At 69.4% G+C, this 54,818-nt stretch carries 58 protein-coding genes and 1 riboswitch (2 of these 59 cut by a window edge); of the genes, 30 read left to right on the top strand and 28 right to left on the bottom strand.

Annotation, left to right across the window (positions count from 1 at the left end):
* Together ACI2JZ_RS05240 and ilvA are read left to right on the top strand one after the other, a co-directional pair.
* Positions 1-199 carry the 3' portion of an AI-2E family transporter gene (locus ACI2JZ_RS05240; RefSeq protein WP_247623019.1) on the top strand. The gene continues 998 nt to the left of window position 1, outside the view, so 199 of the gene's 1,197 nt are visible here — the last part of the coding sequence; its start codon lies off the left edge, out of view; it ends in the stop codon at positions 197-199.
* Positions 196-1,425 carry a threonine ammonia-lyase gene (gene ilvA, locus ACI2JZ_RS05235; RefSeq protein WP_404596741.1) on the top strand — a complete coding sequence of 410 codons (1,230 nt, stop codon included), beginning with the start codon at positions 196-198 and terminating at the stop codon, positions 1,423-1,425. The genes ACI2JZ_RS05240 and ilvA overlap by 4 nt, the downstream gene beginning before the upstream one ends.
* Before the next feature lie 60 nt (positions 1,426-1,485).
* Here ilvA and greA read toward each other — a convergent pair whose 3' ends face one another.
* Positions 1,486-1,974, bottom strand: coding sequence for a transcription elongation factor GreA (gene greA / locus ACI2JZ_RS05230; protein WP_404596740.1), 489 nt, complete (start codon positions 1,972-1,974; stop codon positions 1,486-1,488).
* 96 nt (positions 1,975-2,070) lie between these two features.
* The gene (locus tag ACI2JZ_RS05225) at positions 2,071-2,457 is read right to left on the bottom strand and encodes a DUF4307 domain-containing protein (protein ID WP_247623016.1); all 387 of its coding nucleotides are present in this window, start codon (positions 2,455-2,457) and stop codon (positions 2,071-2,073) included.
* A gap of 68 nt (positions 2,458-2,525) precedes the next feature.
* Between ACI2JZ_RS05225 and ACI2JZ_RS05220 the strand changes: the two genes are divergently transcribed.
* Positions 2,526-2,825 (top strand): hypothetical protein, encoded by a 300-nt coding sequence (locus ACI2JZ_RS05220; RefSeq protein WP_247623015.1) that lies wholly within the window; start codon positions 2,526-2,528, stop codon positions 2,823-2,825.
* Positions 2,826-2,829: 4 nt separating this feature from the next.
* On the opposite strand, the gene ACI2JZ_RS05215 is transcribed toward ACI2JZ_RS05220, so the two are convergent.
* Entirely contained in the window at positions 2,830-3,516 is a 687-nt protein-coding gene (locus tag ACI2JZ_RS05215; RefSeq protein WP_247624710.1) for a hemolysin III family protein, read from the bottom strand.
* Between the two features lie 144 nt (positions 3,517-3,660).
* Here ACI2JZ_RS05215 and ACI2JZ_RS05210 point away from each other — a divergent pair, with 144 nt between their 5' ends.
* From ACI2JZ_RS05210 to ACI2JZ_RS05200, 3 genes are all read left to right on the top strand, one after another.
* On the top strand, positions 3,661-4,440 hold the full coding sequence (locus tag ACI2JZ_RS05210; RefSeq protein ID WP_247623014.1) for an isoprenyl transferase: 780 nt from the start codon (positions 3,661-3,663) through the stop codon (positions 4,438-4,440).
* Between the two features lie 54 nt (positions 4,441-4,494).
* Positions 4,495-5,625, top strand: a complete 1,131-nt coding sequence (locus ACI2JZ_RS05205) for an aminotransferase class V-fold PLP-dependent enzyme (protein ID WP_404596739.1) — start codon at positions 4,495-4,497, stop codon at positions 5,623-5,625.
* A gap of 158 nt (positions 5,626-5,783) precedes the next feature.
* Entirely contained in the window at positions 5,784-7,166 is a 1,383-nt protein-coding gene (locus ACI2JZ_RS05200; protein ID WP_282185340.1) for a PhoH family protein, read from the top strand.
* 73 nt (positions 7,167-7,239) lie between these two features.
* Here the strand turns inward: ACI2JZ_RS05200 and ACI2JZ_RS05195 are convergent, their stop codons facing one another.
* Genes ACI2JZ_RS05195 through xseA form a run of 5 tightly spaced genes read right to left on the bottom strand, consistent with a single transcriptional unit; the run spans position 7,240 to position 11,486 of the window.
* A complete protein-coding gene (locus ACI2JZ_RS05195) occupies positions 7,240-8,634 on the bottom strand; it encodes an aspartate ammonia-lyase (protein WP_247955825.1) in 1,395 nt (464 codons plus the stop codon).
* A complete protein-coding gene (locus tag ACI2JZ_RS05190; protein WP_247632617.1) occupies positions 8,631-9,290 on the bottom strand; it encodes a carbonic anhydrase in 660 nt (219 codons plus the stop codon). Before ACI2JZ_RS05190 ends, ACI2JZ_RS05195 begins: the two co-directional genes overlap by 4 nt.
* On the bottom strand, positions 9,287-9,925 hold the full coding sequence (locus ACI2JZ_RS05185; protein ID WP_404596738.1) for a DUF4245 family protein: 639 nt from the start codon (positions 9,923-9,925) through the stop codon (positions 9,287-9,289). Before ACI2JZ_RS05185 ends, ACI2JZ_RS05190 begins: the two co-directional genes overlap by 4 nt.
* Positions 9,922-10,152 (bottom strand): exodeoxyribonuclease VII small subunit, encoded by a 231-nt coding sequence (locus tag ACI2JZ_RS05180; RefSeq protein ID WP_247623009.1) that lies wholly within the window; start codon positions 10,150-10,152, stop codon positions 9,922-9,924. Before ACI2JZ_RS05180 ends, ACI2JZ_RS05185 begins: the two co-directional genes overlap by 4 nt.
* Positions 10,153-10,208: 56 nt before the next feature.
* Positions 10,209-11,486: an exodeoxyribonuclease VII large subunit gene (gene xseA, locus ACI2JZ_RS05175; protein ID WP_404596737.1), complete on the bottom strand. Its 1,278-nt coding sequence runs from the start codon at positions 11,484-11,486 to the stop codon at positions 10,209-10,211.
* A 122-nt stretch (positions 11,487-11,608) separates the two neighbouring features.
* Here xseA and ACI2JZ_RS05170 point away from each other — a divergent pair, with 122 nt between their 5' ends.
* The 3 genes from ACI2JZ_RS05170 (at position 11,609) to ACI2JZ_RS05160 (ending at position 14,203) form a co-directional block, all read left to right on the top strand.
* Positions 11,609-12,643, top strand: coding sequence for a 4-hydroxy-3-methylbut-2-enyl diphosphate reductase (locus ACI2JZ_RS05170; protein WP_404596781.1), 1,035 nt, complete (start codon positions 11,609-11,611; stop codon positions 12,641-12,643).
* Between the two features lie 2 nt (positions 12,644-12,645).
* Entirely contained in the window at positions 12,646-13,437 is a 792-nt protein-coding gene (locus tag ACI2JZ_RS05165) for an IclR family transcriptional regulator (protein WP_404596736.1), read from the top strand.
* A gap of 241 nt (positions 13,438-13,678) precedes the next feature.
* A complete protein-coding gene (locus tag ACI2JZ_RS05160; protein WP_404596735.1) occupies positions 13,679-14,203 on the top strand; it encodes a DUF6264 family protein in 525 nt (174 codons plus the stop codon).
* 84 nt (positions 14,204-14,287) lie between these two features.
* On the opposite strand, the gene fbaA is transcribed toward ACI2JZ_RS05160, so the two are convergent.
* The gene (gene fbaA / locus ACI2JZ_RS05155) at positions 14,288-15,316 is read right to left on the bottom strand and encodes a class II fructose-bisphosphate aldolase (protein WP_247623004.1); all 1,029 of its coding nucleotides are present in this window, start codon (positions 15,314-15,316) and stop codon (positions 14,288-14,290) included.
* 187 nt (positions 15,317-15,503) lie between these two features.
* Between fbaA and glpX the strand changes: the two genes are divergently transcribed.
* Positions 15,504-16,490 carry a class II fructose-bisphosphatase gene (gene glpX, locus ACI2JZ_RS05150; RefSeq protein WP_247623003.1) on the top strand — a complete coding sequence of 329 codons (987 nt, stop codon included), beginning with the start codon at positions 15,504-15,506 and terminating at the stop codon, positions 16,488-16,490.
* 181 nt (positions 16,491-16,671) lie between these two features.
* Positions 16,672-16,959: a hypothetical protein gene (locus ACI2JZ_RS05145; RefSeq protein WP_247623002.1), complete on the top strand. Its 288-nt coding sequence runs from the start codon at positions 16,672-16,674 to the stop codon at positions 16,957-16,959.
* Here ACI2JZ_RS05145 and ACI2JZ_RS05140 read toward each other — a convergent pair.
* A complete protein-coding gene (locus ACI2JZ_RS05140) occupies positions 16,940-18,199 on the bottom strand; it encodes a DNA recombination protein RmuC (protein ID WP_404596734.1) in 1,260 nt (419 codons plus the stop codon). The genes ACI2JZ_RS05145 and ACI2JZ_RS05140 overlap by 20 nt on opposite strands.
* A 47-nt stretch (positions 18,200-18,246) precedes the next feature.
* The gene (locus tag ACI2JZ_RS05135) at positions 18,247-18,840 is read right to left on the bottom strand and encodes a 3'-5' exonuclease (RefSeq protein ID WP_404596733.1); all 594 of its coding nucleotides are present in this window, start codon (positions 18,838-18,840) and stop codon (positions 18,247-18,249) included.
* A 59-nt stretch (positions 18,841-18,899) separates the two neighbouring features.
* Here ACI2JZ_RS05135 and ACI2JZ_RS05130 point away from each other — a divergent pair, with 59 nt between their 5' ends.
* From ACI2JZ_RS05130 to ychF, 3 genes are read left to right on the top strand one after another with little or no spacing between them, the layout of a single operon-like run.
* Positions 18,900-19,637, top strand: coding sequence for a class I SAM-dependent methyltransferase (locus ACI2JZ_RS05130; protein ID WP_404596732.1), 738 nt, complete (start codon positions 18,900-18,902; stop codon positions 19,635-19,637).
* A 32-nt stretch (positions 19,638-19,669) separates the two neighbouring features.
* Complete coding sequence (locus tag ACI2JZ_RS05125) at positions 19,670-20,905, top strand: alpha/beta fold hydrolase (RefSeq protein WP_404596731.1); 1,236 nt, start codon at positions 19,670-19,672, stop codon at positions 20,903-20,905.
* Between the two features lie 40 nt (positions 20,906-20,945).
* Positions 20,946-22,019: a redox-regulated ATPase YchF gene (gene ychF / locus ACI2JZ_RS05120; RefSeq protein ID WP_247955833.1), complete on the top strand. Its 1,074-nt coding sequence runs from the start codon at positions 20,946-20,948 to the stop codon at positions 22,017-22,019.
* A 15-nt stretch (positions 22,020-22,034) separates the two neighbouring features.
* Here the strand turns inward: ychF and ACI2JZ_RS05115 are convergent, their stop codons facing one another.
* Positions 22,035-22,823 (bottom strand): alpha/beta fold hydrolase, encoded by a 789-nt coding sequence (locus ACI2JZ_RS05115; RefSeq protein ID WP_404596730.1) that lies wholly within the window; start codon positions 22,821-22,823, stop codon positions 22,035-22,037.
* A gap of 83 nt (positions 22,824-22,906) precedes the next feature.
* Between ACI2JZ_RS05115 and ACI2JZ_RS05110 the strand changes: the two genes are divergently transcribed.
* Positions 22,907-24,673 carry a GNAT family N-acetyltransferase gene (locus ACI2JZ_RS05110; RefSeq protein ID WP_404596729.1) on the top strand — a complete coding sequence of 589 codons (1,767 nt, stop codon included), beginning with the start codon at positions 22,907-22,909 and terminating at the stop codon, positions 24,671-24,673.
* Between the two features lie 12 nt (positions 24,674-24,685).
* Here ACI2JZ_RS05110 and ACI2JZ_RS05105 read toward each other — a convergent pair whose 3' ends face one another.
* Entirely contained in the window at positions 24,686-24,961 is a 276-nt protein-coding gene (locus ACI2JZ_RS05105; RefSeq protein WP_247622993.1) for a hypothetical protein, read from the bottom strand.
* Positions 24,962-24,999: 38 nt separating this feature from the next.
* Positions 25,000-26,208: a N(5)-(carboxyethyl)ornithine synthase gene (locus ACI2JZ_RS05100; RefSeq protein ID WP_404596728.1), complete on the bottom strand. Its 1,209-nt coding sequence runs from the start codon at positions 26,206-26,208 to the stop codon at positions 25,000-25,002.
* 144 nt (positions 26,209-26,352) lie between these two features.
* On the opposite strand from ACI2JZ_RS05100, the gene ACI2JZ_RS05095 reads away from it, so the two are divergent.
* Entirely contained in the window at positions 26,353-27,006 is a 654-nt protein-coding gene (locus ACI2JZ_RS05095) for an alpha/beta fold hydrolase (protein ID WP_404596727.1), read from the top strand.
* A gap of 25 nt (positions 27,007-27,031) precedes the next feature.
* Entirely contained in the window at positions 27,032-28,696 is a 1,665-nt protein-coding gene (locus ACI2JZ_RS05090) for an ABC-F family ATP-binding cassette domain-containing protein (protein ID WP_404596726.1), read from the top strand.
* A 3-nt stretch (positions 28,697-28,699) separates the two neighbouring features.
* On the opposite strand, the gene ACI2JZ_RS05085 is transcribed toward ACI2JZ_RS05090, so the two are convergent.
* The 3 genes from ACI2JZ_RS05085 to ACI2JZ_RS05075 all read right to left on the bottom strand — a co-directional run bounded on the left by ACI2JZ_RS05085 (position 28,700) and on the right by ACI2JZ_RS05075 (position 30,069).
* Complete coding sequence (locus tag ACI2JZ_RS05085) at positions 28,700-29,044, bottom strand: LysR family transcriptional regulator (RefSeq protein ID WP_247622989.1); 345 nt, start codon at positions 29,042-29,044, stop codon at positions 28,700-28,702.
* A gap of 111 nt (positions 29,045-29,155) precedes the next feature.
* Positions 29,156-29,455, bottom strand: coding sequence for a Fe-S cluster assembly protein HesB (locus ACI2JZ_RS05080; protein WP_247622988.1), 300 nt, complete (start codon positions 29,453-29,455; stop codon positions 29,156-29,158).
* Positions 29,456-29,562: 107 nt separating this feature from the next.
* Complete coding sequence (locus tag ACI2JZ_RS05075) at positions 29,563-30,069, bottom strand: GNAT family N-acetyltransferase (protein ID WP_247632596.1); 507 nt, start codon at positions 30,067-30,069, stop codon at positions 29,563-29,565.
* Between the two features lie 90 nt (positions 30,070-30,159).
* Here ACI2JZ_RS05075 and ACI2JZ_RS05070 point away from each other — a divergent pair, with 90 nt between their 5' ends.
* Complete coding sequence (locus tag ACI2JZ_RS05070) at positions 30,160-30,714, top strand: Dps family protein (protein WP_247622986.1); 555 nt, start codon at positions 30,160-30,162, stop codon at positions 30,712-30,714.
* A 57-nt stretch (positions 30,715-30,771) separates the two neighbouring features.
* On the opposite strand, the gene ACI2JZ_RS05065 is transcribed toward ACI2JZ_RS05070, so the two are convergent.
* Positions 30,772-31,284 (bottom strand): DUF6328 family protein, encoded by a 513-nt coding sequence (locus ACI2JZ_RS05065; protein WP_404596725.1) that lies wholly within the window; start codon positions 31,282-31,284, stop codon positions 30,772-30,774.
* Positions 31,285-31,350: 66 nt separating this feature from the next.
* On the opposite strand from ACI2JZ_RS05065, the gene ACI2JZ_RS05060 reads away from it, so the two are divergent.
* The gene (locus tag ACI2JZ_RS05060; protein ID WP_404596724.1) at positions 31,351-31,557 is read left to right on the top strand and encodes a hypothetical protein; all 207 of its coding nucleotides are present in this window, start codon (positions 31,351-31,353) and stop codon (positions 31,555-31,557) included.
* Between the two features lie 4 nt (positions 31,558-31,561).
* On the opposite strand, the gene ACI2JZ_RS05055 is transcribed toward ACI2JZ_RS05060, so the two are convergent.
* Together ACI2JZ_RS05055 and ACI2JZ_RS05050 are read right to left on the bottom strand one after the other, a co-directional pair.
* A complete protein-coding gene (locus ACI2JZ_RS05055; RefSeq protein WP_247632593.1) occupies positions 31,562-32,152 on the bottom strand; it encodes a 1-acyl-sn-glycerol-3-phosphate acyltransferase in 591 nt (196 codons plus the stop codon).
* A gap of 22 nt (positions 32,153-32,174) precedes the next feature.
* Positions 32,175-32,780, bottom strand: coding sequence for a carboxymuconolactone decarboxylase family protein (locus tag ACI2JZ_RS05050; protein WP_404596723.1), 606 nt, complete (start codon positions 32,778-32,780; stop codon positions 32,175-32,177).
* Between the two features lie 110 nt (positions 32,781-32,890).
* Here ACI2JZ_RS05050 and ACI2JZ_RS05045 point away from each other — a divergent pair, with 110 nt between their 5' ends.
* Entirely contained in the window at positions 32,891-33,040 is a 150-nt protein-coding gene (locus ACI2JZ_RS05045; protein WP_247622981.1) for a hypothetical protein, read from the top strand.
* Positions 33,041-33,063: 23 nt separating this feature from the next.
* Here ACI2JZ_RS05045 and ACI2JZ_RS05040 read toward each other — a convergent pair whose 3' ends face one another.
* On the bottom strand, positions 33,064-34,542 hold the full coding sequence (locus ACI2JZ_RS05040) for an MDR family MFS transporter (RefSeq protein WP_247622980.1): 1,479 nt from the start codon (positions 34,540-34,542) through the stop codon (positions 33,064-33,066).
* Between the two features lie 166 nt (positions 34,543-34,708).
* On the opposite strand from ACI2JZ_RS05040, the gene ACI2JZ_RS05035 reads away from it, so the two are divergent.
* A complete protein-coding gene (locus tag ACI2JZ_RS05035; protein WP_404596780.1) occupies positions 34,709-36,778 on the top strand; it encodes an ABC transporter ATP-binding protein in 2,070 nt (689 codons plus the stop codon).
* 21 nt (positions 36,779-36,799) lie between these two features.
* Here the strand turns inward: ACI2JZ_RS05035 and ACI2JZ_RS05030 are convergent, their stop codons facing one another.
* The 7 genes from ACI2JZ_RS05030 to ACI2JZ_RS05000 are packed head-to-tail and all read right to left on the bottom strand — an operon-like array spanning position 36,800 to position 44,070.
* Positions 36,800-37,570 (bottom strand): SDR family NAD(P)-dependent oxidoreductase, encoded by a 771-nt coding sequence (locus ACI2JZ_RS05030; RefSeq protein WP_404596722.1) that lies wholly within the window; start codon positions 37,568-37,570, stop codon positions 36,800-36,802.
* 16 nt (positions 37,571-37,586) lie between these two features.
* Entirely contained in the window at positions 37,587-38,534 is a 948-nt protein-coding gene (locus ACI2JZ_RS05025; protein ID WP_404596721.1) for a glycosyltransferase family 2 protein, read from the bottom strand.
* A gap of 23 nt (positions 38,535-38,557) precedes the next feature.
* Positions 38,558-39,694: a cysteine desulfurase family protein gene (locus ACI2JZ_RS05020; RefSeq protein WP_404596720.1), complete on the bottom strand. Its 1,137-nt coding sequence runs from the start codon at positions 39,692-39,694 to the stop codon at positions 38,558-38,560.
* A gap of 5 nt (positions 39,695-39,699) precedes the next feature.
* The gene (gene nadC / locus ACI2JZ_RS05015) at positions 39,700-40,551 is read right to left on the bottom strand and encodes a carboxylating nicotinate-nucleotide diphosphorylase (RefSeq protein ID WP_247632587.1); all 852 of its coding nucleotides are present in this window, start codon (positions 40,549-40,551) and stop codon (positions 39,700-39,702) included.
* On the bottom strand, positions 40,551-42,023 hold the full coding sequence (gene nadB / locus ACI2JZ_RS05010; protein WP_404596719.1) for an L-aspartate oxidase: 1,473 nt from the start codon (positions 42,021-42,023) through the stop codon (positions 40,551-40,553). The genes nadC and nadB overlap by 1 nt, the downstream gene beginning before the upstream one ends.
* Positions 42,020-43,357 (bottom strand): quinolinate synthase NadA, encoded by a 1,338-nt coding sequence (gene nadA / locus ACI2JZ_RS05005; protein ID WP_404596718.1) that lies wholly within the window; start codon positions 43,355-43,357, stop codon positions 42,020-42,022. The genes nadB and nadA overlap by 4 nt, the downstream gene beginning before the upstream one ends.
* On the bottom strand, positions 43,354-44,070 hold the full coding sequence (locus tag ACI2JZ_RS05000) for an NUDIX hydrolase (RefSeq protein ID WP_404596717.1): 717 nt from the start codon (positions 44,068-44,070) through the stop codon (positions 43,354-43,356). The genes nadA and ACI2JZ_RS05000 overlap by 4 nt, the downstream gene beginning before the upstream one ends.
* Positions 44,071-44,330: 260 nt before the next feature.
* On the opposite strand from ACI2JZ_RS05000, the gene ACI2JZ_RS04995 reads away from it, so the two are divergent.
* The 9 genes from ACI2JZ_RS04995 to ACI2JZ_RS04955 form a co-directional block, all read left to right on the top strand.
* Positions 44,331-46,022, top strand: a complete 1,692-nt coding sequence (locus ACI2JZ_RS04995; protein ID WP_404596715.1) for an ABC transporter substrate-binding protein — start codon at positions 44,331-44,333, stop codon at positions 46,020-46,022.
* A gap of 42 nt (positions 46,023-46,064) precedes the next feature.
* The gene (locus tag ACI2JZ_RS04990; RefSeq protein ID WP_404596713.1) at positions 46,065-47,060 is read left to right on the top strand and encodes an ABC transporter permease; all 996 of its coding nucleotides are present in this window, start codon (positions 46,065-46,067) and stop codon (positions 47,058-47,060) included.
* Positions 47,053-48,042 carry an ABC transporter permease gene (locus tag ACI2JZ_RS04985; RefSeq protein WP_404596711.1) on the top strand — a complete coding sequence of 330 codons (990 nt, stop codon included), beginning with the start codon at positions 47,053-47,055 and terminating at the stop codon, positions 48,040-48,042. Before ACI2JZ_RS04990 ends, ACI2JZ_RS04985 begins: the two co-directional genes overlap by 8 nt.
* The gene (locus tag ACI2JZ_RS04980) at positions 48,039-48,896 is read left to right on the top strand and encodes an ABC transporter ATP-binding protein (RefSeq protein ID WP_247632582.1); all 858 of its coding nucleotides are present in this window, start codon (positions 48,039-48,041) and stop codon (positions 48,894-48,896) included. Before ACI2JZ_RS04985 ends, ACI2JZ_RS04980 begins: the two co-directional genes overlap by 4 nt.
* Entirely contained in the window at positions 48,893-49,759 is an 867-nt protein-coding gene (locus ACI2JZ_RS04975; protein ID WP_336640690.1) for an ATP-binding cassette domain-containing protein, read from the top strand. Before ACI2JZ_RS04980 ends, ACI2JZ_RS04975 begins: the two co-directional genes overlap by 4 nt.
* Before the next feature lie 28 nt (positions 49,760-49,787).
* A riboswitch (glycine riboswitch) is annotated at positions 49,788-49,882 on the top strand.
* 152 nt (positions 49,883-50,034) lie between these two features.
* Positions 50,035-51,216 (top strand): glycine cleavage system aminomethyltransferase GcvT, encoded by a 1,182-nt coding sequence (locus ACI2JZ_RS04970; protein ID WP_404596708.1) that lies wholly within the window; start codon positions 50,035-50,037, stop codon positions 51,214-51,216.
* Entirely contained in the window at positions 51,213-51,590 is a 378-nt protein-coding gene (gene gcvH / locus ACI2JZ_RS04965; RefSeq protein ID WP_247622966.1) for a glycine cleavage system protein GcvH, read from the top strand. Before ACI2JZ_RS04970 ends, gcvH begins: the two co-directional genes overlap by 4 nt.
* Before the next feature lie 61 nt (positions 51,591-51,651).
* The gene (gcvP, locus tag ACI2JZ_RS04960; RefSeq protein ID WP_404596779.1) at positions 51,652-54,492 is read left to right on the top strand and encodes an aminomethyl-transferring glycine dehydrogenase; all 2,841 of its coding nucleotides are present in this window, start codon (positions 51,652-51,654) and stop codon (positions 54,490-54,492) included.
* A gap of 221 nt (positions 54,493-54,713) precedes the next feature.
* A protein-coding gene (locus ACI2JZ_RS04955) for an ABC transporter substrate-binding protein (RefSeq protein WP_404596705.1) crosses the window boundary here: on the top strand, positions 54,714-54,818 show its 5' portion. Its footprint extends 1,533 nt past the window's final position; 105 of the gene's 1,638 nt are visible here — the first part of the coding sequence; it begins with the start codon at positions 54,714-54,716; the stop codon falls past the right edge of the window.

Raw genomic sequence — 54,818 nt, 5'->3', positions numbered from 1 at the left:
CCTGGCGGTCGTGCTGGTGGTGGCCGGAGGATCCATGATCGGCGGCATCCCCGGCGCACTGTTCGCCGTGCCGCTGGCCGCATTCGTGAACGTGGCCGCCGTGACCGTCAGCACCGGGTCGTGGCGCACCGGAGACCAACCAGATGCAGATCTGATCTGGAGCACAGTACCGCGACAGCGGAGACGGAGAAATCGATGAGCGCAGTCCCCAGCCTGACCGAGTTCGAGCACGCAGCTCAGAGTCTGGCTGAGGTGATCTCGCACACGCCCACGCTGCCCTCCCGCGCACTGTCCGACATCCTCGGCGCACCGGTGCTGCTGAAGATGGAGAACCTGCAGCGCACCGGCTCCTTCAAGATCCGTGGCGCGGCCTACCGGCTGTCGCGGCTGAGCGCCGAAGAGCGCTCTCGCGGCGTGGTCGCGGCGTCCGCAGGCAACCACGCGCAGGGCGTCGCGCTCGCCGCCCAAGCGCTGGGCATCCCGGCGACGATCTTCATGCCGCTGGGCGTGCCGGTGCCCAAGCTGCTCGCCACGCGCGGCTACGGCGCCGAGGTCGTGCTCGAGGGCGAGACCGTCGCCACCTCGTTGCGACTGGCCGCGGAGTTCGCCGAGCGGACCGGAGCCGTGCTCATCCCCCCGTTCGACCACCGCGACGTGGTGATCGGCCAGGGCACGCTCGGCCTCGAGCTGCTCGCCGACGCCCCCGAGGTCGATACGATCGTGCTCGGCATCGGCGGGGGAGGGCTCATCGCCGGCGTGGCCGCGGCGGTCAAGGCGCGCGCCGCCGAACTCGGCCGCGAGGTGCGCATCATCGGTGTGCAGGCCGAGAACGCCGCGGCCGTGCCGCCGTCGCTCGCAGCCGGCCACCCGGTCGACATCGAGACGCGTCCGACCATCGCCGACGGCATCCTCGTCGCCCGTCCCGGGGCGATCCCGTTCGACATCATCAAGGACCTCGTCGACGAGGTCGTGACCGTCTCCGACGATGATCTGGCCCGGGCGATCCTCATCCTCCTCGAGCAGGCGAAGGTCGTCGTCGAGCCCGCGGGCGCGGCGGGTGTCGCCGCGATCCTGTCGGGGAAGATCGAGGCGACGGGCCCGACGATGGCGGTGCTGTCGGGAGGGAACATCGATCCGCTCCTGCTGCAGCGCGTCGTCTCGCACGGTCTCGCCGCCTCCGGCCGCTACCTGACCATCCGCATCCCCCTTCCGGATCGTCCCGGCCAGCTCGCGCGCGTCTCGGAGCTGATCGCGGAGGCGGGAGCGAACGTCATCGAGGCGATGCACACCCGTCACGGGCACGGTCTGCAGATCAGCGACGTGATCCTCGAACTCAGCGTCGAGACCCGCGGACCCGAGCACTCCGAGCACACGCTCGACACGCTCCGCCGCGAGGGTTTCGAGCCCATCGTCGTTCCGGACTGACGCCGAACGCAGAACGCCCCTCGTGCCTGCGGGCCGAGGGGCGTTCTGCGTGAGGGGGTGTCAGCCGGTGTACGTCTCGACGTTGACGATCTCGACCGAGATCGAGCGCCCGTTGGGAGCCTCGTACGACGACTTCTCGCCGAGCTTCAGGCCGAGGATGGCCTGTCCGAGCGGGCTGGCCTCGCTGTACACGTCGAGGTCGCTGCCGACCGCGATCTCGCGGCTGCCGAGGAGGAAGACCTCTTCGCCGCCGGCGACGAGCGCCGTGACGACCGTGCCGGGCTCGACGACGCCGCGGCTGGCCGGTGCCTCGCCGACCTTGGCGGTCTTGAGCAGGTTCTCGAGCGTGCGGATGCGCGCCTCCTGCTTGCCCTGCTCGTCCTTCGCGGCGTGGTAGCCGCCGTTCTCCTTGAGATCGCCCTCTTCGCGGGCGGCCTCGATGCGCTTCGCGATCTCGTCGCGGCCCGTGGTGGAGAGGTTCTCGAGCTCGGCGACGAGCCGGTCGTAGGCTTCCTGCGTGAGGAAGGGAACCTGAGCGTCCGTGGACATGACGAAGCTCCTTCTTTCGGTATCGCTCCCGCTCGCGGCGGGGGATATGCCAAGACGCCCCGGCACTTGCCAGGGCGTCGTCGTTCTGCGTCGAGTCTAAGCGACCCAGCAGGTGTTCACCAAACCTGTCGTGGCCTCGGCCACGGTCGGGATGGTGGCGGCGAGGGCCTGCGCGTGGCTGTCGCCGGCGGGGATCTCGACGACCTTCCACCCGACCACGCCGAACTCCTCGTCGAGGGCCTCGACGATGCAGACCACGTCCTTGCCCTGCACGCCGGTGATCTGGAACCGCACGTCGACGCTGTGCTCGTCGACCAGCGTGTATCCCAGGTCGTCGGCATCGACCTGGTTCATCGACTGCGCAACGATGCCCCACCCGTAGCCGCCGACGAGCAGGATCGCGACGATTCCGGCGATGATCCAGGGGGCGCGGCGCCTGCGGGTGCGTCCGTACCGTTCGTCGAGCTGCTCTGGGGTCGTCACGCTGCAGGTCTCCCGATCGTTAGGCTGGTGATTACAGGTTATGCGACCTGCGTACGAAAGGCCGATTCATGCTCGCTCTGTCCGAGACCCCGATGCCGACGCCCACGATGACCGTCGACCCGGAGTCCGTCACCCCCGGCTTCGTCGGGTTCGCGGCGATCGTCGTCGTCCTGATCGCCGTCATCCTGCTGATCTGGGACATGAACCGCCGTATCCGCCGCGTGCGCTACCGCGAGGAGGTGCGCGACGAGCTCGACGCCGAGGAGGCCGCCCGCGCCGCCGACGAGGCGACCGAGACGGATGCCGACCTGCCGATCGTGCGCGAGGGCGACGACGATCCTGCAGACGACGGTCCGCGCCCGGCCTGACCGATCAGGCGGGTACGCCGAGCGAGGGCGACAGCGGTGCGAGGGCGATCAGCAGGCACGCCGTCCAGTGGCAGAGGAATGCCAGCACCGTGCACACGTGGAAGATCTCGTGGAAGCCGAAGTGCCCGGGCCACGGGTTCGGCTTCTTGAGCGCGTAGACGATCGCCCCGCCCGTGTAGAGCAGTCCGCCCACGATGACGAGCACCATCATGGCGACGTTCGCGTTGAGCAGGTCGACGATGTACATCACGGCGGCCCAGCCCAGCAGCAGGTAGAGCGCGACGTACAGCCACCGCGGGGCGTGGATCCAGAACACCCGGAACAGGATGCCCAGCAGGGCGCCGCCCCAGACCAGGAAGAGCAGCAGCGTGCCCTTCTCCGGCGGGAGGGCGAGCGTCGCGAGCGGCGTGTAGGTGCCGGCGATCAGCAGCAGGATGTTCGCGTGATCGATGCGCTTGAGCACGATCTTCGTGCGCGGGCCCCAGTTGAAGCGGTGGTACAGGGCGGAGTTGCCGAAGAGCAGCAACGATGACGCCATGAACACCGCGGCGGCCCACTTGGCGGGCGCTCCCTCCGAGAGCACGATGAGCACGACGCCCGCGGCGATCGCCACGGGGAAGGTGCCGGCGTGGACCCATCCGCGCCACGAGGGCTTGACCTCGATCACGGCATCGGCTGCGGCAGCCTCCATGAGGGGCAGCTGAGGGAGGTCGGGGCCGGAGTCTTCGGGAGTGCTCACGTGCACACTCTATTCGCGGTGGCATTCCGCCGGCCGTACATGTCCACAGCATCCGCACCGGCGGCGAGGGGGAGGACGCTGTAGCGTAGGAAGGTGATGTCAGGGGATAACCAGGGGCGTGGGCCGCTGTACCGGCTCTACAGCAACCGGCTGCGCCGCCGCCTCGATCCGGCGTCCGTTCCGCACCACATCGCGATGATGATCGACGGCAACCGTCGATGGGCACGACAGCTCGGCTACGCCACGGCCGCTCACGGACACCGCGCCGGTGCGATCAAGATGCGCGAGTTCCTCGGTTGGTGCGATGAACTCGGCGTGCGCGTGGTCTCGCTGTACCTGCTCTCGAGCGACAACCTCCTCAAGCGCGACTCGGCCGAGCTGGCGGATCTGATCGAGATCATCGCCGATCTCGCCGAAGGCCTGTCGTGGGAGGGCAACTGGCGCGTCAAGCACGTCGGGCGCTCCGACATCCTTCCGACGGATCTCGCCCGGGTCCTCGCCGATGCCGAGGAGCGCACGAAGGACCACACGGGACTCCACGTCAACCTGGCCGTCGGCTACGGCGGCCGGAACGAGATCGTCGACGCGGTGCGCAGCATCCTGGTGACGCACGAGGCGTCCGGCGGCACGATGGAGGACCTCGCGGCGCAACTCACGCCGGAGATGATCGGGGAGCACCTCTACACCGGAGGACAGCCGGATCCCGACCTCGTGATCCGCACGAGCGGCGAGCAGCGCCTCAGCGACTTCCTCCTGTGGCAGAGCGCCCATAGCGAGTTCTACTTCGTCGAGGCTCTCGGACCGGACCTGCGCGAGGTCGACTTCCTCCGGGCGATGCGCGACTTCGCGGATCGGGACCGTCGTTTCGGGCGGTGACGGGACGCCCGAGAGGGAGTCGTCGCCGCGCCGGCATCGTGCCAGACTTACTCGGTGAGCACCATCCACGAGTACTTGGCCACGTTCGACGTCGAACCCGGTTATCTCAACTGGGCCGCATTCGGACCGCTGTCGCCGTCGGTGCGCGAGGAGGTCTTCGCCGACGCCGACCTCCTCGGCAGCGGACGCCCCGCCTCGCTCGCGCTCGTCGCGGAGCGCGTCACCCAGGCGCGCGAGATCGTCGCCGACATCCTGCAGGCGGATGCCGAGGACGTGACGGTGCAGCCGTCGTCGACCCAGGGACTCGCCCAAGCGCTCTACGGCGCACGGGGCACGGTGATCGCCTCGACCGCCGAGTTCCCCAGCGTCAGCCTGACGCTCGATCGCGCGGCCGCCTTCTCGCAGGGCACGGTCGTGCCGCGATGGATCGACCCGGCCGACGGCCGTGTGACCCCGGATGCCGTCGCGGAGGCGCTCGACGACGATGTCACCGCCCTCGCCGTGAGCCACGTCGACTTCCGCACGGGCTACCGTGCCGACCTCGCGGCGCTGCGGGAGGTGATCGGCCCGGACCGATTGCTCATCGTCGACGCCGTGCAGTCCTTCGGCATCGTCGACACCGACTTCCGCGCCGCCGACGTGGTCGTGGGACACGGTTACAAGTGGCTGCGCGCCGCGCGCGGGACCGGCTTCGCCTGGTTCTCGGATCTGGCGCGCGAGCGCCTCGCCCCGGTGCTCAGCGGGATCACCGGCACCGAGGGGGAGGGGCTCGCGGTCGACGAGCGCCCTGCGCCCGCGGCATCCGCTCGCGCCTTCACGACCAGCGGTCCCGACACGCTCGCGGCGGGTCGCCTGGCCGTCGGCGCGCGCACCGTGCGCGATGCCGGGATCGCGGCGATCGAGGAGCATCTCGCGGGCCGCGTCGACGCGGTCATCGAGATCGCCGACCGGCACGGCATCACGGTCGTCTCTCCGCGTGAGCGTGAGCGGCGCGCGGGGATCGTCGCCCTCGCGCCGGAGGAGCCGGCCCGCCTCGCAGCCGCCCTCGCCAACGCCGGTGTCGTGGTGACCGCTCGTGGTTCGGCGGTGCGGGTGGCCCCGCACGCCGGCACCGACGACGAGACCATCCGGATGCTCGACGACGCGCTCGCCGGATTCGGCAACGAGACGTTCACCATCGCGTAACACTTCGCTGGCGTGTCGAGCCGGGGAAAAGTCGGCGGCTGGTCGTACCTTCAAGGCATCGGGCATGGTGCCCGATCGGGTCGGCCACAGGCAAGCGACTCGTGACCCCCTGGTCGACTCGTTCGAATAGCCGGGATTCCCCGGGTCGGGAGTGGGTCGTGACCACACGTTCAGCGCAGCAGTCCACCAGCACCGCGCAGCAGTCCACCCGTCAGTCGAATCGACGGGCGTCGTCATCGGATCCGGATCAGGATCTCCGCACCTACGTCCTCGACACCTCGGTTCTGCTGAGCGATCCGCAGGCGTTCTTCCGATTCGCCGAGCACTCCGTCGTCCTCCCGGTGGTCGTGATCACCGAGCTCGAGGGCAAGCGCCACGACCCCGAGATCGGATACTTCGCCCGACAGGCGCTCCGGCACCTCGACGACCTTCGCATCGAGCACGGCCGTCTCGACTTCCCGGTCGAGGTCGGCGAGGGCGGCACGCTCCGGGTGGAGCTCGCCAACACCGACTCCTCGGTGCTCCCCGCGGGCATCCGCCTGAGCGACAACGACACCCGCATCCTGTCGGTCGCGATGCATCTCGCCCAGGACGGACAGGACGTCACGATCGTCTCGAAGGACCTGCCGATGCGGGTGAAGGCGGCGTCGCTCGGGCTCCGAGCCGAGGAATACCTCGCCGAGCAGGCGATCGACTCCGGCTGGACCGGCATCTCGACCCTGAACCTCTCGGGCGACGACATCAGCGACCTGTACGAGAGCGAGGTCGGTATCAGCGAGGAGGCCCGCGGTCTTCCGGTGAACACCGGCCTCATCATCCACTCGGAGCGGGGTTCCGCCCTCGGACGGGTGACCGGGGAGGGCGAGTACAAGCTGGTTCGTGGCGACCGTGACATCTTCGGGATGCACGGGCGCTCGGCCGAGCAGCGGATCGCCATCGACCTGCTCACCGACCCCGACGTCGGCATCGTCTCGCTGGGTGGTCGTGCGGGTACCGGCAAGTCGGCCCTGGCGCTCTGCGCCGGGCTGGAGGCCGTGCTGGAGCGGCAGCAGCAGAAGAAGATCATCGTCTTCCGTCCGCTGTTCGCGGTCGGCGGGCAGGAGCTCGGATACCTCCCGGGCGACCAGGGCGAGAAGATGGGGCCCTGGGGTCAGGCGGTCTTCGACACGCTCGGCTCGGTGGTCTCGGGCAATGTGATGGAGGAAGTCGTCGAACGCGGCATCCTCGAGGTCCTGCCGCTCACGCACATCCGTGGCCGTTCGCTGCACGACGCCTTCGTGATCGTCGACGAGGCCCAGTCCCTCGAGCGCAATGTGCTCCTCACCGTGCTCAGCCGCATGGGTCAGAACTCGCGGGTCATCCTCACGCACGACGTCGGCCAGCGCGACAACCTCCGCGTCGGACGCCACGACGGCATCGCCAGCGTGATCGAAACGCTGAAGGGACACGACCTGTTCGCGCACGTCACGCTCATGCGCTCCGAGCGCTCCGCGATCGCGGCCCTGGTCACCGAACTCCTCGAGGGCGGTGAGCTGAGCTAACGGTCCGTCTCATCCGAGAAAGCAAAGAACGCCGGCCCCGAAAGGGACCGGCGTTCTTGCGTGGTCGGACGGATCAGCCCGGGTGCGTCATCGACAGCAGATCGAGCTTCTCGTCGAGCTGCTCGAGGGTCAGGTCGCCGCGCTCGACGTAGCCGAGATCGATCACGGCGTCGCGCACCGTGATGCCCTGGGCGACCGCGTGCTTGGCGATCTTGGCGGCGGCCTCGTAGCCGATCAGCTTGTTCAAGGGCGTCACGATCGACGGGCTCATACCGGCGAACGCGGCCGCGCGGTCGAGGTTCGCCTGCAGGCCGTCGATCGTCTTGTCGGCCAGCACGCGCGAGGCGTTGGAGAGCAGACGGATCGACTCGAGGAGCGCCGTACCCATGACGGGGATGGCGACGTTCAGTTCGAACGAACCGGAGGCTCCGGCCCAGGCGACGGTCGCGTCGTTGCCGATCACGCGCGCGCACACCATCAGCACGGCCTCCGGGACGACCGGGTTGACCTTGCCGGGCATGATCGACGAACCGGGCTGCAGATCGGGGATGTGCAGCTCGCCGAGACCCGTGTTCGGGCCGGAGCCCATCCAGCGCAGATCGTTGTTGATCTTGGTCAGCGAGACGGCGATCGTGCGCAGGGCACCGGATGCCTCGACGAGACCGTCGCGGTTGGCCTGGGCCTCGAAGTGGTCCTTCGCCTCGGTGATCGGCAGTTCAGTCTCGGCCGCGAGCAGTGCGATGACCTTCTGCGGGAAGCCGAGCGGGGTGTTGATCCCGGTGCCGGTGGCGGTGCCGCCGAGCGGGACCTCCGCGACGCGGGGGAGCGCCGACTGCACGCGCTCGATGCCGAGACGCACCTGACGGGCGTAGCCGCCGAACTCCTGGCCGAGGGTGACCGGGGTCGCATCCATGAGGTGGGTACGACCGGACTTCACCGCGTCCTTCCACAGCTCGGCCTTGGCCTCGAGTGCCACGGCGAGGTGGTCGAGCGACGGGATGAGCGTGTCGATGAGCGCCTGGGTCACCGCGATGTGCACCGAGGTCGGGAAGACGTCGTTCGACGACTGCGAGGCGTTGACGTGGTCGTTGGGGTGAACGTCCGCGCCGAGGATGCGCGTCGCCAGCGTCGCGAGCACCTCGTTCATGTTCATGTTCGACGACGTGCCCGAGCCGGTCTGGTAGGTGTCGACCGGGAACTCGCCGTCGTGGGAGCCGGCGGCGACCTGGTCGGCGGCCTGCGCGATGGCGTCGGCGATGGCGCCGTCGAGCGTGCCGAGCTCCTTGTTGGCGAGCGCGGCGGCCTTCTTGATGCGGGCGAGGGCTGCGATCTGCGTCGACTCCAGCCCCTTGCCCGAGATCGGGAAGTTCTCGACGGCGCGCTGCGTCTGCGCCCCGTAGAGCGCGTTCACGGGCACCCGCACCTCACCCATGGTGTCGTGCTCGATGCGGTACTCGGTATCGGTCATTCCGAACCCTCCTGCGTTTCGGGGTCGATCCCCACGGTGATGACGGGCACGGCCGTGCCCTCGGCCAGACGGTAGTTGGCGCCGACGATGCCCAGGCGGCCCTCGGCGACGGCGCTGCTGATGATCTCGGACGACTGCAGCAGGTCGGCGACGGTGTTGCGCAGGTGCTCCTGGCCGACGAGTTCGGCGTCGATCTCGGCGACCGTCGTGCCGCCGCTCTCGGCGAGCACCTTGCGCGCGGCCGGGACGATCGGGGCGATCAGCTTCCAGATGTGCGGGGGCACGGGTGCCGCGTCGATCGCGGTGCCGTCGATCGCGGCGCGCACGGCACCGCAGGAGTCGTGGGCGAGAACCACGATGAGCGGCACGTTCAGCACCGCCACCGCGTACTCGAGGCTCGCGACGATCGATTCGCCGATCACCTGGCCGGCGTTGCGCACGACGAACAGGTCGCCGAGTCCGAGGTCGAAGATGATCTCGGCGGCGAGACGCGAGTCCGAGCATCCGAACAGGGTGGCGACCGGGTTCTGGGCCTCGGCGAGTCCCTTGCGGCGGGCGACGTCCTGATTCGGATGCCGCGGCTCCTCGTTCACGAAACGGCGATTGCCGTCGCGCATCTGCTTCCAGGCTGCGGCCGGGGTCAGGTCGTGCGTCATGAGGCCTCCGAGAGGGTGCGGATCTGGGGGGTGAGTGAAGCGGCCAGCTCGGCGGTGGAATCGGCCGACCGCGAGCCGTAGAGCAGCACGTAGTCGTCACCGGCCTGCGTGCCGAGGGCGTAGGAGATGTTCGAGGCCGAGTCGCCGGGGGTGAAGACGTCCCACTCGATGCCCTCGATCGTGACGGTGTCGGTGGGGGCCGTCCCCTCGAGGCGCTGCGGTGCCCAGCGGGAATCGGCGTCGAAGGCCTGGGCGACCTTGACGAACCCGCGCTCGTCCTGGGCGGCAGGGGCGAGCGTGATGTCCCACACGACGGTGGCACCGCTCTGCAGCTCGGCCGCGTTCACCCGCCAGAAGTCGCCGAGTTCGGGCACGATCACGGCGCTGTCCATCGTGTTCTCGACGTCGGCGGCGATGCCGGTGAGGTCGACGGACGGCGCGGATGCCGGCTCACCGCGCGGGACGGCGAAGATGATCACGGCCAGCACGGCGAGCGTCGCCAGCAGTGCGGCGATGAGGCTGCGCACGGTCTGGCTCGACCGGTAGGCCTTGCTCGACGCGGCCTTGCGGGCGGCCGTCTCCTCCGGGGTCTCGGGGCGTCCGAGCTCCGCGACGATGGGAGCGGGCTTGTTCATCGCTCGTCCCCGTCGTCGGCAGCGGCGCGGGCGGCGTCGAGTCGGCGCTTGGCGCCGAGGAGCCATTCCTCGCAGCGGGCCGCCAGGGCCTCACCGCGCTCCCAGAGCGCCAGCGACTGCTCGAGGGTCGGCGCGCCCTGTTCGAGTTCGGCGACCACGGTGACCAGCTCGTCACGAGCGGCCTCGAACGTCAGCGTCTCGACAGGGGTATCGTTCAGCGCGCTCACTCCTCCATCCTACGGCGTGCCGTCGCGATCGGTGAGCGGCCGCGGGCCGCGCTCGATCAGGATGCCTCGGCGATCTCACCCTCCGACCGCGCGGCCACCGAACCGCGATCGACGGTGATGGTCAGGGCGCTTCCGGCCGGGGCATCCGCCGCATCGCGCAGGATCACACCGCCCTCGAGATGCGCGATCGCGTAGCCGCGCGCGAGCGTCGCCGCCGGCGACAGCGCACGCAGGGATGCCCGCAGCTCGCTCGTGCGGCGACCGGCGGCATCGAGGTGGCGGGTGAGGGTGTCGCGACCCCGCGAGACCAGCAGCCACACCTCCTGCGCGCGGGAGTCGATGATCGGGGCGGGGGAGCGGAGCACGGGGCGCGAGCGCAGCTGTTCGAGCTGCGCGATGTCGTGCGACAGGCGCTGGGTGAGTCGCGTGGTCGCCCGGGAGCGCAGCTGTCCGATCAGGGCGCGCTGCTCGCCGACATCCGGCACGACCCGCTTCGCGGCATCCGTCGGGGTCGACGCGCGCAGGTCGGCGACATCGTCGAGGAGGGGGTGGTCGTTCTCGTGCCCGATCGCACTCACGACCGGCGTCGAGGCGGCGGCGACGGCGCGCACCAGGCGCTCGTCGCTGAAGCCGAGGAGGGTCTGCGGATCGCCACCGCCCCGGGCGATGATGATGACGTCGACGTCGGGATCCGCGTCGAGACGGGCGAGGGCCGCCAGCGTGTCGGGAACGCAGCGCTCGCCCTGCACCGCCGCGTACTCGGTGCGGAAGCGCACCTGCGGCCAGCGCAGCTCGGCGTTGCGGTGCACGTCCTTCTCGGCGTCGGACCTCTCGCCCGTGATGAGTCCGATCACGTGCGGGAGGAACGGCAGCCGCTTCTTGCGCGAGGGGTCGAAGAGGCCTTCCTGACGCAGTTGCGCGCGCAGCTTCTCGAGCCGCTCGAGCTGGTCGCCCAGCCCCACGTGCTTCATCGAGGAGACGGTGAAGCTGAAGTCGCCGGCCTTCACGAAGTAGTCGGCCTTGACGGCGGCGACGACGTGATCCCCGATCCCGAGGTCGGCGGGAATGCGCCCTCGAACGCTCGACCACACGCGGATCGAGATCTGCGCATCGGACTGCACGTCCTTCAGGCGCGCGAAGACGTTGCCGCCGCGGACGTTCCAGGAGGTGATCTCGCCCTCGACCCACACCGTGTTCCAACGCGCGACGAAGTCCCGGATGGTGGCGTTCAGCCGGGCGACGGAGGTCGGGGCATCCGCCGTCGAATCGCGGGGCGAGACGGCATCCGCCGGCGGGTTCTCGCCGGGGCCGGTGGCTGCTTCGAAGACCGTCATCTGCTCTCGTCCCTGGGGGTTGTCGTGCGGGGGAGGATTCCCGGCTTTCTCAGGGTGGACGCCGGTAGAATCGAGGGGTGACCTCGACTGCCGTTCATCTCCCCATCCCTCGCCTCCCACGCGTGCGTGCGGCGGCCGGGAGGCTTCAGGATAACGCGGTGGCCGGACGCAAGCGCGTGCTGCTCGCGGCGCCGCGCGGATACTGCGCGGGTGTCGATCGCGCCGTCGTCGCCGTCGAGAAGGCTCTCGAGCGCTACGGCGCTCCGGTCTACGTGCGCAAGCAGATCGTCCACAACATCCACGTGGTGAGCGAGCTCGAGGCCAAGGGGGCGATCTTCGTCGAGGAGGTCGACGAGGTTCCGACCGGGGCGCACGTGGTCTTCAGTGCGCATGGCGTCTCGCCGGCGGTCGTCAACGCGGCATCCGACCGCGGCCTGCACGCGATCGACGCGACCTGCCCCTTGGTCACCAAGGTGCATCGCGAGGCCGTGCGCTTCGCCCGTGACGACTTCGAGATCCTGCTCATCGGTCACGAGGGGCACGAAGAGGTCGAGGGCACCGCGGGTGAGGCTCCGGATCACGTGACGATCGTCAACTCGCCGGACGAGGCCGACACGGTCGTCGTGAAGGACCCGAACAAGGTCGTGTGGCTGTCGCAGACCACGCTCTCCGTCGACGAGACGATGGAGACCGTCAACCGCCTGCGCACGCGCTTCCCCGAACTGCACAATCCTCCGTCCGACGACATCTGCTACGCGACGCAGAACCGTCAGGTCGCGATCAAGAAGGTCGCCGTCGGTGCGGATCTCGTCATCGTGGTCGGCTCCGCGAACTCCTCGAACAGCGTGCGCCTGGTCGAGGTCGCGCTCGAGTACGGGGCCAAGGCCGCGTACCGCATCGACTACGCCGAGGAGATCCAGCAGGAGTGGCTCGACGGCGTCGAGACGGTCGGCGTGACGAGCGGGGCATCCGTCCCCGAGGTCCTCGTGCGCGAGGTGCTCGACGCGATCGGCGACGCCGGCTACCGCGACATCGAAGAGGTGAAGACGGCCGAGGAGGACCTCATGTTCTCGCTGCCGAAAGAACTGCGTCAGGATGCTTCGGGCAAGCGCGACGATCGGGCCCTGGGCGGACGCGCGACCGGAGGAGGCGCATAGCGTTGAGCGGCGCCGAGGCGGAACCCACGCTCATCGGATCGGTGCAGCGGGCTCTTCGCCTGGTCGACATCGTCGCCAACTCTCCCCGTCCGTTGCCGACCAAGATGCTGGCGGCGATCACCGGGCTCACGCCCGGCACCACCTACAACCTCGTGCGCACGCTCATCCACGAGGGGTACCTGTCGGCCGAACCCGACGGGCTCGTGCTCGGGGCGCGATTTCCGACCTTCCAGCGCGAGATCGACACCCGCGGAGTCTTCCTCGCCCGCGTACGGGCGGCGCTGCGGTCGGTCACCGACGAGGTCGGGGCCACGGCGTACCTCTCACGTTACGACGACGGGGAGATGCACCTCATCGACATCGTCGACGCCGAGCAGAACCCGCGTGTCGAGCTGTGGGTCGGACTGCAGTCGAGCGGGCACGCGACGGCGCTGGGCAAGCAGATCCTGGCGGAGCTTCCCGATGACGACCGTCTCGACTACCTCTCGCGTCATCGTCTCGAGGAGCTCACTCCTCGGACCATCAGCGATCGGCGCACGCTGCTGACGCAGCTCGAGCATTCCCCGGGGTGGACCCTCGACCAGGAGGAGTACGTCATCGGCGCGACCTGCGTGGCGGTTCCCGTCATCGCGCCCAACGTCACCGCCTCACTCGCGATCTCGCTGCCGTCGGATCAGGCGATCGTCGACCGCGAGCTGGTGGCGAAGCTGCAGAGGGCGGCCCGGCGGCTGTCGATCCAGCTCGGGGCGGATGCGCTCGGCGGGGGCGATCCCGGGCCGGAGTTCACTATCTGAAAAACCTCAGTGGCAGAGGATTCCGCCGTTGCCTATCCTTGTAGGCGTAGGCGTCTGTGCATCACGGCACTACGGGTTGCGAGCAGGATCCCCAGTCCCTCGCAACTGACTGGGATGAGGATGCGTCCCCAGCGCTCCTCGTCCGCGGCCCCGAGAAGTCCCCACTTCTCCGGGGCCGCCACCATTATCGGAGGACCTTCCGCTGGGAGCCCGGGACAGGCGTGGCCGTTAGCATGGCGGGATGAGCGAACAGCGGCCCCAGTACGGCGAGATCGCCACTCCCGAGGAGCAGCGGCGTGCCGCCGGTCTCCCGCCTCTCTCCGAACTGCCGCCGGTCGAGCCGGCTGTCGCGCTGCCGGCCGCGGACGCCGCTACGGATGCACCCCGGCGCGCGCACCCGGTGGACCGCTTCGTGACGATCGGACTTCTCGCCTACGGGCTGGTGAACGTCGTGGTCACCGGTCTGCAGTACCTCGACCTTCCCAACGTGATGAACCAGGTGTTGTCGGTGCTGGGCGCCTCCGGCGAGTTCACCAATTTCGCACAGGGCAGACTCTGGGGGACGATCGCCTCCGTGGTGCTCATCGCCGGGTGGGCGCTGACGGCGACTCTCTCGATCCGTCGCCTGCGCCGCGGGAAGCTCACCTGGTGGCTGCCCCTGGTCGGTGCCGTGGTGACGCTGGGCATCGCGGCGATCTGCATCGCGATCCCGATGATGGGAGACCCCGCGTTCGTCGCCTACATGCAGGGCGGCACCGGCTCCTGATCGATCGCGCCCTGCCGCTACGCAGAAGAAAAAGAACGGGTGCCCCGCCTCGCGGCAGGGCACCCGTTCTTCTCGTGCGGTGGGTCAGCTCTTCGACTGACCGTACGAGCCCAGCTGGCGAGTGGACTCGATGACGCGGGCGGCCATCGCGGTCTCGGCGATCTTGCCCCAGGCGCGCGGGTCGTATTGCTTCTTGTTGCCGACCTCGCCGTCGACCTTCAGCACGCCGTCGTAGTTCTTGAACATGTAGTCGGCGATCGCACGCGTGTAGGCGTACTGCGTGTCGGTGTCGATGTTCATCTTGATGACACCGTTCGCGACCGCGGTGGCGATCTCCTCGTCGGTCGAGCCCGAGCCGCCGTGGAAGACGAGGTCGAGGGGCTTGGGGCCCGTGCCGTACTTGGCGGCGACCTCGGCCTGGATGTCACCGAGCAGCTCGGGGCGCAGCTTCACGCCACCCGGCTTGTAGACGCCGTGGACGTTGCCGAAGGTGAGGGCGGCGATGTAGCGGCCCTGCTCGCCGAGACCGAGTGCCTGGACGGCCTGGTCGACGTCGGAGAAGGTCGTGTAAAGGGCGTCGTTCGAGCCCTCGTGCTGGACGCCGTCCTCTTCGCCGCCGACGACGCCGATCTCGACCTCGAGGATCGCGTTGATCGCCTTCATGCGGGGGAGGAGGTCCTTCGCGATCTCGATGTTCTCGGCGAGCGGCACGGCCGAGCCGTCCCACATGTGCGACTGGAAGATCGGGTTGCGGCCGGCCTTCACCTCTTCTTCGGAGGCGGAGATCAGCGGCTCGACGAAGCCGGCGAGGGCGTCCTTCGGGCAGTGGTCGGTGTGGAGGGCGACCGTGATCGGGTAGTTCTTGGCGACCTCGGTCGCGAAGCGGGCGAAGGCGAGGGCGCCGGTCGCGCGGCCCTTGACGGTGTGGCCGGCGAAGTAGTCCGCGCCACCGGTCGTGACCTGGATGATGCCGTCGGAGCCGGCCTCGGTCAGCCCCTGGAGGACGGAGTTGATCGTCTGCGAGCTCGAGACGTTGAACGCGGGGTACGCGAAGCCGCCGGCCTTCGCGCGGTCGAGCATTTCGGCGTACTGATCCGGGGTGGCGACGGGCATGAGAACTCCTGCGGTAGATGAAGCCTGGGACAGCAGTCACTCTAGCCGGGAGCGTGGACGGATGCCGGGGGCCGGTGCGCGATGCCGGTGCGTGTCTCCTGCTGTTCTGTTAAGAAACGCAAATCCTTCACGGTCTCGACGGGGAAAACAGGGCATTTCGCCCCTGCCCGCTAGCTAGGCTGACCCCATGGTGAGTCTTACTGCTGATCTGAGCCCGCTTCGACCCGACCGCAACCTCGCGATGGAGCTGGTGAGGGCGACGGAGGCGGCGGCGATCCGCGCCGTGCCGTTCATCGGGCGGGGAGCGAAGGAGGCCGCCGACGGTGCGGCCGTCGACGCGATGCGCGCCTTCCTCGGCACGGTCGACTTCCAGGGGCGTGTGGTGATCGGCGAGGGCGAGAAGGACAACGCTCCGATGCTGTTCAACGGCGAGGTCGTCGGAACGGGACGCGGTCCCGAGTGCGACATCGCCGTCGACCCGATCGACGGCACCTCGCTCACGGCTGCGGGACGGCAGAACGCGCTCTCGGTCATCGCGGTCTCGGACCGCGGGTCGATGCTCGATGCGTCGACCGTCTTCTACATGGACAAGCTCGTCACGGGGCCCGCAGGCGTCGGTGTCGTCGACATCCGCCTCCCGATCGGCGAGAACATCCGCCGCCTCGCCGGCGCTCTCGAGAAGCCCGTCGACGAGATCGTCGTGTCGGTGCTGAACCGTCCCCGTCACGAGCAGCTCATCCAGGAGATCCGTGATGCGGGCGCGGGTACGCGTCTGATGAGCGATGGCGATGTCGCCGGTGGGATCAATGCGGCGCGCCATGACGCGCGCACCGATATGTGCGTCGGCGTCGGCGGCAGCCCGGAGGGCATCGTCACCGCCTGCGCGATCAAGGCACTTGGTGGACACATCCAGGGACGCCTCTGGCCGCGCGACGATGACGAGCGCCAGCGCGGGATCGACGCGGGACTCGAGATGGATCGCGTGTACGAGGCGGATGATCTGGTGCAGGGCAACAACACGATCTTCGTCGCGACCGGTGTCACGGACGGCCAGCTCGTCGCCGGCGTGCGCCGCGAGCGCGGGTACGTGTACACCGAGAGCGTCGTACTGCGCGGGGCGTCGGGAACGCTGCGACGGATCGCCTCGGAGCACCTCGTCTCGAAGTGGTTGTGATCCTCGCGGGATGAGGCATCGAGGCTTCCGGCGCATGTCGGGGGCCTCGGCATCGTTACCGACCCGGTATCCCTCCTGCGCGCCCGATCCTGCGATTCTTCGTGGGTCGTGTCAGACTTGAGCCTGGGTTTGTCGCCGAGGACGGAGCCATCTGGCACCGCAGGCACAGGAGGGCGAACACATGACCACGCCGCAGACACGCAGCTCGAAGGCCGCGCCGACGAAGATCGTCACCACCAACACCGGACGCATTCTCCGCGTGAGCGCGGCGGATGCCGAGGGCAGCATCGCGGCGGCCACGCCTGCTGTGCCTGCCGCTCAGCCGGTCGTCGATCCGGCTCGTCGCGCCGATGTGCTCTTCCGCAAGCGCCGTGCCGAGGGGCAGGAGATGAGCGCCTGGTGGATGATCGGGGCCTTCCTCGCGACCAGCGGACTCGTCATCATCCTGCTCAGTGGCGTTCCGGTGTGATCGGAGCGTCGATCCTGTCACGCACCGCACCGATCTCTGCCTGAACGGTCTCTTCGCGGACCGGTTCCTCGACCAGTTCTGATGCCGTGAATCGGCGCGCGCTCGCGGTGATGCGCGCCGGCTGGGCATCGAGCGTGGTCGCGTCGATGCCGGGGAACTGGCGTGCGGTCACGAGGACGCGGGTCTCGAGCGACCCGGCGAAGCGGTTGTAGCTGTCGACCGTGCGCTCCAGCGCGCGGCGGAGGTCGTCGGCATGACCTGCGAGGGTCCCGAGACGGTCGTACAGCTGCGTGCCGAGGTTCAGGAGCGTGCGGGCCTCGGTCGACACCTCCTGCTGTGTCCACGTGTACGCAACGGTCTTCAGGACGGCCCAGAGATTGACCGGGGAGGCGAGAGCCACGCGTCGACCGAACGCGTAGTCGAGGAGGGTCGGGTCCTCGTCGATCGCGGCGGCGAGCAGGGATTCGCTGGGGAGGAAGCAGATCACGAACTCGGGACTGGAATCGAGCCCGGCCCAGTACGCCTTCTTCGCGAGTGCATCGACGTGTGCGCGCACCGCCTTGACGTGCTTCTGCATGTGCGCGCGGCGCTGGGCCTCGTGCGCATCGCCCGAGGGCAGCGCCGACGCCTCGAGGTACGCGTCGAGCGGCACCTTGGCATCGACGGCGATCGAGGCGCCGCCGGCGAGACGGATCACCATGTCGGGTCGGCCCTGCCCGCGGTCCGACGAGATCGTGGTCTGCAGGTCGAAGTCGACGTGCCGCGTCAATCCCGCCGCCTCGACCACGCGCCGCAGCTGGGTCTCGCCCCAGACGCCGCGCGTGGCGGTCGAGCGCAGCGCTCCGGCGAGCGACTCCGTCGTCGCGCGCAGCGCCTCATCGGACTCCTGCGCTCGCCGCAACTGCTCGGCGAGTGAGCCGAACTGGGCGTGGCGCTCCTGCTCGATCGTCGCGACCTTCTGCTGCATCTGCTGCAGGCTCTCACGCACCGGGGCGAGCGCGGTGAGCACGGCGTTCTGCTGCTGCACCCGCTGCGCCTCCGCTCGTTGCTCGACGCGCGCGTGCTCGACGGCATCGCGGTAGAGGTCGTACTGGCGATCGCGATCGTCGCGGGCCGCGGCGAGCTCGGCCTGCACGCGAGCGAACTCGGCGGCACCTCGGCCGGCGCGCAGGAACCAGCCGAGCGCCGCCCCGGCGCACAGAGCGGCGATGACGAGGAGAACGATCAGGGGAGCATCCATGTGCTCATGATGCCCCTGCCCACCGACATTGCCGGGAGGCGTCCCGGTCAGGCGACGGCGCGCTCCTCGCGGACGACCGGCGCGCCACCGAGTCGCAGTCCCAAGATCTCGGCGAGCATCTCGACGTCCGAGGCTGCGGCGCGGCGCGCGGCATCGATCACGATCTGCGCGCAGGCCCGAGCATCCGCCAGCGCATCGTGATGCGAGAACTCGGCGAACCCGGCGGCTGCTGCCGCCTTCGGGAGGCGATAGGAGTCGAGCTGGTAGGTCTTGCGCGCGACCTGCAGGCTGCAGAGCGAGCGATACGGAGGGCATACGCCGCCGGTTGCCTCGGATGCGCGGCGGAGCACGTTGAGGTCGAAGCCGGCGTTGTGCGCGACGAGCACATCGGACCCGGCGAAATCGCACAGGCGGTCGAACTGCTCGGTCCACGTGGCGGCCGTGAGAACGTCTTCGGGCTGGATGCCGTGGATGCGGACGTTCCACTCCTGGAACTCGTCGTGCCCGGGCGGGGGCTGGATCAGCCACCCGGCCTGCGCCACGACCTCGCCGCCGCGCACGCGCACGAGGCCGACGGAACAGGCGGAGGCGGGGCTGGAGTTCGCCGTCTCGAAGTCGATCGCTGTGAAGTCCAGGGGCACGAATCCACTCTCGCCCTAGCGTCCAGTTCGCGGCGGGCGGCGCGCCGTATGCTGACGACATGGCGGACAGCAGAGCGACGTCGTTCGGCGCGCAGGCGCAGGACTACGAGGCGGGGCGACCCGAGTACCCCTTCGACGCGGTGGCGTGGATGCTCGAGATCCTGCCCGCCGGGGCGCAGCGCGTCGCAGACGTCGGGGCCGGAACGGGCAAGCTCACCCGAGCCATCGCGCACGCTCCGGGGGCTCAGATCGTCGCGATCGATCCTGACCCGGCCATGCTCGCCGCCCTGCGCGAGAACGTGCCGGGCGTGCCCACGTTCCTCGGCACCGCCGAGTCCCTTCCCCTTCCGGACGACAGCCTCGACGCCGTCGTGCTCGGCCAGGCCTGGCACTGGGTCGACCCGGTCCGAGCCTCCGCCGAGATCGGACGTGCGGTGCGCGCGGACGGAGCGCTCGGGCTGATCTGGAACATCCGCGACGAGCGTGTCGAGTGGGTGCGCGACCTCAGTCGCATCATGCATCGAAGCCCGGCGGAGGAGGCTCTGGCCGCGGGTGATCCTGTGATCGCCGCCCCCTTCGACACGCTCGAGAGCGAGAGCTGGGAATGGTCGCGGCCGATGACACGCGAACAGCTCCACCGCATGGCCTCGTCGCGCAGCGCGGTGATCACCGCGACACCCGAGGAAAGGGAGCGCATCCATCGGGAAATGGACGCCCTCTTCGACGACCTCGAGTTCACCGACGGAGTCATCGATCTGCCGTACGTGACGAAGGCGTTCCGCGCGCGTCGCGGGTAGGCATGGTCGAGCGCGCGGTCGACGAGGGAGGCGTGAGCGCCCGCGTCGGATGGGCGCGCCGGCACCGCCGCACCGTCACGGTCCTCATCGTCGTGGGCGTGGTGATCGCGCTGGTCGTCGCCGACGGCATCCGCCGCTATGCCGAAGGCGAGGGCGAGCTCGCCACGGACCCCGCGTTCTACTCCCTACCGTCGCCCGTGCCCACGGGGGAGCCGGGCGCGATCATCCGTCGCGAGCCGATCGCGAGCGCGCCCGCCGGGGCGACGGCCTGGCGCATCATCTACCACTCGCGGGATCTCGCGGGGAAGGACATCCCCGTCTCGGGCATCGTCATCGTCCCGAACTCGCCCGCGCCTGTCGACGGCCGAAAGATCGTGGCGTGGGGGCATCCGACCACCGGAGCCGCGACGCGATGCGCGCCCTCGCTCGGACTCGACCCCTTCCAACTCGTCGAGGGGATGCACGAACTGCTCGCGGAGGGCTACGCGATCGCGGCGACCGACTACCCGGGGCTCGGAGTGGACGGCGAGTCCTCATACCTGCTCGGGGTTCCGGAGTCCAATGCGGTGCTGGACAGCGTATGGGCGGCACGGGACATCGACGAGGCGCAGATCGGCGACCACTTCGTGCTGTGGGGTCACTCGCAGGGCGGGCAGGCCGTGCTGTTCGCGGCGGAGCGCGCCGCGGACTACGCGCCCGAGCTGACACTCGAAGGCGCCGCCGTGGCCGCGCCCGCGGCCGACCTGAGTGCGCTCATGAGCGACGACATCGTCGACATCTCCGGGGTGACCATCGCCTCCTACGCCATCCCGGCGTACACCGCGGCATACGGGGAACGATTCGGCGAGGCCGCGATCTCGGCGATCCTCACCCCGGCCGGTGCGAAGGCGACCCCGAGGATGGCCGACCTGTGCCTGCTCACGCAGAATGAGCAGATCCACGCGATCGCCGATCCGCTCGTCGGCGAATACGTCACCAGCGATCCGGCCACGACCGAACCCTGGCAGACGATGCTGCGCGAGAACAGCGCCGGTGCCGCGCCGATCACGGTTCCCGTGTTCGTGGGACAAGGCGGGGCCGACGAACTCGTCATCCCCTCGGCGACCGAGAAGTACGTGACACTACTGTGCGCGCAGAAGGTCGACGTCTCGTTCCACCGCTTCCCGGGTGTCGACCACGGGCTCGCCGCGTACGCCTCCGTGCCGGAGCTTCTGCTGTGGCTCGGGGAACTCGAATCGGGGACTCCGGCGAGCACCTGCCCCGGGTGATCGCGGGCGCCGGCAGCCGCGACAGGTAGACTCGTTCCCCGTGGCTCTCACTATCGGAATCGTCGGCCTGCCCAACGTCGGCAAGTCCACCCTCTTCAACGCACTCACCAAGAACGACGTGCTCGCAGCGAACTATCCGTTCGCGACGATCGAGCCCAACGTCGGCGTGGTGAACCTGCCGGACCCGCGGCTCGACAAGCTCGCGGAGATCTTCGGCAGCGAGCGCATCCTGCCCGCGGCGGTGTCGTTCGTCGACATCGCCGGCATCGTGCGCGGCGCCAGCGAGGGGGAGGGGCTGGGCAACCAGTTCCTTGCGAACATCCGCGAGGCCGACGCGATCGCTCAGGTCGTGCGTGGTTTCGCCGACGACGACGTGGTGCACGTCGACGGTGCGGTGAACCCGGCATCCGACATGGAGACGATCAACGCCGAGCTGATGCTCGCCGACCTCCAGACCGTCGAGAAGGCGATCACCCGGTACGAGAAGGAAGTCCGCGGCAAGAAGATTGACCCGTCGGTCCTCGATGCGGCGAACGCGGCGAAGGACGCTCTCGAGCGCGGTCAGCTGCTCTCGGTCAGCGGCCTCGACCTCGAGCCCATCCGCGAACTCGGGCTCCTCACCGTGAAGCCCGTCATCTTCGTCTTCAACGTCGACGAGGCAGTCCTCACCGACGACGCACGCAAGGCAGAGCTCGCCGCGCTCGTCGCTCCGGCTCAGGCGATCTTCCTCGACGCGAAGATCGAGTCGGAACTCATCGACCTCGACCCCGAGGACGCCGCCGAGCTGCTCGCGGCGACCGGCCAGGACGAGTCCGGCCTCGACCAGCTCGCCCGCATCGGCTTCGCCACGCTCGGACTGCAGACGTACCTCACCGCCGGTCCGAAGGAAGCGCGCGCCTGGACGATCCCGCAGGGTGCCAAGGCTCCGCAGGCGGCCGGTGTCATCCACACCGACTTCGAAAAGGGCTTCATCAAGGCGGAGATCGTCTCGTTCGAGGACCTCGTCGAGACCGGATCGGTCGTCGAAGCCCGTGCCAAGGGCAAGGCCCGCCTCGAGGGCAAGGACTACGTCATGAAGGACGGCGACGTCGTGGAGTTCCGCTTCAACAACTGAGCGGGGTCGGCGCGATCAGCTGACCGCTCCGTGACGGCCGAGATCCTGCCTCAGCACCTCGGGCCAGACCTCGATGTCCGCGGGCGCGCGCGCAACCGTCAGGGTCGCGTGCGGGAGGATCTCGACGAGTGCCTCCGCCGTCGACAGCGGATGCCCCGGGTCGTCGGTCCACGCCAGGATCGATGTCGGCACCTCGATGCGGGCGACGGCCTCCGGCGTGGGCAGATCGCTGAGTGCCGCTCCTCGCAGGACCGACGGCAGAAGCGTCTCGGTGACGTCGGGCCCCGGATCCGGCACGGCCTCGGCCTCGGGCGAGGGTGCGGGGCCGCGCGTGCTCGCGAGGTACGCCTCCATACCCTCGGCGTCGATGAGATCGGCCGCGGCTCGGTAGTTCGCGGCCTGAGCGGGTCGGGTATCCCACGCCGTGGGCGGCGCCATGAGCGTGAGTCCGGTGAAGCGTTCCGGCGCGATCGTCGCAGCGTGCAGCAGTGTCGCGGTGCCCATGGAGGGGCCGACGCCGTGAACGCGCTCGCCCGGGAACCAGTGGTCGAGCAGTCGCAGGAGGTCGTCGGCGAGGGTCTGCCAGCGATAGTCCTCGGGGACCCTCCGCCCGGTCGACCGGCCGTGGCCGCGCGCGTCGTAGCGCAGCAGTCGCGTTCCGCTGAGTCCTCGGCCGAGGTCGAGCTCGAGTCCTCGATCGCGCGCCCGGCTCGCGGTGAGGCCGTGCAGCTGGACGACCGGGTGTCCGCCTTCATCGCTCATGGCGACGGCCAGCTCGGCTCCGGGCACCTCGAATGTGGGCATCAGGCTCCTCGCTCGGTGATGACCGTATTGGTTCGGTGGTCGGTGTGATCTCCAGGTTATCTGGGGGATATATGGTGCTACCCATGCGCCTGACCAATGTGACGCACCTCCGTCTCCCGTTCGGACGGCTCTGGGGCTACGACGTCACCGCGTCCGCGCCCGGACGACGCCTCCCCGTGTCGTTCGACCAGCGCCTCCACGTCGGCGCCGGCGATCGACCCGGCTCGTGGATGGCACTGTCGTTCCGGCTCCCCGCACCGATTCGTCGGGAGTCGATCGCCGACGCCTGGCTGGAGGTGATCGCTCGCCACGGCACGCTGCGGACGGCGTTCGTCGCCGGTGCAGACGGCGAGCCGGAGCTCCACGAGATCGAGATCGGTCCCGGAGGCTGGGTCGAGCATCAGGTCGGCTCGGGTCAGGCCGTCAACGACGCGTTGCGGGACGTCCTCGATTCGGCATGCTCGCCGTACCGGCATCCGTCGCACCGCCTCTGCGTGTTGGAGACCGCTGCCGGTCTCACGGTCGTGATCGCTGCGGACCATGCGCACGTCGACATGTGGTCGATGCTGGTGATCGCGCGCGACCTGCTGTCGGCGCTCGACGCCGGGCGCGTCGGTGCGCAGCCGACGTCGCGGCCGGCACCGGCATTCGTCGAACACACGCAGACACTGTTGGATCGGGACGCGGCACCCGACCACGTGCGTCGGCGGTGGGAGGACATCATCGACGGCAGCGGCGGCGTGATGCCGCAGTTCCCGTTGTCGCTGGGTACTCCCGAGCCGCATCGTGAGCGCGTGGAGGTGCGCGATGTCTTCGATGTCGACGACGCCGCGGCCTTCGCCGCACAGGCCCGGGACGACGGCGTTTCGACCCTCGCGCGCGCCGTCGTCGCGATGACCGCGGTGACCCGAGAACTGGCGGATGCCCCACTTCGCGCCGTGTTCCCCGTGCACAGCCGATTCGAGGACACCTGGCACGACTCGGTCGGATGGTTCATCACCAACTCCGTCCTCGAGTCGGACGTCGCAGAACCGCGCGCGGCGGCGGCCGCAGTCAAAGAGGCGGTGCAACTCGGCGCCTGGCCGCTCGCGGACGTCCTCGCGCCGTGGGGCGGCATGCCCGTCGCCCCCGGGATGTTCGCGATCTCGTGGCTGGACCTGCGCAGGCTTCCCGTGCGCATCGACTCCGTCGGCCTCGACGCCCAGTACGTCAGCGCGGCGACCGACACGGACGGAGTCATGCTGTGGTTCATCCTGGATGAGTCGGGCCTGCACCTGAGATGCCGCTACCCCGACACGGCGGAGGCTCGCGCGAACGTCGGCGGATGGCTCGACCTCCTCGTCGCCCGGCTGCAGGCGGATGCGCGGTCGTCCGTGCGGGGACGCCTGCAGGTGGCGGGCCGAGAGTTTCGGCTCGAACGGGCGAATCGAGACGACATCGGGGCCATCGCCGCGCTGCTGCTCGACGATCAGTTCGGCCGGGATCGGGAGAGCGTCGAGCTCGAGCGCTACGAGGCGGCCTTCAGCGCGGTCGCGCGCGACGGATCCAACTACCTGGGGGTCGTCCGCGACAGCGACGATCACCCGGTCGCCACGATGCAGCTGACCGTCATCCCGGGCCTCTCCCGCGGTGGGTCGACCCGGCTCCAGATCGAGGGACTGCGCGTCGCTGCAGGGACGCGGTCACAAGGGCTGGGCGCGGCGATGCTCGAGTGGGCGCACGAATTCGGGCGAGTGCGCGGGGCCCGGCTGTCGCAGGTCACCACCGACGATGCGCGGGAGCGGACTCGCGCCTTCTACACCCGACACGGGTACCAGACCGCCCATGTCGGACTGAAGAGGGAGATCTAGCCGAGTCAGCCGCTAGAGCGTCCAGACCGAGAGCATCTGCCAGCCCTCGGGAACCTGCGCCTCGAGCGCGCCCATGTCGTCGGCCGAGATCTCACGGACGCCGTCTCGGCGATCGAACCGGGCCGTCGCCTGGATGCCCGCCGTGCCCTTGAGCATCCGCACCGGGGCCGAGACAAGGTCGAACCCGTCCGGTGCATGGCTCGAGATCTGCGCGTACACGTCGTCGAGGGACGCGCCGGCGACCTCGACGGTGTGCGATTCGACGGGGCGGATGAGAGCGGCGAGCATCTCACCAGCCTAGATCGACGGGCGCGGGCGCACGGTCATCACACCGCTGACGGACGTCGCTCGATCTGCGGATGCGGGTATGCCGGGTCGCGGTCCTGGAAGCTGAGAATGCTCGGATTCTGGACCACGCCGTCGCGGATCTCGATCGCGCGGGCGAGCGTGCTGCTCGCGTCCCAGGAGGCCTCTCCCTCCATCACCGAGCGGAGGAAGGGCAGCGTCGCCTCGCTGATCTCCCAGGTCGCCGAGTTCCAGAGGTACGAGGGGCTGTGGTCCACGGCGTAGTAATCGACGCCTTCGCCGACGGTGAACATCGGTTCGTCGAAGGTCGTGGGTGTCGCCCACTCGAATCCCATGCCCTCGTCGCAGGAGACGTCGATGATGAGACTTCCCGACGTGAATCCCTGCAGGTCCTCCGTGCGCAGATAGGTCATCGGCGCTGCGACGTCCTGCAGTGTGCAGTTGACGACGATGTCGTGCGACGCCAGGAAGTCCGGCAACAGCACGTCACCGGCATCCGTGACGACCGTGCTGAGGTGGGTGGCCCCGCTGCCATCGGTGTTCAGCTGCGTCATGTGCGCATTGTGGATGGGAGAGCCGACGGCCGCCACTCCGCGTTGCGTGAGCACTTGGATGTCGTGAATGCCGTGCGCGTTGAGCGCGGTGACCGCGCCGCGCGCCGTCGCTCCGAAGCCGATCACGACCGCGCTGAGGCGTGGACCGTAGTCGCCGGTCGAGCCGACCAGGCTCAACGCGTGCTGCACCGAGCAGTAGCCCGCGAGCTCGTTGTTCTTGTGGAACACGTGCAGGCTCATGTCTCCTTGCGGCGTCCAGTGGTTCATCGCCTCGAACGCGATCAGCGTGAGGCGGTTGTCGATCGCGGTCTGGGTGATCGCGGCATCCTGCACGCAGTGCGGCCAGCCCCACAGCGTGCGCCCCGCGGGGATGGCGGCCACATCGGCCGCCTGCGGCTTGGGCAGCAGCAGCACATCGGCGGAGGCGAGCACCTCGGCGCGGTCGGCGACTCGTCCGACGCGCGACTCGATGTAGCCGGGGGAGAGCCGGAAGTCGGCGCCGTATCCGCGCTCGACGACCATGCGCGCCCGAAGGTCCGGGTCGATGCGGTCGAAGTGGTGGGGGTGGATCGGCAGTCGTCGCTCGTTCTCCATCGAGGAGCCGGCGAGGAGACCGAGTGAGAGCAGAGCGGCAGCGGAGCGGGGTGCGGCGTCGGACAACGTGATTCCCATCATCGGAGAACCAGGGTCAGTTCCTTCTCCGACAGTACGCCCCTGGCCTGTGCGGCGGGGCCGCCTGTGCGGCACCCGGCTTCGTGACTTCCGCGACCGCCCGGTACGCTGGGTAAGGCCCACCTCACCAAAGGAGACTGCCGCACTATGGCTGACATTCAGATCTTCGAACCCGCAGGACGCGCGATCCCCTTCACCGCAGAGGGTGAGGGCCCCGCACTGATCCTGATCGCCGGGCACGGTCTGAATGTCACTTACCTCGAGCTGCTGTCGCACTCCGTGTCGGAGGAGGACTTCCGGGTCGTGAGCATCGGCTCGCGTCGCCCCTCGGATGCCGCGGTCACGATGCACGACCTCGCGCAGGACGTCGTCGACGTCATGTCGCACCTCTCGATCTCGGATGCCTGGGTCGGAGGTCACGCCTTCGGCGGTGCGGTGGCACGCGTCGTCGCTCTCGACCACCACGATCGCGTCAACGGCGTGCTCCTGCTCGGCGTGGACGAGACCGGCCCTTCGGCCGAGGCGCTCGCCGCGATCCCCGCCCCGGCCCGCGATGCCGAGGTCGACGCGCTGCAGGCCGCCGCGTGGGAGACCCCCGCTCCGCTCGGCGAGGGGCTCCCGGTGCTCGTGGTGCAGGGCACCGACGACCCGATCGCTCCGGTCGTCAACGGCGAGAAGCTGCAGGCCGCAGCCCCCGACCGCGTGAGCGTCGTGGGCGTCGACGGCGGCGGATACCTCTTCCCGTTCACCCACATGGGGGCGACCTCCTGGGCGATCGAGGACTACCTCGACTGGGACTGACCTCTCGGGCTGAGAGGATGGTCTGATGACCGCCACCCTCGTCGCCCAGAACCTTTCCGGTGGGTACGGCCACCGAGTCCTCTTCGAGGGTGTCGACCTGACGGTCGCTCCCGGCGACGTCATCGGCGTGGTGGGCGCGAACGGCGCCGGCAAGTCCACCCTCCTGCGCCTGCTCGCGGGGGCGAATGCTCCGATCGAGGGGAGCGTCGCGCTCGCGCCGGCCGACGCCTTCGTCGGGTGGCTGCCGCAGGAGCACGAGCGCATCGCGGGCGAGACCGTCGCGGAGTACATCGCGCGTCGCACGGGCTGTGCCGAAGCGACGAGACAGATGGATGCCGCGGCCGAGGCTCTCGGCGATCCCTCGCTCGCGGCACCCGGTGTCGACCCGGCCGATGCCTATTCGACCGCTCTCGACCGCTGGCTCGCGAGCGGGGCGGCCGACCTCGACGAACGTCTGCCGGCGGTGCTGGCCGATCTCGGGTCGTCGAGCGGCGGCGCGCTGACCCCCGAATCGATGATGACGGCGCTCTCTGGCGGCCAGGCGGCGCGGGTCGGTCTGGCGGCGCTGCTGCTCTCGAGGTTCGACGTCGTGCTGCTCGACGAGCCCACGAACGACCTCGATCTCGACGGCCTGGATCGGTTGGAGGCGTTCGTGCGAGGTCTCCGCGGCGGCGTGGTGCTGGTCAGCCACGACCGCGAGTTCTTGGCGCGCAGCGTAACGAAGGTGCTCGAGCTCGACCTCGCGCAGGGCACCAACCGCCTCTACGGCGGCGGGTACGACGCGTTCATCGAGGAGCGCGCGACGGTCAAGCGACATCTGCGCGAGCAGTACGACGAGTTCGCCGAGAAGAAGGCCGATCTGGTCGCCCGGGCGCGGACGCAGCGCGAGTGGTCGAGCCAGGGTGTGCGCAACGCCATGAAGAAGTCTCCCGACAACGACAAGATCAAGCGCAAGGCGTCGATGGAGTCGAGCGAGAAGCAGGCTCAGAAGGTGCGCCAGATGGAGAGCCGCATCGCGCGCCTCGACGAGGTCGAGGAGCCCCGTAAGGAGTGGAAGCTCGAGTTCACGATCGGGTCCGCACCGCGCTCCAGCACCGTCGTGTCGACGCTGAACGGGGTGGTCGTCCGACAGGGGGCCTTCACGCTCGGACCGGTGACGCTCCAGGTCGACGCGGGCGACCGCATCGGGATCACGGGTCCGAACGGTGCGGGAAAGTCGACGCTTCTGCGAACCCTTCTCGGCACGCGCAGCCCCGACGAGGGGAGCGCGAGCCTCGGCAGCAGCGTGCAGATCGGCGAGATCGACCAGGCGCGCTCCCTCCTCGTCGGCGACGCGGCGCTCGCGGATGCCTTCGAACTGCTCGTGCCCGAGATGGCGTCGGCCGACGTGCGCACGCTGCTGGCCAAGTTCGGGCTCAGGGCCGACCACGTCACGCGGCCGGTCGATGGCCTGTCTCCGGGGGAGCGCACCCGCGCGGCGCTCGCGCTGCTGCAGGCACGCGGTGTGAACCTGCTCGTGCTCGACGAGCCGACGAACCACCTGGATCTGCCGGCGATCGAGCAGCTCGAACAGGCCCTCGAGTCGTACACGGGCACGCTGCTGCTCGTCACGCACGATCGGCGGATGCTCGACGCCGTCGAGACGAACCGGCGATGGAACGTCACCGACGGGAACGTCACCGAACTCTGAGCGTCAGCGCCCCTGACGCTTCTTGTACGGCTTGGGCTGGCCCTTCACGATCGGGGCCCTGCCTTTGCCCTTCGATGCCTTGGCCTTGCCGCCCGCCGGGGCGACGTTCTTCGGGGCGGGCGGGGGCGCAGCAGCGACGGCGGCCTGCGCCTCGACGAGGAAGAGCTCGCCGACGTGGGTGAGTCGCGGCGTGCCCTCACGATTGATCAGCGCGTGCCCGACCTCTTCCTCGAGTTTGTCGAGCGACGTGTAGAGCGAGGCGAGGGGGATGCCGAGCGACTCCGCGGCACGCGGGAAATGGAGCGTCTCGGCGAGGACGACGTAGCGGCGCAGGAGGGCGATCTTCATGGTGGTGCCTTCGGGTCCGCGGCGATCGCGGCTCTGCTCCCAACCTACGGGATCGGCCGGACACAGCGGATGCCGCGGCTCTGGTGAGCCGCGGCATCCGAAGTCTGTGGGTCAGGCGACCTGGGGCAGGACCGCGAACGACACGGCCCCCTCGTCGTCGACGCCCGCGTCGAGGATCTTGTCGTCGAGGGCGACGGCGGCGGTCTCATCGAGGAACAGACGCGTTCCCGAGATCTCGACCACCTGGTCCTGCGGCTCGGGATCGGTCGTCACCAGCACGGCCAGGCGGGACTCGCCGCTGGGGCCCTGGGCCTCGGTGGAGTGGATGCGGAGGCCGGCATCCGGAGCTTCGCTCTGGCGGCTCACGAGGGTGGTGACGATGGCGGAGGCGTTATCGGTGAGGGTGAGCACGAGACTCTCCTTCCGGTTGGGGCACGGCGCGGTCGCGACGTGTCCGGGCCACGATGCCGAAACGGGGACGCGCTTTCAACCTCGACGCGCCGGTTCGGAGGAACCTCTCACCTGGGCAACAGCTTTCGCAGGAACACCTGCTCGGTCCCGTCCCCGTCGGGGATCCTCTCGCTCTCCACGTAGCCGCACGCCTCGTACAGGCGGATGTTCGCCTCGCTCAGGCTGCCGGTGAACAGTTCGGCCTCCGGGGCCGCCGATGCCTGCTCGGCTGCTTCCAGGAGCGCCCGTCCGATTCCTTCCCCCTGCATATCGGGGGCGATCGCGATCCGTCCGATCAGGAGGAGGTCGGTGCCGTCTCGGAAGCGGATCGCACCGACCACCCGACCGTCGAGACGGGCGGCGAAACCCTCGCCCGCGGCGAGTTCCGCGCGCATTTCGTCGAGGGTCTGCGTCAGCGGCGGCATGTCGGCGCTGCCGTAGATCTGCGCCTCCGAGACGAACGCGGCGCGCTGAATCGTGAGCACTTCACCGGCGTCCTCCTCCCGAAGAGGGGAGATCTCGAGGGTCGGGCCCTCGTGCGGATGATTCTGCGATGTCTTTTCTCGTGCGGTCACCTGCCTACGTTCGGTGTTGCCGTGCCGGGGTGTCAACCCCCTCGGAAAGGCGGATGGTGAACGATACGTTCGCCTTCAGGAGGTCAGAAAATGGCAAGCAAGACCACGTCCACGTCGGCCGCGAAGAAGACCGGCACGAGTAAGCGCGGCGCGAAGACGACGCGCACCCAGAACGCGGAGAAGGGCTTCACCGCCTCGTCGACGCTGGCGGCGAATCTGCAGGCCGTGCTCGTCGATCTGCTCGAACTCTCCCTGCAGGGGAAGCAGGCGCACTGGAACGTCGTCGGTCGGAACTTCCGCGACATGCACCGCCAGCTCGACGAGATCATCGACGACGCCCGAGCATTCAGCGACACGATCGCCGAGCGCATGCGTGCACTGCACGCCGTGCCGGACGGCCGGAGCGCCACGATCGCCGCAGCGACCTCTCTCCCGGAGTTCCCGGCGGGAGAGGTGTCGACCACCGAGACGGTCGACCTCATCACCGAGCGCCTCGAGGCCACGGTCGGCACACTGCGCGATGTGCACGATGCCGTCGACGACGAGGACCCGACCTCCGCAGACCTTCTCCACGCCATCATCGAACGCCTCGAGCAGTTCGCCTGGATGGTGAGTGCGGAGAACCGAGAGCCTGCGGGGCGCTGAAGGGAGCGATCCGCACGGCCGCGCGTCAGGGGAGCGGCGCGTCGGGGTGCGGTCGGGTCAGCCCTTCGGGCTGTCGCCCGGCCGCACCGAGTTGCGGATGATGCGCGGGAGAACGACCCACAGCGCACCGACCGCGACGACCGCGGCGACGAGGGCGATGAGACCCGCGGTGCGATTCACGGTGAAGTCGACGATGAGAGTTGTCACCCCGATCGTCAGCGCTCCGATGACGAGGAGGTCGATCTTCACGATGCGCGCGGCGATGTTCACGAGTTCGGGTTTGCGCCGTCGGCCGAAGAAAGCGCGGTGCATCCCCACCGGCGCGAGGGCGAGGATCGTGGCGATCGCGGCCAGTGCCACCAGCACGACGTACAGATCGCGCTGCAGCTCGTCCATGTCGGTGAAGCGCGGCTGGAAGGCGACGGCGAGCAGGAAGCCCGTGAGGATCTGCGTGCCGGTCTGCATCACCCGGAGTTCCTGCAGCAACTCGTCCCAGTTGCGATCAGCCCGCTCGTTGGGGGTCTCGTCGCGACCATCGGCACGGTCGTCGAACTCGGACGCAGTACTCATGGACTCAGTCTGTCGATTGGGGCGGATGCCTGTCCAGACGCGTGAGCCGAAGGGGAGAATGACCGCGTGACTCTTCCACCGATCCGCGACTGGTGGCCGCAGCTCTCCATCGACGCGCGACGCACCCTCCTCGACGGTGACCTCCCTCACCTCACCGACACCGTGCGCGAGGAGATCCGCGAGATCACCGGTGCGGTGGTCGGCATGCAGGAGACGCTGTCGGACGACGACCTCGACTATGCGCGCGCCGAGGTCGAGGCATCCGGGGAGTGATTCCTCAGCCGATGGGCGTATCGGTCGGCTGCTCCTCGCGCAGGCGCGGTTCGGTGCGGCGTTCGGGGCGCACGCCCGCTTTGTCGGCGTAGAAGGCGCGGATGCGGTCCATGTCGGAGCGCACGTCGCCGGTGACTTCGATCGTCGGACCGAGCCCCGTCGTCATGGTCGTTCGGTCGACGAAACCGAGTGTCAGCGGCATCCCGGTCTCGGTCGCGATGCGGTAGAAACCCGACTTCCAGAAGTCGTTGCCCCCGCGCGTGCCGTCCGGGGTGATGACGAGACCGAAGACCTCGCCCGCATGCACCTGGCCGACGACGTCGGACACGACCCGCCCAGGGTTCTCGCGATCGACGGGGACACCGCCGAGTCGTCGCATGATCGGGCCTTTCCAGCCGCGGAAGAGGCTCTTCTTGCCGAGCCAGTGCACATCGATCCCGAGCCGCCAGGCGATCGCGAGCATGAGGACGAAGTCCCAGTTCGAGGTGTGCGGTGCTCCGATGAGGATCGTTGGCCGCGTGGGGACGGCGTCGTGCCCGACGAGCGTCCAACGGCTGAGGGCCCAGAAGAGGCGGGCTATCGAACGCGTGATCATCTCTCCACCGTAGGGGGAGCGGCTATCCGTCCGCTGGCGACGAGGATGCCTCGGAGTCGCCGGCGAGGCGGATGAGAGCGGCCGCCGTACCCGGGGGAAGCCCCGGCACGGCGTCCACGGGCACCGCAAGGGCCTGCAGTGCGCGGCTGAAATAGTTGCGCAGAGACGCCGCGAGCGTGATGTCGACGATCTGCCGATCGGTGAACCCGAGATCGCGCAGCTCCTGGGAATCGGCATCCGTCATCGCCCGGGGTGTGGTCGACAGGCGGGCCGAATAGCGCACGACCGCCTGCTCGGCCGGGCCGAATCCGCGATCGTCGTGAGCCGTGAACGCCGCCAGGCCGGCCTCGTCGAGCACCCCGACGGCGAGAGCGCGTCGACCGTGCGCCAGCAGACAGTGCGTCGAACCGATCGCGCGTGCGGCGCCGAGGGTCGCAGCCTCGTAGACCCGCACGCCGATCGACGGCACGACGGCCCGTATCAGCTCTTCGAAGGCGGCGTGCGCCTCGGGATTGATCGCCATCGCCTGGGTGTGGACGTAGACGAATCCGTCTTCGGCGATGTCGTCGGCGTACATCGCGGCGGCGTGCCCCACGACGGATGCCGCATCCGGGGGAGTGATGATCATCGCTGCTCCTTCGCCTCGACTCTCGAGTCCACAGCGAACGTTACGCCGCGCGGGCGCGACGCAACACCCGGATCGACGCCGCTGCCTCAGGACAGGCGTACGATCGAGGGATGACCGATCAGCAGGGAGACACCACCGAGCAGGACGCCGCCCTCGGGCTGGCACCTCTGCCCGGAACCCTCAACCTTCTCGACGGGGAAGCTGCAGGCCTCTGCAGCGGCGGCGTCTGCCACTTCCCCGCTCCGAAGAAGACGGGATAAGCGCCAGACGCCGCCATGCGGCGTCAGTGTCCGCCGTGGAACTCTCCGCCGGCGTCGTCGGCCGGCTTCCGGACGAACGGGCTCAGCGCCACGGCCGCGAGCGAGATGATGGCCGCGATCAGGAACGCCATGCGCGCGCCCGGTGCACCGGCCAGTGCGGTCGAGAGACCCTGCTCTTCACCCGAGTGCAGGATCGCGGAGTAGGTGACGAGCAGCACCGCGACACCGGCCGCCCCCGCCACCTGCTGCATGGTGTTGAGCACGGCCGAGCCGTGCGAGTAGAGCGAACGCTGCAGTGAACCGAGCGATGCCGAGAACAGAGGCGTGAACGACATCGCGAGGCCGACCGACATCACGGCCTGCACGATCACCAGCACCCACCACTCGGTGTGCTCGCTGACGGTCGAGTAGAAGAACAGCGCGGCAGAGACCAGGATCGTGCCGGGGATCAGCAGCGGGCGCGTGCCGCGTGCGTCGTACACACGACCCATGATCGGGCCGAGCAGACCCATCAGCACCGAACCGGGGAGCAGGATGAGGCCCGCGGAGAAGGACTCGAGTCCGACGACGTTCTGCAGGTACTGCGGGAGCAGCGTGAGCGTTCCGAACATCGACAGCGCGAGGATCGACATGATGATCACCGAGAAGGTGAAGTTCGTCGAACGGAAGACGCGCAGGTCGAGCAGCGCGTCGTCGACGCGCTGGAGCACGAGCTGACGCCAGACGAACAGCCCGAGCGAGACGACGCCCACGACGAGCGCGATGACGCCCGTTGTCGCACCGGCTCCGGCGCCCTCGCCGCCGAGCTGGCTGATGCCGAACACGATTCCACCGAAGCCGAGAGCGGCGAGCGGGATGGAGACGACGTCGAGGGGCATACGGCGCGTCTCGCCGAGGTTCGTCATCCAGCGGATGCCCATGGCGAGGGCGATCAGGGCGATCGGGAGGATGATCGCGAACAGCGCGCGCCAGTTGAACACCTCGAGCACGGCGCCCGCGAGCACGGGGCCCGTCGCGGGAGCGAGGGAGATCACCATGCCGACGCGACCCATCATGCGCCCGCGCGACTGCGGGGGCACGACGTTCATGATCGTCGTCATGAGCAGCGGCATCATGATTCCCGTGCCGACGGCCTGGATCACGCGGCCGACGAGCAGCACGGCGAAACCGGGGGCGATCAGCGACACCAGGGTGCCGAGCGAGAAGGAGATCATCGCGGCGATGAACACCTGACGCGTCGTGAAGCGCTGCAGGATGAACCCGGTCGTCGGGATCACGACGGCCATGGTGAGCATGAAGGCGCTGGTGAGCCACTGACCGAGCTCGGGCGGGATGCCGAGGTCGGTGTTGAGGTGGGGGATCGCGATCCCCATGGTGGTCTCGTTGAGGATCGCCACGAACGCGGCGACCAGGAGCAGCCAGATCACCCGCATGTCGGAACGCGCGATCGTCCCGTCGGCGGGAGCGGTGGTCGGGATCGACCCGGTGTCGACGGCAGACATACGGCCTCCAGGGCACAGGAAAGAGAGAGAACGGTGCGCGAGTGCGCCAGGATCATTCAGCGTAACCACAGGATCGGACATTTCATTCCGAGCCCGCGATATATCTGCTGAGGGCGGACGCCGCGACCCTGATGTCCCCACCGCTGGCTACGCTGACCTCATGAGCATGGGCGGCGGAATGGGTGGGAGGCATCCCGGGGGCTTCCGCGGTGTCGACGAAGATGCGCAGCGCCGGCTGAACGCCGAGGCTCCGCGCATCAGCGGCCTCGGAGCCCGAGTGGTGACGCTCTTCCGCCCCTACAAGTGGCGGATCGTCGTGACCGGCATCCTCGTCGTGCTGGGCGCGGGCATCGCCGTGATCCCGCCGCTGATCGTGCAGCGCGTGTTCGACGACGCGCTCTTCCCCGTCGACGGCGGCGGTCCGCACCTCGAGCTCCTGGTCTGGCTCGTGGTCGCCATGATGGGGCTCTTCCTCGGGTCCGCGGCGCTCGGCGTGGCGCAGACGTGGCTCACCTCGACCGTCGGCAACAGCGTCACAGGAGATCTGCGGGTGCGCCTGTTCGAGCACCTCCAGGCGATGGAGCTGGGGTTCTTCACCCGCACCAAGACCGGCGTGATCCAGTCGCGCCTGCAGAACGATGTCGGTGGCGTCTCCGGTGTGCTGACGAACACCGTCACGAGCATCCTCGGCAATGCGGTCACCGTGATCGCCTCGCTCGTGGCGATGATCCTGATCGACTGGCGTCTGACCCTCATCGCGATCATCCTCATGCCGTTCCTGATCATCGTGCAACGCCGGGTCGGGCAGGTGCGTGCGCGGATCGCGGGCGAGACCCAGGAGTCCCTGTCGGAGCTCACCTCGATCACGCAGGAGACCCTGAGCGTCTCGGGCATGCTGCTGTCGAAGGCGTTCAACCGGCAGCGCGCGGAATCGCAGCGCTACCAGGCCGAGAACCGCAACCAGGTGCACCTGCAGGTGCGTCGGGCGATGAGCGGCCAGGGCTTCTTCGCGGTGGTGCAGGTCATCATGGCGAGCGTGCCGGCGATCATCTACCTGGTCTCGGGCTACCTCATCGCGGGAGGGACCGGCGCGATCACCGCCGGCACCGTCGTCGCCTTCACCACGGTGCAGGCGCGGCTCCTGCAGCCGCTCATGGGCCTGATGCGCGTCTCGCTCGATCTGCAGACCTCTTCGGCCCTGTTCGCGCGCATCTTCGAGTACCTCGACCTGGTCCCCGAGATCGAGGACGCCCCCGATGCGATCTCAGTGGCGGATGCTCCGGGACCGCGAGGGCGCGTCGAGTTCCGCGAGGTCGTCTTCCGCTATCCCGATGCGACCGATGACGCCCGGCCCACCCTCGACGGGGTCTCGTTCGTCGCGGAGCCCGGCCAGCACGTGGCGTTCGTCGGTCCGTCCGGAGCGGGAAAGACCACGGTGCTCTACCTCGCTCCGCGCCTGTACGAGGCCCGCGGCGGAGCCGTGCTCTTCGCCGGCGCCGACGTGCGCACGCTCACGCAGGAGTCGATCATCGACAACGTGGGCATCGTGTCGCAGGAGACCTACCTCTTCCACGCGACCATCCGCGAGAACCTGCTGTACGCCAAGCCCGACGCGAGCGAGGAGGAGCTGATCGAGGCGACCACGGCGGCGAACATCCACCACATCATCTCGGGGTTCGAGAACGGCTACGACACCGTGGTGGGCGAGCGCGGATACCGTCTGTCCGGCGGCGAGAAGCAACGCATCGCCATCGCGCGCGTGCTGCTGAAAGACCCTCCCGTCCTGCTGCTCGACGAGGCGACGTCGGCTCTCGACACGGTGTCGGAGCGCGTCGTGCAGGAGGCGCTCGACGAGGCCGCGAAGGGCCGGACGACGATCTCGATCGCACATCGACTCTCGACCGTGATGGGCGCCGACGTGATCCACGTGCTCGAGGCGGGGCGCATCGTCGAGTCCGGTACCCACGCCGAGCTGCTCGCGCACGATGGGCTCTACGCCGAGCTCGCCGCCCAGCAGGTGGCCGCGTCCCGTGTGCTCGCGACCGAGGCGGCCGTCGAGATGACCGTTTCGGGCGGAGTGGCCGGCGCACTGCGCGATCGCCGGGCCGATCGCGCTCCGGAAGACCCCGTGTCGGCCGACGCGGTCGAGACGCTGACGGCATCCGTCCCGCTGACGGCCGCCGTGCCGCTCTTGGATGCCGCGACGGACGATCGGGTCTATCCGCCGCAGGAGTGAACGGCCGCGACCGGATCGTGATCAGTGCGCCGAGAGACCGCCGTCGACGAAGAGCGAGTGCCCGGTCACGTAGGCCGAGCCTGCGCCGGCGAGGAAGACCGCAGCACCCGCGAAGTCCTCGGGCAGTCCGTTCCGCCCGATCATCGTGCGCGCGGCGAGACTCGCGACAGCCTGCGGATCCTGCTGCAGCCGGGCGTTGAGCGGTGTCAGGACGAAGCCGGGAACGAGCGTGTTGCTCGTCACCCCGGTGCCGCCCCAGGCCTCGGCCTCGGAGCGCATGAGGGACTCCACGGCACCCTTGGATGCTCCGTAGATGCCGCTCGTGGCGAAGGCGCGGTGCGCCTGCTGCGAGCTGATGTGGATGAGGCGCCCATAGCCGCGCTCCGCCATTCCGGGCGCGAAACGCTGTCCGAGCAGGAAGGGCGCAAGCGCGTTGACGGTCATGGTCGCGTCCCAGTCGTCCTCCGTGATCTCGGCGAAGGGCGGGCGGATGTTGATCCCGGCGGAGTGCACGACGATGTCGGGCTCACCGAAGGGTCGTGCCGCGTCTTCGGCGGCGGCGCGGATGCCGTCGCGGGAGCTGAGGTCCCCGATCACTCCCTCCGCGGTCCCGCCGGCATCGCGCAGCGCGTGGACGGTCTCGGCGATGCGCTCGGCGCCGCGGGCGACGATCACGGTGGACGCACCCGCTCCGGCGAGGGCGGTCGCTATCCCGCGCCCGATCCCGGAACTGCCGCCCGTGACGATCGCCGTGCGTCCGGTGAGCGAGAAGAGGCTGTCGAGGTAGGTCATGGGGTCTCCGGGTGCGTCACCAGCTGAGGGCGGCCGTAAGCGAGTGGTCGGGGGAGGCGTGGGCGAACTCGGGAAGCGCCTCGATCTCGGTGACGAACTCCGAGACCGCCGCTGCGTAGGCGGGGTCGAGGTGCGTGCGGGCGATCTCGTGGAGCGGGGGCAGATCCATCGCGACGATGAGCGAGAGACGGGCGGCGACGGCGTCGTGCGCTCCGGCATCCTGCAGCACGCGGATGCCGCCGCGCAACGCCGCGAGGTAGTCCAGCAGCACGGGGAGCCGAGCCTTGCCCTGCGTGATCGAGGTGCCGTCGGCGCGGACCCGCCAGTGCGCGACCACATCGGGGATCACGTCGAAGGCGGTCGCCCGGGTGTACATCAGCTGCGCCACGACCTGATCCTCGTAGGCGACTCCTTCGGGGAAGCGCAGGTCTCCCCAGAAGTCGGTGCGGCTGATCTTCGACCAGGCCACGATGTTCGCCGACGCGGCCGGGTGGTCGAGGATCGTCGTGCCGAGGCGCTGCGGGTCCGTGGCCGTGGCTACCCAGGGCTGCACGCGGCCGGCCACGTAGGAGTCACCCTGCGCGCGCGTGCGCACGTACGCTCCCGCCACGAAGTCGCTGCCGCTCTCGGCGAGGGTGCCGGTGAGGCGGGCGAGCGCGGTCGGGGTGAGTTCGTCATCGGCATCGAGGAATCCGAGGAGGGGCGTGTCGACGAGCTCGAGTCCGGCGTTCCGCGCGGCACCGAGACCGTGCGCCTCGTCGCGGCGGAGCAGGCGGAAGCGCGGATCGTCGGCCGCGGCCGCCCGGAACACATCGCCGGTAGTGTCGGTCGAACCGTCGTCGACGAGGATCGCCCGCCAGCGCGGCTCGGTCTGCGCGCGCAACGAGTCGATCGCGGCGGGGGCGAAGGCGGCGATGTCCCGCCCGGGGACGATCATCGTCACGATCGTGTCGGGTGCGCTCACCCCCCGATTCTATGGCCGCAGGGTCAGGTGAGGACGGCGCGCACCGACTCCGCGACGAGCCGGGCGAGGTGCTCGGGGGCGTCGTCGGGGAGCGCTCCGCGACCGAAGGTGAAGCGCACCGAGGTCTGCGCGATCGCGGGGTCGATTCCGCACGCCAGCAAGACGGGGGAGGGCTCGTCGCTGCCCGCCGCGCACGCCGAGCCGCTCGACGAGACCACCCCGCGTCGCTCGAGTTCGAGCAGCACCGATTCCCCGCTCGTGCCGGCGAACGTGAAGCTCGCGGTTCCGGGGAGCCGCTGCGCAGGGTCTCCCGTGAGCGCCGCCTGTGGCACCGCCGTCAGGACCGCGGAGATGAAACGAGCCGTCGCCCGCCCGACCCGCGTGGCGACATCCACCCGTTCGGCCTCGGCCAGGTCGAGAGCCGTGGCCAGCGCCACCGCTCCCGCGACGTTCTCGGTTCCCGACCGACGCCCGCGCTCCTGCCCGCCGCCGTGCAGCAGGGGTTCGAGCGGAACGCGCCCGCGCACGGCGAGAGCGCCGGTTCCCTTCGGGGCGCCGAGCTTGTGCCCGGCGATCGAGACGGCATCCGCACCCAGTCCGTCGAGGGGCAGCCACCCGGCGGACTGCACGGCGTCGAGATGCAGGGGCACCCCGGCATCCCGGGCGAGATCGGCGAGCGACGCGGCATCCTGCACCGTGCCGATCTCGTTGTTCGCATGGCCGACGCTCACGAGCGCCGTGTCGTCGCGCAGGAGTGCCTGCAGGTCGGATGCCGCGATCCTTCCGCATCCGTCGACGGGCAGGAGCGACACCTCGATGCCGTGGAAACGGCGCAGGAAGTCCGCGGACTCGAGGATCGACTCGTGTTCGATCGGCGAGACGATCAGATGGCGCTTGCCTCTCGCGAGGGCGCCGAGCGTGATGCCCTTGACCGCCAGGTTGTTCGCCTCGGTGCCGCCCGAGGTGAACACCACGTCGGCGGTACGCATGCCGAGCGCCCGGGCGACACGGCGTCGCGCGTCGTCGAGTGCGCTCGCCGCGGCTTCGCCCACGGTGTGGTGGCTCGAGGGGTTGCCGAAGACGTCCGTGAGATACGGCCGCATCGCCTCGAGGACCTCCGGGCGCACCGGCGAGGTCGCGGCGTGATCGAGGTAGAGCACCCGCGTCAGCCGATCCGCAGATCCAGGCCGAGGTCGAGTGCGCGAGCGGAGTGCGTGAGCGCACCGACCGAGATGACGTCGACTCCGGTCGCGGCGATCGCGGCGACCGTGTCGAGATTCACGCCTCCGGACGCCTCGACCGTGGCGCGCCCGTCGATCATGGCGACGCCCGCGCGGAGGTCGTCGAGGGTGAAGTTGTCGAGCAGCACGGTGTGCGCCCCTCCCTCGAGCACGGCGGGGATCTGGTCGAGGCGATCCACCTCGACCACGACGTGCGCGGTGTGCGGAAGGCGCGCGATCGCGGCGCGCAGCGCCGTGGCGGTATCGACGCCGGAGCGGGTGAGGACGGCGAGATGGTTGTCCTTCGCCATCACGGCATCCGACAGGGAGTACCGGTGGTTGCTGCCGCCGCCGCAGGCGACGGCGTGGCGCTCGAAGGCGCGCAGGCCGGGGGTCGTCTTGCGGGTGTCGGCGATCCGAACGGGCGTCTGCGCGACCGCTCGGACGTACTCTGCGGTGACCGTCGCGATGCCGCTCATGCGCTGGGTGAAGTTCAGTGCGACGCGCTCGGCGGTGAGGATGCTGCGCGCCGAGCCCGATACGGAGGCGAGCACGTCGCCGTTCTCGAACGCATCGCCGTCACCGACGTGCAGGTCGACGGTCACGTCGGGGTCGGTGAGGCCGAAGGCGGCGGTGAAGACGGTGCCGCCGCTGAAGACGCCGGGCTCGCGCGCGACGAGATCCGCGGTGGCCGTCGCATCGGCGGGGATCAGCGCTTCACTCGTCAGGTCGCCCCAGGGCGCATCCTCCTCGAGGGCGGCGGCGACGACACGGGTGAGGGTGGCGGCGGTGAGCATCAGACTCCGATCAGGGCGGGTTCGCGGAAGTGGGCGCCGACCGACGCGGTGCGCAGGAGAGCAGCGGATGCCGTCGCCTCGGCGAGCACCAGCAGATTCGCGTCCTCGTGCGCGGCGACATCGATCGGGGTGGGGAGCGCGGCGCGCCAGGCGCGGATGGTCGCGAGCGCGAGTCGCAGTCCGTCGTCGGTGCGCAGCAGCCCCACCTCGTCCCACATCAGTCGCTGGAGGGCGTCGCGCGAGAACGGCGAGGAGATCGGCGTCGCCGCGTTTTCGGCGATCGCGTGCGGCTCCGGCGCCTGCGGCAGAGGCCAGGGCGCTCCGATCGCCGCAGCGGCGCGGGCCCCGAAGACTGCGCCCTCGAGCAGCGAGTTCGAGGCGAGGCGGTTCGCGCCGTGCACGCCGGTGCGCGCGGCCTCGCCCACGGCGAAGAGACCGGGCACGGTCGTACGGCCGTCGAGATCGGTCGCGATCCCGCCCATCAGGTAGTGCGCCGCCGGCGTCACGGGGATCGGCTCGCGCGCCCAATCGAAGCCGCGCTCGCGGGTGACGCGGTCGATCGTCGGGAAGCGCCGAGCCAGGGTCGGGGCGCCGAGCATCGTGGCGTCGAGACGAACGGGCGAACCCTGCCGGGCGGCTTGACGCGCGATGGCCCGCGACACGACATCGCGCGGTGCGAGTTCACCGTCGGGGTGGCTGTCGAACGTGAAGCGGCGACCCGTGTCGTCGATCAGTGTCGCGCCCTCGCCCCGGACGGCCTCGGAGATCAGGAAAGCGGGCTGCGCGTCGAGGATCGTCGGGTGGAACTGCACGAACTCGAGGTCGGCGACCGCCACGCCCGCGCGCAGGGCGGCGGCGATGCCGTCACCGGTCGTGCCGTCGGGATTCGTGGTGTGCGCGTAGAGGTGCCCGGCGCCTCCGGTCGCGAGCACGACGGCATCCGCGTCGAACTCACCCGACTGCCCGTCGCGCAGCAGACGGATGCCGCGCACGGCAGCCCCGTCGACGATCAGGTCGACGAGGAACGCGTGCTCGACGACCGCCATCCCGGTTCCGCGCACGGCGGCGGTGAGGGCACGGGCGATCTCGGCGCCGGTGGCGTCGCCGCCCGCGTGCACGATGCGTGCGTGGCTGTGCGCGGCTTCGCGACCGAGCAGGAGCGCGCCGTCGGGGGAGCGGTCGAAGGCTGCTCCGCGGGCGATCAGCTCGGCGATCCGAGCGGCGCCGTCCGCGACGAGCACCCCGACCGCCGCCTCGTCCGACAGACCGGCTCCCGCGGTCATCGTGTCGGCGGCGTGCAGGGCAGCCGAGTCGCCCGCCCCGTAGACACCCGCGACTCCGCCCTGCGCGTACCCCGTGCATCCGTCGCCGAGCGTGCCCTTCGTCACCACTGTGACGGTGTGACCCGCCTCATGCGCGTGCAGGGCCGCGGTGAGGCCCGCGACGCCCGATCCCACCACGATGACGTTCATCGCGCGCTCGCAACCACCGGCGGCTTCGCGGCGAGCATCCGCTCCAAGGAGACGCGCGCGGGGTCGGCGACGTCGGACGTGACGGTGATCCGGTTCGGAGTGCGGCCCGCGACGAGCTCCTCGAGCACCCAGGCGAGGTAGCCGGGGTGGATGCGGTACATCGTCGAGCACGGGCACACGACCGGGTCGAGGCAGAAGATCTCGTGCTGCGGGTACTGCGCGGCCAGTCGCTTGACGAGGTTGATCTCGGTGCCGATAGCGAAAGTCGTGGGTTCGGTCGCCGCATCGATCGCGCGTCGGATGTAGTCGGTCGATCCCGCCTCGTCGGCCGCATCCACGACCTCCATCGGGCACTCCGGATGCACGATCACCCGCACGCCCGGGTGCTCGGCGCGCGCCTGCTCGATCTGCCCGACCGTGAACCGGCGGTGCACCGAGCAGAAGCCGTGCCACAGGATCACCCGGGAGTCCTCGAGGACCTCGGCGCTCGACCCGCCGAGGGGCTTGCGCGGGTTCCACATCGGCATCTGCTCGCGCGGCACTCCCATCGCCTTGGCGGTGTTGCGGCCGAGGTGCTGGTCGGGGAAGAACAGCACACGGCGTCCGCGCTCGAACGCCCACTCGAGCACGGTCTGCGCATTGGACGACGTGCAGACGATGCCGCCGTGCCGACCCACGAATCCCTTGATCGCAGCGGAGGAGTTCATGTAGGTGACCGGGATGACCGGCACGCGTCCGTCCTCGTCGATCGCGTCGAGATCGCCGAGCACGTCTTCGAGCTGCTCCCAGCACTCCTCGACCTGATCGATGTCGGCCATGTCGGCCATCGAGCAGCCGGCCGCGAGGTTCGGAAGGATCACGGCCTGGTCGGGGCCCGAGAGCAGGTCGGCGGTCTCGGCCATGAAGTGCACGCCGCAGAACACGATCGCCTCGGCATCCGGTCGGCCCTTGGCCGCCGTCGCGAGCTGGAAGGAGTCGCCCACGTAGTCGGCGTGGCGCACGACCTCCTCGCGCTGGTAGAAGTGTCCGAGCACGACCACGCGGTCGCCGAGCGTCTGCTTGGCGGCGCGGATGCGCTCATCGAGCTCGGCCTCGTCCGCCTCGCGGTAGGCGACGGGGAGCTCTCCCTGACGCGGAGCTCCGGTCGGGATCACGTCGCCCATCGATGAGCCGGGTCCGTACCCGGGGCGGCTGTCGAAGTCCCAGGGGCCGACGGCGAGGTCGGTGGTACAGGTCTCGTCGACGGACGCGCCGGTGACGATCGCCTGGATCGCGTGATCGACCGAGCCGTCTCGCGGCGGGACGGCGGGTGCGGGGACGAAGGTGATGCTCATCGGATGCTCGTTTCTTCGGGACCGAGGGGGCCGCGAGCGGCCAGTTCGACGTCGGTGTTGTCGCGGTACAGGCGGGCGGGACGGTGGCTGCCGGTGCGGAACCGGTCGGTGGGGATGAGGTTGCCGGTCGCCTCGACCTGGCGCCGGAAGTTGGCGGGATCGAGTTGCCGGCCGAGGATCGCCTCGTAGGCCTCGCGCAGGTCGGCGAGCGTGAACTCGGAGGGGAGGAAGCCGTGCGCCACGCGGCTGTAGCCGACCTTGCTGCGCAGACGCCACAGGGCGTACTCGATGATGTCGGCGTGATCGAAGGCGAGGTCGGGGAGAGCATCGACGTCGAACCATTCGACGTTCTCGGGCGCGCGCCCGGATGCCCGGTGCGCGGCGCTCTGCGCAAGGACCTCGTCCTGACGCAGGAGCGCCCAGTACACGATCGAGATCACGCGCGTGGGGGAGCGGTCGACGGCGCCGAAGGCGTACAGCTGCTCGAGATACGACGGGGTGAGACCCGTGGTCTCGGCGAGCGTGCGCGCGGCGGTGTCGATCGGGGACTCGTCGGGGGCGATCCACCCGCCGGGCAGTGCCCAGCGGTCGGCGAAGGGTTCGCGCGTGCGTCGCACGAGGGGCAGCGCGAGCGCGGGAGTGCCCAGTGCCGACGGGCGCAGCGTCAGGATCACGGTGGATCCCGCGACGCGGATGCCGTCAGTTCGAGTCATAGTTACCTTAACCTCCGTCTCGATCTTAGTGTCATTGAGACATTTAGTGCGAGTGGATGACGCTCCGCGGCGTCGAGTCCGAAACGTTATGCGATGGCGGAGAGAACTCTTGTCCCCCTGGACGGGGTTTGTTAGGTTACTGTCCTAACAAACCCCGTCGCTCGGCAGAGCAGCCGACGACGGCCACGATCCCCACCCCCGAGGATCGGCTCCACACCCGGAGCACCCCTCCTGCAGTGCAGCACCGAGAGGAATCAAGAATGATCCGTAATGGCAAGCGCAAGATCGCGCTCACCGCGGTAGCGGGGGCATCCGTCCTCGCTCTGGGCCTGACCGCCTGCGGTTCGGGCGGCAGCAGCGACTCCGACGCGAACGGCGACCGCGCCCTCCGCGTCTGGGCGGGCAGCCAGACCCCGATCACGGCCAACTACAACCCCTTCGCGCCCACCGTGCTCCACGGTGCGCTCGGCCCCATCTACGAGCCGCTGTTCTTCTTCAACAAGACCGCGGACACCGAGCCCGTCGGCCTCATCGGCGACACCTACGAGTACAACGAGGACGGCACGGTGATCACCGTCACCATCAAGCCCGACCTCAAGTGGAGCGACGGCGAGCCCCTCACCGCGGCCGACGTCGCGTTCTCGTTCGGGTACGAGGCCAACAGCCCCGAGGCCAACGGGCTGGTGTCGGCCGAAGCCACCGACGACACCACCGTCGTGCTCACCTACGACAGCGCGCAGTACACCACCGAGTTCCAGCGGCTCGGCTCGACGTACATCCTCCCCGAGCACATCTGGAAGGACGTCGACGACTACGCCAACTTCGCCAACGAGGATCCGGTCGGATCCGGCGCCTACGTCGTCGACAAGACCACGAGCGAGTCGTACACCCTGGTCGCGAACGAGAATTTCCGCGACGCCGCCGACCTCGGCGTCAAGAAGGTGCAGTACATCGCGGTCGACAACAACCAGACCGCCCAGGACCTGCTCGCGGCCGGAAAGCTCGACTGGACCGGCATGTTCATCCCGAACCCGGATGACGTCACCGCGAACGGCGCGATCGACTGGATCAACACGCCGCAGGACCCGACGGTGCTCTACACCTGCTCCAACGCCGACCTCGGCTGCACGGGCCCGCAGACTGACGTCGCCGTGCGCCAGGCGCTCAACGCCGCGATCGATCGCGGCACCATCAAGGAGAAGGCGTTCGTCGACCTGACCGCCGAGATCTCGCCCACCTACGCCCTGCTGCCCCGCGACGAGAAGTGGGTCGCCGACCCCGCGAACGAGCTCAGCCCGCAGGAGGCCGACGCGGCCGAGGCCGGATCGATCCTCGAGGCCGCCGGCTACACGAAGGGTTCCGACGGCATCTACGAGAAGGACGGAGTGCCCGTCGAGCTCAGCCTGACCTCGGTCGACGGATGGACCGACTACAACGACGCCGCGAAGCTCATCGCCGAGCAGGCCGAGGCCGCGGGGATCAAGATCAACGCCTCGACCGTGCAGTGGCAGGAGTTCTCCGACACCCGTCAGAGCGGGGAGTACCAGCTCATCGTCGGCGGCATGATCGGCACCTCGGTCGCCGATCCGTTCCAGATCTACCGCGACTGGTTCGGCGGCACCGCCGTCGCCTCGACCGGCCCCGTCGGCGAGGAGATCCCCACCGGGCGCTGGAACTTCAGCCGCTACGACAACCCGACCGTCGACGCCGCGATCCAGTCCGCGATCAGCACGAACGACGAGGCGACGAAGAAGGAGCTGTACGCGACGATCCAGACCGAGATCGTGCGCGACCTCCCCTACATCCCGCTGGTGATCAACGCCACCCAGACCTTCTACAACACGAAGGACTACACGGGCTGGCCGACGGAGGACGACCTGTACGCGTTCCCGCCGTCCTGGGGCGCGATCGCGGCGGGCTACGTCCTGACGCATCTGCAGCCGGTCGAGTAAGCACCGCCAACGGGGAAGCAGGAAGTCAAGGAAGACGCACACATGAAGTTCTATGCACGACGGATCGGGTTCTACGCCTTCACGCTGTGGGCCGCGATCTCCATCAACTTCCTGCTTCCCCGCATGATGCCGGGCAATCCCGCCGACATCATGATCGCCAAGATGCAACGCGCGGGCGGTGATGTCTCGGAGACGACCATCCGCAACATCAAGCTCCTCCTCGGAGGCGACGACTCCTCTCTGTGGGAGCAGTACCTCTCCTACTGGGGGCGGATGTTCCAGGGCGACCTGGGCGTCTCGGTGACGAAGTTCCCGACCCCGGTGAGCGAGCTCATCGGGCAGGCGCTGCCGTGGACGCTGATCCTCGTCGGCACCGCGACCGTGATCTCGTTCATCCTCGGCGTCGTGCTCGGCGCCTGGGCGGGGTGGAAGCGCGGCACGTGGGTCGATCACCTCATCCCCGCCACGACCGTGCTGCAGTCGATCCCGTACTTCTGGATGGCGCTCATCCTCGTCGCCGTGTTCGCGGTCGGCCTCGGCTGGTTCCCGATCTTCGGGGGCTACGACGTCTTCGACTTCCCGGACGGCCCGGAGCCGACCTGGGCGTTCTTCACGAACGCCGTCTCGCACGCGATCCTCCCCGCGGTCACGATCGTGATCAGCTCGGTGGGCGGATGGCTGTTCGGCATGCGCAACATGATGGTCTCGACCCTCGCCGAGGACTACGTTCTCACCGCCGAGGCCAAGGGGCTGCGTCCCCGGCGCATCCTCACCACCTATGCCGCGCGCAACGCGGCCATTCCGTCGATCGCGGGCTTCTCGATCACCCTCGGGTTCGTGGTCGCCGGGTCCATCGTCATGGAGCAGGTCTTCACCTACCCGGGCATCGGCAAGCTGATGTTCCAGGCCGTCACCAACAACGACTACGCGCTGATGCAGGGACTCTTCCTCGTCATCACGATCACCGTGCTCGCCGCCAACTTCTTCATGGATCTCATCTACGGATTCATCGACCCGAGGGCTCGCCAGAATGTCTGACACCAAGCTCACCCCGATGCAGATCGTCAAGGAGCAGCCGACCGATGAGCCGGCTACCACCATGACCCTCGCGACCGCGACCGGCCGCCCGAAGCGGGGGCGCGGGCTGATGCCCACCCGCTCGGCGAAGTTCGTCACGGGCCTCGTGCTCGTGCTCGCGATCACGCTGTTCGCGATCATCGCGCCGTTCTTCACGCAGAACCCGCGGAGCACCGACAACGCGGCCCTGCAGCCGCCCTCCGCCGAGCACTGGCTGGGCACGACCAAGCTCGGCAACGACATGCTCGCCCAGCTCGCGATCGGCGCGCAGGGTTCACTGCTCGTCGGCGTCACCGCCGGCGGCATCGCGATCGTGCTATCGCTGCTCTTCGGCGTGCTCGCCGGATACCTCGGCGGGTGGCGCGAAGACGGACTCGCCCTCATCACCAACGTGATGATCGTCATCCCCGGCCTGCCGCTCGTGATGGTGATCGCGTCGTTCGTGCCGCAGCGCAGTTGGCAGCTGGTGGCGTTCGTGCTCGGCATCACGTCGTGGGCGGGTGCCGCGTACGTGCTGCGGCTGCAGACGCGCTCGCTCCGTACCCGCGACTACGTGTCGGCCGCGAAGGTGGCCGGTGAGCGATCGTTCCGGGTGATCCTCGTCGAGATCATGCCGAACCTCCTGCCCTTGCTGACCGCGCAGTTCCTCTTCGCGATCATCTTCGCGATCCTCGGCGAGGCGGGCCTGTCGTACCTGGGGCTCGGCCCGAACTCCTCGATCACGTGGGGCACGATCCTCAACGACGCGCAGTCCGGGCAGGCACTCGGACGCGGAGCATGGTGGTGGTTCGTGCCGCCGGGCGTGATGATCGCGCTCCTCGGCGCGGGGCTCGCGCTGATCAACTTCGCCATCGACGAGATCATCAACCCGAAGCTGCGCAACGCGCCGGATGCCGCAAGACGCGTGCGCCGGGCAGCCAAGACGAAGGGGGTCGCGGCATGAGCGACGCCGTCCTCACCGCCCGCGGCGTCTCGATCGAGTACGAGGTCGATCCGCCGGTCAAGGCCGTCCGCAACGTCTCGCTGACCCTTCACCGCGGCGAGATCCTCGGTCTCGCGGGGGAGTCGGGGTGCGGCAAGACCACGCTCGCCTACGGCATGAATCGGCTGCTCAAGGCTCCGGCCCTCATGACGAGCGGGGAGATCGTCTTCCACGACCGCGACGGCGACGACATCGACATCGTCGGCCTGCGCGACGACGGTCTGCGGGCCTTCCGCTGGGACAAGATCTCGATGGTGTTCCAGGGCGCGATGAACTCGCTCAACCCCGTGATCGACGTCCGGGCCCAGATCTACGACATCTTCGACACGCATCGCCCCGGTATGACGCGCGCGGCGAAGAAGGAGCGCGCCGAGGAGCTGCTGACACTGGTGGGCGTCGACCCCGCGCGACTGACGAGTTTCCCGCACGAGCTCTCGGGCGGCATGCGTCAGCGCATGATGATCGCGATGGCTCTGGCCCTCGACCCGCAGGTCATGATCATGGACGAGCCCACGACGGCGCTCGACGTGGTCGTGCAGCGCGGGATCATCCGCGAGATCATGCGGCTGCGCGAGAAGCTCGGCTTCGCGGTGATCTTCATCACCCACGACCTGCCGATGCTGATCGAGATATCCGACCGCATCGCCGTGATGCTGCAGGGCGAGATCGTCGAGCAGGGAACCGCTGAGGAGATCTACCGATCTCCTCAGCACGAGTACACGAAGCGGCTGCTGTCGAGCTTCCCCAGTCTGCGCGGAGAGCGCGGGGACTTCGTCCGCACCGGGATGCACGAGAGTCAGGAGCAGGTGCGATGAGCGCTCACACGGATGCCGGTGCCGCCGCGCGCACGCTCGAGGCGCGGCACCTCACGAAGGACTTCCACCTGCGGTCGGGCTTCAAGACCAGCATCCTGCACGCGGTGAAGGACGTCTCCTTCACGCTCGAGGCGGGCAGGACGATCGCGCTGGTCGGGGAGTCCGGGTCGGGCAAGTCCACGATCGCGCGCATGCTGATGAAGCTCGAGACGCCGACGAGCGGGCAGATCCTGCTCGACGGAACCGAGACCGGCACGCGGGGGCAATCGCTCGCCCGCTATCGCTCCGACGTGCAGATGGTGTTCCAGGACCCGTTCGCCTCACTGAACCCGTTCCACTCGATCGTCCACCACCTCGAGCGGCCGCTGCGCATCCACCACCCCGAGTGGAGCGGCGCGCAGGTGCACGAGCGTGCCCTGGAGCTGCTGGACCGGGTGCGGTTGTCGCCGGCGAAGAGCTTCGCCGAGCGCAAGCCCCACGAGCTCTCGGGCGGGCAACGTCAGCGTGTCGCGATCGCGCGTGCGCTCGCCCCGGGCGCGCGGTTCATCGTCGCCGATGAGCCGGTCTCGATGCTCGACGTGTCGATCCGACTCGGGGTGCTCAACCTGCTCGCGGATCTGCAGCGCGAAGACGACCTCGGCGTGCTCTACATCACCCACGATCTCGCCACCGCCCGGCACTTCTCCGACGAGATCATGGTGCTCTACAAGGGCGACGTGGTCGAGCGCGGCCCGGCCGACGAGGTCATCCTGAACCCGCAGCACGCCTACACGAAGACGTTGCTGGGTGCCGCGCCGGAGCCCGAGAATCTCGGTCGCCTGCGCGACGAGGTCAGGCGGGAGCTCGCGGCGGAGACCCGCTAGACTGGGCGCACAATCGAACACGGGCCGAATGACCCCCGCGGGAGAGCCCCGGCGAACGCAGCCGGGCACCGAAGGAGCAAGCCTCCCCGCCAATCTCTCAGGTACGCGTACCGCGCGGTTCCGGCCACTCTGAAAAGCGATCCCGCCCGTCGGGGGATCCGCCGACGGTGAAAGCCCTGCGTCAGCGAGGGCGAAACTCTCAGGCCCATGACAGAGGGGGAGTTCCGAGGAACGGCGGTGCCGTCGTTCCGCCCGTCTGCATCCGGGAGAACTCCATGTCCGATCCCCGTTACACCCCGCTCCGCGAGCGCCATGAGGCGCTCGGCGCGTCGTTCACCGATTTCGGCGGCTGGCAGATGCCGGTGCGCTACACGTCCGACCTCGCCGAGCACCACGCGGTGCGGCAGTCGGCCGGTCTCTTCGACATCTCGCACATGGCGGAGTTCCTCGTCACCGGGCCGTATGCGGGGGAGTTCCTCGACTACGCGCTCGCCGGTCGCATCTCGGCGATGCCCGTCGGCAAGGCGAAGTACTCGCTCGTGCTGGCCGCCGACGGGGGGATCATCGACGACGTCATCGCCTACCGCCTCGCCGACGACCGGTTCCTGGTGATCGCGAACGCCGGCAACCGCGGATTCGTCGACTCCGCCTTCGCCTCGCGCGTGCGCTCGTTCCCGTCGATCATCGAGCGGCAGCAGGAGCGCGCGGAGGGCGAGGAGCGCAGCTTCGCCGGTTTCCTGGGCGACCGGGGCGTCGACGTCGACGACGTCTCCGATTCCTTCGCCCTGATCGCGGTGCAGGGCCCGGCGGCGCAGGCGATCCTGGCCGACACGGAGGGGATCGACGCGCTCAGCGTGCCGTGGGGCGAGCAGAAGTACTACGCCTGGGCCCAGGCGACGTTCCGCGACGAACCCCTGCTCATCGCCCGCACCGGATACACGGGCGAGGACGGCTTCGAACTCCTCGTGCGCACCGACGGTGCCGCGGCGCTGTGGGACGCGCTCCTCGTCGCCGGGGAGCCGCACGGTCTCGTGCCGGCGGGGCTCGCCGCCCGCGACACCCTCCGCCTCGAGGCGGGGATGCCGCTCTACGGGCACGAGCTGACGACCGAGACCAAGCCCGCGCAGGCGGGGCTCGGCCGGGTCGTCGCCGCAGACAAGTCGAGCTTCATCGGCAAGGACGCGGTGGATGCCGCGGCCGACGCCCCCGTGCTCGTGGGGCTCGTCGCCGAGGGCAAGCGCGCCGGCCGGGCCGGCTACGGCGTCGTCGATGCCGACGGTGCCCCGCTCGGCGAGATCACCAGCGGTGCGCTCAGCCCCACCCTCGGCCATCCGATCGCGATGGCCTACGTGACCCCTTCTTCCGCGGAAGAGGGAACCGCAGTATTCCTGGATGTGCGGGGGACGAGGATCCCCGCGACCGTGACCGCTCTGCCTTTCTACCGGAGGACGAAATGACCGATCTCAGCACCCTGCACTACACCGAAGAGCACGAGTGGATCGCCGTGGAGGGCGACACCCTCACCGTCGGCATCACCGACTACGCCGCCGACAAGCTCGGTGACGTGGTCTTCGTCGAACTGCCCGCCGTGGGCACCGAGGTCGCCGCGGGCACCGTCGTCGGCGAGATCGAGTCGACCAAGTCGGTGGGCGAGCTGTACGCGCCCGTGACCGGCACCGTCGTCGAGGTCAACGACGCGGTCGTCGACGATCCCTCGCTCGTCAACGCCGAGCCCTTCGCGGGCGGATGGCTCATCAAGGTCTCCGTCGCGGGCGGAGCGCCCGACGGACTGCTCGACCGCGACGCCTACGTCGCACTCACGGAGGGCTGATCCGCACGTGGTCTCTTTCGCCGATCGTCATATCGGACCCACGGCCGACGCCCAGCGTCGGATGCTCGATGCGCTCGGCATCGGGCCCGACGTCGACCCCGAGGGGCCGCTCGAAGCGCTGATGACCGAGGCGGTGCCGTCGTCGATCTTCACGGCCGCGCCGTCGGAGTCCGCGCTCGCGGACAGCAGCATCCCCGCCGCCGCCAGCGAGACCGAGGCGCTCGCGGAACTGCGCTCCCTCGCCGCGCGCAACACGGTGAACCGGCCGATGATCGGTCTCGGTTACTACGGAACGATCACCCCGCAGGTGATCCAGCGCAACGTGCTCGAGAACCCGTCGTGGTACACGGCCTACACGCCGTACCAGCCCGAGATCTCGCAGGGCCGACTCGAGGCGCTCATCAACTTCCAGACGATGGTCGCCGACCTCACCGGGCTCTCCACCGCCAACGCGTCGATGCTCGACGAGTCCACGGCCGTCGCCGAGGGCATGCTCCTCGCACGCCGCGCGTCGAAGGCCAAGACCGACGTGTTCGCGGTCGACGCCGACGCGCTCCCGCAGACGCGCGCGCTCCTCGAGAACCGGGCGGATGCCGTCGGCATCCGTCTCGTCACGGTGGACTTCGCCGCGGGCGAGCAGCTGCCGGCCGACCTGTTCGGCGTCTTCGTGCAGTACCCCGGTGCCTCCGGTCGCGTGTGGGATCCGTCCGCCGTGATCGATGCGGCGCATCTCGCCGGTGGCCTGGCGGTCGTCGCGGCCGACCTGCTCGCGCTGACCCTTCTCACCTCGCCGGGAGCCCTCGGTGCCGACGTCGCGGTGGGCACGACCCAGCGCTTCGGCGTGCCGATGGGCTTCGGCGGCCCGCACGCCGGGTACATGGCGGTGCGCGCCGGTCTCGAGCGTCAGCTCCCCGGCCGCCTCGTCGGTGTGTCGGTCGATGCCGACGGCAAGCCCGCGTACCGCCTCTCGCTGCAGACGCGCGAGCAGCACATCCGGCGCGAGAAGGCGACCTCGAACATCTGCACCGCGCAGGTGCTGCTCGCGGTCATGGCGTCGATGTACGCGGTCTATCACGGACCCGACGGCCTGACGGCGATCGCGCGGAGCGTCGCCGGCAAGGCGGGGCTGCTGCGCTCCTGGCTCGTCGAGGACGGCGCCGACGTCGTGCACGACGCGTTCTTCGACACGCTGCAGGTGCGTGTCCCCGGGCGCGCGGCCGAGTACGTCGAGCAGGCGCACCACGGCTACGGCATCCTGCTGCATGCGGCGGATGCCGACACCGTGGGCATCTCGGTCGACGAGACCACGACCGTCGACGAACTGCTGCAGGTCGCCCGCGTCTTCGGGGGCCGCGCCGAGCGAGCGTTCGCCTTCGTCGGTGACGCGAACGCCCTGCCCGAGGGGCTGCTCCGCCGGGAGGAGTTCCTCACGCACCCCGTCTTCCACGCACACCGCAGCGAGACGGCGATGATGCGCTACCTCAAGAGCCTCGCCGACCGCGACTACGCGCTCGACCGCGGCATGATCCCGCTGGGCTCGTGCACGATGAAGCTCAACGCGGCCACCGAGATGGCGGCGATCACGTGGCCCGAGTTCGCGGGCATCCACCCGTTCGCCCCGGCATCCGACGTCGCCGGTTACCTCGAGCTGATCGATCAGCTCGAGGCCTGGCTGGCCGAGGTCACCGGATACGACGCGGTGTCGCTGCAGCCGAACGCCGGCTCGCAGGGCGAGCTGGCGGGGCTCCTGGCGATCCGCGGGTACCACCTCGCGAACGGCGACGAGCAGCGCACGGTGTGCCTCATCCCGTCGTCGGCGCACGGAACGAACGCCGCGTCGGCCGTGCTCGCTGGGATGAAGGTCGTCGTGGTCGCGTGCGACGAGCTCGGCAACGTCGACCTCGACGATCTGCGGGCGAAGATCCAGGTGCACGCCGAGGAGCTCTCGGCGCTGATGATCACCTACCCGTCGACCCACGGCGTGTACGAGCACGACGTGGTCGAGATCACCTCCGCCGTGCACGATGCGGGCGGTCAGGTGTACGTCGACGGTGCGAACCTGAACGCGCTGCTCGGCTACGCCCGCTTCGGCGACCTCGGCGGCGACGTCTCGCACCTCAACCTGCACAAGACCTTCGCGATCCCGCACGGCGGCGGCGGACCGGGTGTCGGACCGGTCGCGGCCAAGGCGCATCTCGCCCCCTACCTGCCCTCGCACCCGCTCGCGCAGCGCGCGGAGCACGCGGGAGGCCACGTCTTCGCCGGTGGGGTCGTCTCGGGCGCCCCCTACGGCTCGGCGGGCGTGCTCCCGATCTCGTGGGCGTACGTGCGGATGATGGGCGGCGCGGGCCTGCGGCGCGCGACCGCTGCGGCCGTGCTGTCGGCGAACTACATCGCCGCTCGCCTGGGCGAGCACTACCCGGTGCTCTACACGGGCGAGAACGGTCGGGTCGCGCACGAGTGCATCCTCGACCTGCGCCCGCTGAAGGAGGCGACGGGCATCACCGTCGACGACGTCGCGAAGCGCCTGATCGACTACGGCTTCCACGCGCCGACCATGTCGTTCCCGGTCGCAGGCACCCTGATGGTCGAGCCGACCGAGTCGGAGGACCTGGGCGAGATCGAGCGGTTCATCGAGGCGATGATCCAGATCAAGGCCGAGGCGGATGCCGTGGCGGCGGGGCGCTGGCCGGCCGACGACAACCCGCTCGTGCACGCACCGCACACGGCCGTGTCGCTGATCGCGGGGGAGTGGACGCACGCGTACACCCGCGAGGAGGCCGCCTATCCGGTGCACGCGTTGATCGCCGGCAAGTACTGGCCTCCGGTGCGGCGCATCGACCAGGCATACGGCGACCGCAACCTCGTGTGCGCCTGCCCGCCGATCGAGGCGTTCGCCTGATCCGATAACACGCCGACGGCACCGTTTCCTCCCGGAGACGGTGCCGTCGGAAGTTTTACGGCGTGTTGCCGTGTGTTTCGGCGATGTTTCAGATGGTCACCACTCAGTAACGGTTGATTAGCCGGGCGCGTCGGGCGCCAGATGCCGGGATACTCTGAAATATCCCTACGTGCTCGACGATGAGCGCGCAGTCAGAAGTACACGTCCTAGGAGGACACATAGTGAAGCGCAACAAGATCGCCCTTGCGGGCACCGCGCTGTTCGCGATCGGCGCCCTGGCGCTCGCGGGCTGCGCGAGCGGTGGTGGAAACGACTCCGACGGCGGC

The organism is Microbacterium sp. NPDC087868 (assembly GCF_044900755.1).
Taxonomy (GTDB): Bacteria; Actinomycetota; Actinomycetes; order Actinomycetales; family Microbacteriaceae; genus Microbacterium; species Microbacterium galbinum.
Note: the sequence above shows the minus strand (reverse complement) of the source record. Positions and strands in the feature narration are given on the sequence as shown.

Bases quoted from the DNA above. Each gene is read 5' to 3' on its own strand.
- nadB (WP_404596719.1), bottom strand. From the start codon at position 42,023: ATGAACGTCATCGTGGTGGGATCGGGCGTCGCGGGCCTCACCGCGGCC.
- ilvA (WP_404596741.1), top strand. From the start codon at position 196: ATGAGCGCAGTCCCCAGCCTGACCGAGTTCGAGCACGCAGCTCAGAGT.
- ACI2JZ_RS04985 (WP_404596711.1), top strand. From the start codon at position 47,053: ATGTCTGACACCAAGCTCACCCCGATGCAGATCGTCAAGGAGCAGCCG.
- greA (WP_404596740.1), bottom strand. From the start codon at position 1,974: ATGTCCACGGACGCTCAGGTTCCCTTCCTCACGCAGGAAGCCTACGAC.
- ACI2JZ_RS04975 (WP_336640690.1), top strand. From the start codon at position 48,893: ATGAGCGCTCACACGGATGCCGGTGCCGCCGCGCGCACGCTCGAGGCG.
- ACI2JZ_RS04970 (WP_404596708.1), top strand. From the start codon at position 50,035: ATGTCCGATCCCCGTTACACCCCGCTCCGCGAGCGCCATGAGGCGCTC.
- ACI2JZ_RS04990 (WP_404596713.1), top strand. From the start codon at position 46,065: ATGAAGTTCTATGCACGACGGATCGGGTTCTACGCCTTCACGCTGTGG.
- ACI2JZ_RS05035 (WP_404596780.1), top strand. From the start codon at position 34,709: ATGGGCGGCGGAATGGGTGGGAGGCATCCCGGGGGCTTCCGCGGTGTC.
- nadA (WP_404596718.1), bottom strand. From the start codon at position 43,357: ATGAGCATCACCTTCGTCCCCGCACCCGCCGTCCCGCCGCGAGACGGC.
- ACI2JZ_RS05095 (WP_404596727.1), top strand. From the start codon at position 26,353: ATGGCTGACATTCAGATCTTCGAACCCGCAGGACGCGCGATCCCCTTC.
- ACI2JZ_RS05070 (WP_247622986.1), top strand. From the start codon at position 30,160: ATGGCAAGCAAGACCACGTCCACGTCGGCCGCGAAGAAGACCGGCACG.
- ACI2JZ_RS05000 (WP_404596717.1), bottom strand. From the start codon at position 44,070: ATGACTCGAACTGACGGCATCCGCGTCGCGGGATCCACCGTGATCCTG.
- ACI2JZ_RS05195 (WP_247955825.1), bottom strand. From the start codon at position 8,634: ATGACCGATACCGAGTACCGCATCGAGCACGACACCATGGGTGAGGTG.
- fbaA (WP_247623004.1), bottom strand. From the start codon at position 15,316: ATGCCCGTCGCCACCCCGGATCAGTACGCCGAAATGCTCGACCGCGCG.
- ACI2JZ_RS05040 (WP_247622980.1), bottom strand. From the start codon at position 34,542: ATGTCTGCCGTCGACACCGGGTCGATCCCGACCACCGCTCCCGCCGAC.
- ACI2JZ_RS05050 (WP_404596723.1), bottom strand. From the start codon at position 32,780: ATGATCATCACTCCCCCGGATGCGGCATCCGTCGTGGGGCACGCCGCC.
- ACI2JZ_RS05190 (WP_247632617.1), bottom strand. From the start codon at position 9,290: ATGACGCACGACCTGACCCCGGCCGCAGCCTGGAAGCAGATGCGCGAC.
- ACI2JZ_RS05130 (WP_404596732.1), top strand. From the start codon at position 18,900: ATGGCGGACAGCAGAGCGACGTCGTTCGGCGCGCAGGCGCAGGACTAC.
- ACI2JZ_RS05140 (WP_404596734.1), bottom strand. From the start codon at position 18,199: ATGGATGCTCCCCTGATCGTTCTCCTCGTCATCGCCGCTCTGTGCGCC.
- ACI2JZ_RS05185 (WP_404596738.1), bottom strand. From the start codon at position 9,925: ATGAACAAGCCCGCTCCCATCGTCGCGGAGCTCGGACGCCCCGAGACC.
- ACI2JZ_RS04980 (WP_247632582.1), top strand. From the start codon at position 48,039: ATGAGCGACGCCGTCCTCACCGCCCGCGGCGTCTCGATCGAGTACGAG.
- ACI2JZ_RS05110 (WP_404596729.1), top strand. From the start codon at position 22,907: ATGCGCCTGACCAATGTGACGCACCTCCGTCTCCCGTTCGGACGGCTC.
- gcvP (WP_404596779.1), top strand. From the start codon at position 51,652: ATGCTCGATGCGCTCGGCATCGGGCCCGACGTCGACCCCGAGGGGCCG.
- ACI2JZ_RS05210 (WP_247623014.1), top strand. From the start codon at position 3,661: ATGTCAGGGGATAACCAGGGGCGTGGGCCGCTGTACCGGCTCTACAGC.
- ACI2JZ_RS05215 (WP_247624710.1), bottom strand. From the start codon at position 3,516: ATGGAGGCTGCCGCAGCCGATGCCGTGATCGAGGTCAAGCCCTCGTGG.
- ACI2JZ_RS05145 (WP_247623002.1), top strand. From the start codon at position 16,672: ATGACCACGCCGCAGACACGCAGCTCGAAGGCCGCGCCGACGAAGATC.
- nadC (WP_247632587.1), bottom strand. From the start codon at position 40,551: ATGCTCACCGCCGCCACCCTCACCCGTGTCGTCGCCGCCGCCCTCGAG.
- ACI2JZ_RS05045 (WP_247622981.1), top strand. From the start codon at position 32,891: ATGACCGATCAGCAGGGAGACACCACCGAGCAGGACGCCGCCCTCGGG.
- ACI2JZ_RS05090 (WP_404596726.1), top strand. From the start codon at position 27,032: ATGACCGCCACCCTCGTCGCCCAGAACCTTTCCGGTGGGTACGGCCAC.
- glpX (WP_247623003.1), top strand. From the start codon at position 15,504: ATGGTGAGTCTTACTGCTGATCTGAGCCCGCTTCGACCCGACCGCAAC.
- xseA (WP_404596737.1), bottom strand. From the start codon at position 11,486: ATGACGGTCTTCGAAGCAGCCACCGGCCCCGGCGAGAACCCGCCGGCG.
- ACI2JZ_RS05100 (WP_404596728.1), bottom strand. From the start codon at position 26,208: ATGATGGGAATCACGTTGTCCGACGCCGCACCCCGCTCCGCTGCCGCT.
- ACI2JZ_RS05105 (WP_247622993.1), bottom strand. From the start codon at position 24,961: ATGCTCGCCGCTCTCATCCGCCCCGTCGAATCGCACACCGTCGAGGTC.
- ACI2JZ_RS05220 (WP_247623015.1), top strand. From the start codon at position 2,526: ATGCTCGCTCTGTCCGAGACCCCGATGCCGACGCCCACGATGACCGTC.
- ACI2JZ_RS05055 (WP_247632593.1), bottom strand. From the start codon at position 32,152: ATGATCACGCGTTCGATAGCCCGCCTCTTCTGGGCCCTCAGCCGTTGG.
- ACI2JZ_RS05115 (WP_404596730.1), bottom strand. From the start codon at position 22,823: ATGCCCACATTCGAGGTGCCCGGAGCCGAGCTGGCCGTCGCCATGAGC.
- ACI2JZ_RS04995 (WP_404596715.1), top strand. From the start codon at position 44,331: ATGATCCGTAATGGCAAGCGCAAGATCGCGCTCACCGCGGTAGCGGGG.
- ACI2JZ_RS05065 (WP_404596725.1), bottom strand. From the start codon at position 31,284: ATGAGTACTGCGTCCGAGTTCGACGACCGTGCCGATGGTCGCGACGAG.
- gcvH (WP_247622966.1), top strand. From the start codon at position 51,213: ATGACCGATCTCAGCACCCTGCACTACACCGAAGAGCACGAGTGGATC.
- ACI2JZ_RS05160 (WP_404596735.1), top strand. From the start codon at position 13,679: ATGAGCGAACAGCGGCCCCAGTACGGCGAGATCGCCACTCCCGAGGAG.
- ACI2JZ_RS05030 (WP_404596722.1), bottom strand. From the start codon at position 37,570: ATGACCTACCTCGACAGCCTCTTCTCGCTCACCGGACGCACGGCGATC.
- ACI2JZ_RS05085 (WP_247622989.1), bottom strand. From the start codon at position 29,044: ATGAAGATCGCCCTCCTGCGCCGCTACGTCGTCCTCGCCGAGACGCTC.